This is a genomic window from Arthrobacter sp. Rue61a (assembly GCF_000294695.2).
In the GTDB taxonomy this organism is placed as follows: Bacteria; Actinomycetota; Actinomycetes; order Actinomycetales; family Micrococcaceae; genus Arthrobacter; species Arthrobacter aurescens_A.
Window position 1 is genome coordinate 1,022,193 of sequence record NC_018531.1, and the last position, 57,671, is coordinate 1,079,863.

Genomic DNA, 57,671 nt, shown 5'->3' on the forward strand with positions numbered 1-57,671 from the left:
TGCCACCACAATGTCCGTGTCAGCACGGGGCGAAGCGGGGTGGTGCACGACGAACGTGCCGTAGAGGCCCTTGCGAACCCCCTCGGCCGAATCTTGATGGGTGTGATACCAGTAGGTGCCCGTTTGGGCGGCCGCGAAACGATACGTCATGGACTCCCCGGGCATCACGGCGTCCTGAGTAGCGCCGGCGACTCCATCCATGGCGTTGGGGACGTCGTAACCGTGCCAGTGGAGCGTCACGCCGGCAGTTACGTCCCGGTTGTTCAGCACCACCTCCATGACTTCGCCCAGCTGAGCCTCCAATGGCGGGCCCGGCAGGCTGCCGTACGTCCAGGCTTCCGTGGTCTGCCCGGAGGGCAGCGTCACCTGTTCCACCCTGGCCGTCAGCTCGTAGTGCCGGACCACGGCGGCGCGGGGGGCGTCGCCCACCAGACTGGTCACCGGCGTCGGATCCGTCACCGGTGCGCCCGTGCCGCCATGATGCCCGACGGCGGCAGCGATGGTCGCGCCGTCGGCGGACCGGCTCCCAAGCCAGGCGAAGACACCCGAGCCCAAAGCGGTACAGATCATGAGCCCGGCAACTGCAGCAGCCGCCGTCGGCCGCCTGCCGAGGGGAGAGGCGCCGCCGCGGCGGCCTGCCCGGACTGGCGCGCCCGCCCGAACTGACACGCCTGCCCGAGCGACCGCACCTTCCCTGGCGACGCGTTGCGGCGTAAACAGGGCGAGCTTGGCGATCAGCACACTGGCGGCCACCATGAACAGCAGCACCACGAGGCTCCAGAGGGCCGGGAACGGCCCAAGGATGAACGTTAGTGCCAGTGATGCCACAGCTGACGAGGCAGCTGCCACCATGGCCAGAACGGCCCACTCGCGGGATCGTCCCGGACGCCCGGGGTCTCCTGTGACGGGTTTGGAGCCGGTGTTCCGCCTCCTCAGCAAGAACGGAACACCGGCCGTCGCGGCCCAAGCCGCGGGGATGGCGGTCAGAGGCACGTTGATGGTTATGCGTTCGCTGGCAAACCACCAACTGCCCGCCACCAAAGCAGGAAGCAATGCGTACCGGCCCACTGTCAGTGCGACGGCTGCACCCACCAACAGCAATGCCAGGTCAATCCCGCGGGATTTGTCCGGTTTACTGTCGGTGTTCGGAGAAGCGGTGCTTGAAGCGTCCGTCCTCACGGACGCTGTCAACCAGGCGGCGGCAATCCATGCGCCGGCCGCCAAGGCGGACAGCACCAGGTCTACCGCCAGCAGCTGCGAGGTGTTCACAGCTGCCGTTGGTCAGGCTGTTCTTGGCGAGGTGGAAGCATCCGAGGATGCCGCCTTGGGAGGCAGCGGTTGGGGATTAAGGGCCGCCGCCCGGGCGCGTTTGAACAGCCAGTAGGACATGAAGATCATCAGCACACCAACGATGGGGTGGATGGAGACCACCCACGAGCCTGCCGGGGTGATGAATTCCGGCGAGGACCCGGTCAGCATGCCGCCGATGATGAAGATGAACAGCTGGAGCCACGTCAGCAGGAAAATGCCTGCCGCCAGCCAGATCGTCCGGGATCCCATCCGGGCAATGGCCGCGACGATTGCAGCCAGCAATGCCGCATAGCGCAACACATATTGGCCATTAACTGCGTGGTAGACGCCCGCTTCACGTTGGGCTTCGATGGTGTTTTGGAAGTGGAAGTATCCGGCGAAGAACAGCTGTGCGAGTGCGGACAGCAGGACGATCGCGGAGAGGACCAGGAGGGCTTTGCGCATTGGGGAATCCTCTGGTGGAAATTCTCAGATTCTTCTAGGCCTTCAAACCGTCGGCTCCCTGGCTGCGGGATTCCCCCACCGCCGACGGCTGGCCGCCGGGCTGCCTGGACCAGGGGCAACCTTTAAGGGCGGAGAGCTTCACTAGGAATCGTAAAGTCGCTGGAGATGATTAGCAAGGGCCCTGAGGTTCTTTGTCCCAAGACCAGCCAGGCTACTGTGCCTGACCAGCGTCCTTGCCCACGTCTTTGGCATCCATGATCCGGTAGGCGTAGCCCTGCTCAGCCAGGAACCGTTGGCGTTTCGCAGCGAAATCCTGGTCCAGGGTGTCCCTCGCCACCAGCGAGTAGAAACGGGCTGCGCGGCCGTCCTGCTTGGGACGCAGGAGGCGTCCCAAACGCTGGGCCTCCTCCTGCCGCGAGCCAAAGGAACCTGAAACCTGGATGGCGACCGATGCTTCAGGCAGGTCGATGGAGAAGTTGGCCACCTTGGATACCACCAAGGTGTGGATCTCACCCTTGCGGAACGCGTCGAAGAGCTTCTGCCGTGCCTTGACGCTGGTTTCGCCCTTGATCAGGGGAGCGTCCAACCTTTCGGCAATCTCGTCCAACTGGTCGATGTACTGGCCGATCACCAGCAACTGCTCGCCCTTGTGGACGGCTACGAGCTCTTCCACCAGTTTGGTTTTGGTTTCCGAGGTGGCGCACAGCCGGTACTTGTCAGCATCCTCAGCCATGGCGTAAGCCACCCGCTCGTCGCGGGGGAGGTCCACGCGCACTTCAACACAGTCGGCGGGGGCGATGTAGCCCTGTGCCTCAATGTCCTTCCACGGTGCGTCGTATCGTTTGGGTCCGATCAGGCTGAACACCTCGCCTTCACGCCCGTCCTCGCGCACCAACGTTGCCGTGAGGCCGAGCCGCCGCCGGGCTTGGAGATCCGCGGTCATCCGGAAGATCGGGGCGGGCAGCAGGTGGACCTCGTCATAGATGATGAGGCCCCAGTCATGCCCGTCCACGAGTTCCAGGTGCGGGTAGAGCCCGCCGCGCTTTGTGGTCAGGACCTGATAGGTGGCGATGGTGACGGGCCGGACTTCCTTGACCGCGCCCGAGTACTCGCCGATTTCGTCCTCCGTCAACGATGTCCGCTTGAGCAATTCGTCCTTCCACTGCCGCGCAGAGACGGTGTTGGTGACCAGGATCAGTGTGGTGGTGGAGGACGTGGCCATGGCTGCCGCGCCTACCAGCGTCTTTCCCGCACCGCAGGGAAGCACGACGACGCCGCTGCCGCCGGCCCAGAAGTTCTCCGTGGCCAGCTTTTGGTAAGGGCGCAACTGCCAGCCGCTTTCGTCCAGCATGATCAGGTGTGGTTGCCCGTCCACATAGCCGGCAAGGTCCTCAGCGGGCCACCCAAGTTTGAGGAGCAACTGCTTCAACTGTCCACGCTGGGAGGAATGCACCACCACCGTTTCGCCGTCGATCCGCGGCCCCAGCAGGGGAGCGATCTTCTTGGCACGGATGACTTCTTCCAGCACCGGATAGTCATCGGTCCGCATCACCAGCCCGTGCTGCGGATCCTTCTCAAGCCGCAGCCGGCCATAGCGGGACATGGTCTCTTCCACATCGATCAGCAAGGCGTGCGGCACGGGAAAGCGCGAGTACTTCAGCAGCGTATCCAGCACCTGTTCCGCATCCAGCCCTGCCGCCCGGGCGTTCCAGAGACCCAACGGCGTCAGCCGGTAGCTGTGCATATGTTCCGGGGCGCGCTCCAACTCGGCGAACGCGGCGATGGCATGGCGTGCCTCGGTAGCGAGCTCGTGGTCGACCTCCAGCAGGATGGTCTTGTCACTTTGTACGATCAGCGGACCGTCGGTCACTGTTGAATCCTCACTTGCGCAGTTCTCAGGGACGGCGCTGTTTTCATGTACGCAGTTCTCCTGCGGGTTCCACATCGATGATCCGGTGGATGGACAACACTCGTTCGGTGTCCTTGGCGGGATCGAACACCCTGACACGCCCACCGGAGACGGATACAGGAACAACGGTTTCGGTGTTGGCATTCCCCAAGCTGTCCACCACGTTCATGGTGACCGCCTGTTTGAGCCGGATGGCCGTCTGCAGTGTCTCCAGGCCCAGCTGGGTGGACGCCTCGCCCGCCGCTTCAGCCGGGACGGCGCGGTGCTGCCGCAGGACCGAAAGCTGCGCTTCGACGTCGTCGTCCGGCGGAGCCATTCGGGGCGCCGAGTAGACAGGCCGTGCGCTGCCCGGCACCGCCGTGGTCCGTTTGAAACGCACGACGGCGGGCTCGGCCTCCTGCACGGCAGGCGAGAGTCCCAGCTCGCGAAGGACACGCGCAGTCTCGCGCGGACTGGCGGAGGACGTCAGAACGGTGGGGGCGATGCGCACCAGGCTCAAGACGGACGTCCGGGCCTCGCGCAGGAGATCGGTGATGGCAGTTTCGTCGTCGCTCTGGATGAAGCTGGCACTCGTGCCGATACGGAGCCGGCCATGCCGGGACGCGGTGTCCTGGACAAGGTACTCCAAAGGTTGGGGCACGTCCGTGGCGGAATGCTCACGAAGGAACGCCAACAGCGATTCCGCATCCTGTCCGGCGTCGAGCGCCCTCCGGATGGTGGCGGCTGAGAAACGGTAGATCGACGCCGGGCCCTGCCCCTCGGCGTCGGCCATCAACAGCAAGGTCTCGCTGAGTTCCGGCGCAAGGTAACCGGGCGCCACGGCCGTGAGATCTGCTTGGAGGAGGATGTGGTTCACCGCAGCGGGCAAATGTTCGCCGAGGATGGTCATGGCTTGTTCCGGCTGGCCGTCAGCGATGGCCGAACCCAACTGCGTCAACGCACCGGATCCCATCAGGCCAAGGAGCGTGGCTTCCTCAAGGATGCCGCGCACCAGGGAACTGAACCGGCGGGACATCCGCGGCTGCGCCCACTCGGCCCGCTGCAGCACGGCCCTGGCATCCAGGACGGGCGCCTTCCCGTCCGGCGCTGCGGCCTCCACAGTGAGCTCATTCAGGATCTCCAGGACCCGCCGGCGCACCACCGGGGCGTCGGGCCGTTGTGCCTCCGCGGATAAGGCGTTGATGGTGGTGCCTGCCGCGCCTTGATGGACGGCCGACGACGACGGGCCAGCGAGAGGCTGCCCCACCAATGAAGGTGCCCGCTCGCTTGCCAGCCAGGCGTTGACCAGCCACAGCCACTGTTCCTGCCGGGGCAGGTTGAGCCATTCGAGCGACGGTGGCTGTACCCACGTGGAGCTGTCCACGTCCAAGCGGAGCAGCCCTGCCATGGCGCACAACTCCAGGAGGATGGCCGTCTCATGGACACCTAAACGGATGGACTCTGCCAAACGCCGCAGTTCGCGCACGCCCACGCCGCCGCTCCGAAGGGTAGCCAGAGGCTGCTCCCGGACTGCGAACAAAAGTTCAGCCGCCAGTCGCAAAATCTCGGCGATGGCCCCCATGGCGGCATTGCGTCGCAGGGCAGCACTCGTATGGCCGAGTTCCGGAACCGGTGGGGCGAGCGTGAAATCATCCACGATTGCACCACCACGCAAGGCAAGGCCCACGCTGTGGGGCAGCTCCACGTGGCCGGCGTCCAAAGGGACCAGCAAACCGCGCGCCAACAGCCAGTCGATGGGCCCCACATCATGGCTTTCGTGGGTGACCGAAGCCCGGCGCTGCGCCTGGGGTACTGCGCCCATGGCCCAGCTGCCGAACTTGTCCAACAAGGCCACCGTCCGGTCCGGTGCCGTGGCCAGGATGGCGCGCAGGTTCTCCGGAGTGGAGGTCCAGCGCTGCAAGGCCAGGGCCGCGTCCATTGGAGTGCTGGCGGGGTGGATACCGGCACCGCTTTGATGAAGCTCGGCCACCAACTGCACTACCCGCTGGGCAAAGGCCGGTTGTAGCCGTACCAGTTCTGTATAGCTCCGCCCAAGACCCGCAGGGTAGATTCCGATGACGTCTTTGAGGCTGCCCACCGGAAGGTAGAAGCGCTGACGGGACGAGGTTGCCGGCGAGCCGGTGGGCGGATCTGCCCGATGTACCAGGGCCAGATCCTGCAATTTGGCGAGGATGGGGTCCAGCGCCGAAAGGGTGGAACCCGCAATGACCTTCTTCAGCCCGGCCGAGGAAATACTGTGGCCGGTATCGGCATTGGTGCACAGGTGCAGTGTTTCCAGGACCTGCATCTCGGGCTTGTTCAACCGTTCCAAGGCACGTTGGACACTGACCCGTGCGCTCGCCCTCGCAGCCAAAGCCGGGAAGTCAGGCGCCATGGGGGAGATGAGGTCCGGTCGCGCGGCAAACAAGGCCCGCAGCGAATCGTCGCTGCGCGCTTCGAGTTCCTTGCTGAGCGCGCGTATCAGGGACATCAATCCAACGTTACCGCCCCCGGGCCCCTCGTGCCTGTCAGTGGGGCCGTGGGTTACTGCCGGCGGCGTTGGCGAACAGAGTCAAGCACCAGAACTACGGCGAGCATGAAGGCTACGGGAAGTCCGTAAAGGGCCGCCCACGTTACCCACACCGGTGGCACGCCCCCGTTGAATGCGACAGCCATGACCGTGCCCACGGCAGCCAGGGAGATGACGGCAATGACGGCGGCGATGATCATGATGGGGCGGCGGTAACCCGGGGAAGTCATGCCAATAACGCTAGCAGCAGCACGCGAAGCCGATTCATGGAAGCAACTGTTGTCATCTTCGCGTACCGCGTGGTCGCGGCAAAGCGGGAATAGGGGGTCCGGCAGGATAACCTTGAAGGAACAGACCAACACGGACCGGGCTGTCGCCCTCGATCCCGCAGATAACTGTGGATGCGGTGAATGGCCCGACGTGTCTCCCAAAGCAAGAACGAAGAAGGTTGATTACGTGCCTACCGGCAAGGTCAAGTGGTATGACAAGGAAAAAGGCTTCGGATTCCTCGCGGCTGAAGACGGCCAGGAAGTATTCCTGCCCAAGACGTCCCTGCCGCGGGCGTAACGGAGCTCAAAGCCGGGACCCGCGTGGAATTCGGTGTGGCCGACGGCCGCCGTGGAGCACAAGCACTTGGACTGCGTGTCTTGGAGAAGACGCCGTCCATTGCCAAGGCCAAGCGCATGAACGCCAGGGACCTCGCGCCGATGGTCCAGGACCTGGTCACCGTGCTGGACAATCTCTCCGGCTCCCTGTCTTCAGGCAAATACCCCGACGGCAACAAGGCCAAGGCCATCAGCATGGCACTGCGCAAGGTTGCCGACGAGCTGGAAGCCTAGGACCGGCCATGACATCGGAATCCGCACAGGACACCAAGGCCGTCCCTGACGCTGCCCAGGCTCCTGCAAACGGGGACGCCCCCGCGCGGAAGCCCGTCGCGGCCAAGCCCCGCGCCGGTTTGCCCGTGTGGCGCACGGGCAAGCCGGACGCGTTCCTGGCTGCCGCCGTCGATACTGCACGTGAGGCTGTTGAAGGCATCGCCAACCCGGGCGAAGTCGGCTCGCACCTGGGCGCCAAGTCGGAGGGGGACCGTGTGGTCACCCATCTGTTCGAGTCCAGGCTCGCCGGCTACGGCGGCTGGCAGTGGTACGCCGTGGTGACCCGTAACTCGCGCTCCAAGATCGTGACTGTCAGCGAGCTTGGTTTGTTGCCCTCCGAGGATTCCATCCTGGCTCCTGAATGGGTGCCGTGGGCCAAACGCGTCCGTCCCGAGGATGAGACGCCGCTGGTCGAAGAGACCGTTGAGGATGTCACGGAAGCGTCCGTGCAGGCGGCCGAAGACGAGGCCACTGAACCGGCTGATGAGGCTGCTGAATCCGACGAACCCGAAATCGCCGACGAAAGCGCCGACGACGACGAAGCCGGGGCTGAATAAGCGTTGCGGAAACCCGGAGTGACCACATCGAAGGCGGACGCTGATGTCCACCTTTAGGTCACTCGGAATCCTCAACTACCGCATCTGGTTCTTCGGTGCGCTGATCTCCAACATCGGCACGTGGATGCAGCGCACGGCGCAGGACTGGTTGGTCTTTGACCACCTGACCGCGCACGACGCCGGTGCCATGGGCATTACTCTGGCGCTCCAACTCGGTCCCCAGCTTTTCCTTGCTCCGTGGGCGGGGCTTCTGGCTGACCGTTATAGCCGGCGGAAACTTCTCCTCATCACTTTGGTGGCCATGGCCCTGCTCAGCACGGGGCTGGGTGTGCTGGTGCTGCTGGGGGTCGCCGAACTCTGGCACGTCTACCTCTTTGCTTTGATGTTGGGAATCGTGACCGCCTTGGACGCTCCCGTCCGTCAGACGTTCGTCTCCGAGCTGGTTACCGACGATTACCTGCCCAACGCGGTGGCCCTCAACAGTGCCTCCTTCAACGTGGCCCGGATGATCGGACCCGCTGTCTCGGGCGTGCTGACGGTGGTGGTGGGTCCCGGCTGGGTGTTCCTCATCAACACCGTGTCCTTCGTGGCCATGTTGTGGGCGCTCAAACTCATTCCTGCGTCATCGCTCCGCGTCCAGCCCCGTGCGGCGGCGGGGAAGGGGCGCATCCGGGAGGGGTTGCGCTACGTCCGGAACAGGCCGGATATCCAGGTGGTCCTGGTGGCCATCTTCATTGTGGGCACTTTCGGGCTCAACTTCCCCCTGTTCATCGCCGCGATGGTGGGAACCCAATTCGGCATGGACGCGGGTGCGTTCGGAGCGTTGAACTCCGTCATGGCCATCGGATCCGTGACCGGTGCACTGCTGGCTGCCCGACGCGGACGGCCGCGCCTCAGGCTGATCTTCGGCGCCGCTGGCGGCTTCGGCATATCAAGCGCGCTTGCCGCCCTGGCCCCCAATGCTGTGCTCTTCGGGCTCGCCCTGGTTCCCTGCGGCTTGTTCGCCCTGACTTTGATCACCAGCGCCAACGGTTACGTGCAATCCACCACGGAGGCTGTGATGCGCGGGCGGGTCATGTCCCTCTATATGGCCATCTTCATGGGCGGCACCCCTATCGGGGCGCCGTTGGTGGGTTTGGTGGCCAACGTCGGCGGCCCCCGATGGGCAGTTGGCGTCGCCGCGGTTGCCGGCGTCAGCACCGCCGTCGTGGGTTTGCTGTGGATCATCCGCGCCAAGCAGCTGCGGCTCCGCTTTGACCGCCGGGCCCGCGGACTGAAGCACTTCCGGGTGGAGTCGCTGCTTGCCCGTCCGGACACGGACGACGACGGCGCGAGCCGGCAGGGCGGATAGCCCACCTTAAAAAGCGGCGGCGCCGTCCGGGAGCTACCCGCACGACGCCGACCAAAGCCCGTGGTGCTACTTCTTCAACTCGCCCACAACGTAATCGATGCTCGCGAGCAGTGCCGAAACGTCGTCCGGCTCGATGGCGACGAAGGTGGCGATGCGCAGCTGGTTGCGGCCGAGCTTACGGTACGGCTCGGTGTCCATCACGCCGTTGGCGCGCAGGACCTTGGCGATGGCTGCGGCGTCAATGGAGTCGTCAAAGTCGATCGTAGCGATGACGTTGGAGCGGTCCTCGGCGTTGGCAACGAACGGCGTTGCGTACTCGGATGCCTCGGCCCAGGAGTAGATACGGTTGGCGGAGTCTGCCGTGCGCTTGCTGGCGAAGTCCAGGCCGCCGTTGCTGTTGAGCCACTGCACCTGGGCGTCCAAGGTCACCAGGGTGGACAGCGACGGGGTGTTGTACGTCTGGTTCAGCTTGGAGTTGTCAATGGCGGTCTGCAGGTCCAGGAAGTCCGGGATCCAGCGGCCGCTTGCCTTGACCCGTGCCGCGCGCTCCAGGGCGGCGGGGGAGAAGAGGCCCAGCCAGAGGCCACCGTCGGAAGCGAAGTTCTTTTGGGGCGCGAAGTAGTAGACGTCCGACTCGGCGACGTCCACGTCCAGCCCGCCGGCTGCCGAGGTGGCGTCCACCAGGACGAGGGCGCCTTCGTCAGCCCCCTCGACGCGCTTGACGGGGGCGGCCACGCCGGTTGACGTTTCATTCTGGGGCCAGGCGTAGACGTCAACGCCGGCTTCGGCCTGTGCCACCGGGCGGGTGCCGGGTTCGGACTTGATGATGGAGGAAGCATCAAGGAACGGTGCCTTGTTGGTGGCGGCGGCGAACTTTGAGCCGAACTCGCCGAAGGAGAGGTGCTGTGCCTTCTGCTCTACCAGGCCAAACGCGGCCACGTCCCAGAACGCTGTGGAGCCGCCCACGCCGAGGACCACTTCATAGCCTTCCGGAGCGCGGAAGAACTGGCTGAGTCCTTCACGGACCGAACCAACCAGGTTCTTGACCGGAGCCTGGCGGTGGGAAGTGCCCAGGATGGTGGTCGATGCGGCAGACAACGCTTCGATCTGTTCCGGGCGAACCTTGGACGGTCCAGCGCCGAAGCGTCCGTCCTTGGGCAGCAGGTCGGCGGGAATGGTGATGCTGTTGTCGCTCACGTGGCGCTCCAATGGGTGTCGGCTAGAGATGGGAGGTGGCATGGGGCATCAACTGCCCCTTCGACACCCCAATTCTGCCTGACACGGCCCGCGCGCAGGAACCTGCGGCCGTCATAGTCCGCTACGTGGAATGCGGGCTCACCGAATGCGACCGGAATTATCCAGAGTAATTCCAAATAAGCTAGGCTGGTGGTTGGCGTTCAGGGGGCGGCGGTGCACACCGTCCGCCCTTGCTAGGGACGCGGTACGGTGGAGATTACGCAAGGAACTGCGTTCGAGGAGAGCTGAGCTGGATGACGGATCTGATCGATACCACTGAGATGTATCTTCGGACCATTTTGGAGCTTGAAGAAGAAAACATTGTGGCTCTCCGGGCGCGCATTGCCGAACGACTGCGCCACTCCGGACCCACTGTTTCCCAGACCATTGGACGCATGGAGCGCGATGGCCTGGTGATTGTGTCCAACGACCGCCACCTGGAACTGACTGAAGTGGGACGGAAGCGCGCCACCGAGGTCATGCGCAAGCACCGCCTCGCGGAGCGCCTCCTGGCCGATGTGATCGGTCTGGACTGGGCCTACGTGCATGATGAGGCCTGTCGCTGGGAGCACGTCATGAGCGAGCGGGTGGAGCGTCGGCTCTACGAGCTCCTGGAGCATCCCACGGAGTCCCCCTATGGCAACCCCATCCCCGGACTCGAAGCGCTTGGTGGCCTTGCCAGCCAGCCGTTCCCACGGCTCGATGTCAACCTTCTGCAGGCCATGGACGGCTATGCCGCGGATTCCCGTGTGGTGGTCAGCCGCCTCGCGGAGCCCATCCAGGTGGAGCCCGAGCTCCTGACCCAGTTGGACGAAGGCGGAATCCGTCCGGGCGCAAGTGTCTCGCTGGAGCGCGTCGGCGAGTACATCTCAGTACGGGTCCCCGGTATTGAGGGCGCGTTGGAGCTGCCTCCGGAAGTTGCCGCGCACGTCTTCGTCTCACTCAGCTGAGCGAAGCCCCAAAGCACCGTGTCAAACCTCACTTTGCCCGCTTCGGCGCGCGTGTGACCTGCGGTTTTCCGAAAAAGATGATAAAGGCCTCCTTCTCTCAGCGGCCTCCTGTTGATAACGAATTTATTACCGCAGGCCTTCATCCCCTATAGTTATCTACTAGCGCTGATACCAAAGCGTTACCTGATCCGGAGCCGAGCTCTGCCAGCGGATCAGGTGTGTCACCACCACTGGCAGAGGCGGGGGAACCACAAGCGGCTGTCTAAAGAAGCAGCCTTGGGGTGAAGTCCGCAGCAGAAGTGCCCACGTATGCAAGTCCCTCTTGGGATACCTGTGTGCCGTGAGCGCCTCGTGCGGACCGGGTCTTTGTACTCTCTGACCCGAATCCGACAGCTAACTTCGCAGGCTTTTGAGAGAGGAACAGAGTTTGACATCGCAGAACGTCAGGGGTCGCCGCCGCGCGTCCGGCCCCGCTGCTGAGCTGCGGCCAGCCACCGTCGTAACGGAGATCCGGCCCCGCGACACCGAGCGTCAGGTGCGCCGCCGTAAGAGCCCGCTGCGCCAGGTTGCCGACTTCGCCGCTGCCAGCGGCGTCGGGCAGAAGGCCGGAGTTGCGCTTGCCGCCACCGGGCTTGCCCTGACTGTCGGCCTGCCGGCTACAAGCCCCGTCATGGCCACGTCGGAATCAGGACAGACCGAATCGGCCCTCGCCGTCGCCGCCCCCGCCGGCAGCCAGCCCGAGGTTTCCGCTGCCGCGTCGGCCAAGATCGACTTCAGCCGCGCCGCAGTCGCTACTGCCGCGGACCCCGATGGAAAGCTGAAGCAGCTGCTCAGCGCCCAGTCTGCTGGAAGCATCCAGCGCGCCTCATCCGTTGGCACCATGGCCAGCCCCCTGGACACGCTCACCACGGCATCCCCCTTCGGTTACCGCATCAGCCCGCTCACGGGTGGTGCCGGTGACTTCCACCGCGGTCAGGACTTCGTAGCCCAGTGCGGCACGGCTGTGCACGCCGCAGCTACCGGCAAGGTCACTTTCGCCGGATGGCACGAGTACGGCGGAGGCAACCGCGTGGTGGTCGACCACGGCAATGGCCTCGAAACCACGTACAACCACCTGTCGTCCTTCACCGTCCAGGTAGGACAGACCGTGAACCGCGGCGACACCGTGGCCCTGAGTGGCACCACGGGCGCTTCCACCGGTTGCCACCTCCACTTCGAGGTCCAGGTCAACGGTGAAGTCGTAGACCCCATGGGCTGGCTCTAATCCCAGTCGATGGTCGCCTCTCGCATGAGCGAGACGCGCCGTGACCTGAATGTGACATTCAGGTCCAACTGTTGTAGCGTACAGAGCGCATCGGCTTTTTAGGGGGCCGATGCACTTGAGTGGATTGCCTAGCTCTGCCACCGCTCAAGGTCCGTTCGCAAAATCGTCTGGCAGGGGCGGGGGAACCACTTCCGGTCTTCGAAAGAAGGCCTAGGGGTAAAGTCGCAAAGCTTCCGTGGAAGCAGCGTGGCCGGATGACTCCCATCCGAATCCGACAGCTCACCTCGCAGGCACTGGGAGAGGCTACCTACGTGTCATCATGCACTACCCCTGCGCGGCTTAGCGCCCCAACGGTTCGCGCGAACCCGTCGAACACCCTTTGCAAGGCTGCATCATTCACGGCAGGTACCTTGCGCCATCTGGCGCCCGTACCGGCAGCAGCCTCGGCCTCCGCTCTCAGCAGGCCCGAATCAGCATCCCCTACGTCAACGCTGCTGCACTCCGTAGCGTCCACCGGGACTTCATCCTCACGTTTCACCCTCCGCTAGAAATAATCCGGTTCGGGGTCGTCCAGCATGCCCCCATGTTGGCCAACCCACTACCCGTGTGCACCCCAACTGCACTCGGATACGAAAAGAGAAAATCATGACCAGTGCAAACAAGGTTGCGCGGCACCGTGCTGAGGCCCCCAAGACCAGCTCGCTTTCCGTCATCGCCAAGGCCGTCACCACCAACGCCGGTGGCGTTGGCCGCCAGGCAGCAGTTATCGCTGCAGCTTCAGGCCTGGTCCTGACCAGTGGGATCGCCGCCAACGCTGCCGAGACCAACGTGGATCGTGAATCGACGTCAACGTCCACTCTGGACGTGCAGTCCGTAGTCCAGGCCACCATCGCCGCGGACTCCACGGTGGCCATCTCCTACGAGCGCCCCGTTGTCACCACGGAGGAAGCCCCGGCCCCCGTTGTGATCGAAGAAGCTCAGGCCAAGGTTGAAGCCAAGGTTGAGCCCAAACAAGCAACCCCGGCGGCCGCTCCGGCAGCCACCGCGACCGTTGCCGTCAGCAGCCCGACCCCCGCTCCGGCGGCTTCCAGCGGTCTCGGGGCAGCCATCGCTGCGGCTGCTTACGCCCAGATCGGCGTGACCCAGGACTGCACCATGCTGGTGACCAACTCCCTGGCGGCCGTGGGCATCAACTTCCACGACTGGCCCGCCGGCTATCTTTCCCTGGGCCGCACTGTCAGTGCAGCAGAAGCCCAGCCCGGTGACCTCGCCTACTACGCCAACGGTGGTTTGGCTGGACAGGCCCACATCGCTGTCTACGTCGGCAACGGCCAGGCAGTCCACGGTGGATGGAACGGATCCACCACGGCACTGTTCAGCGCCAACGTGGGCTCGGGCCCGGTTTTCATCCGCGTCAACGGCTAATTCTCAGAGCTTAGGAACACCCCGCAGGCTTCGGCCGGCGGGGTGTTCTGCTTTAACCGCGCATGAACTCTTGCCGACACCGCACACGACATCACAAAAAAATTCGTTGATACGGCATATAAGTGCTTACCCTTATGGTGTCGATCCACAGCCCGTACAAGCAGAGGGCAGCCGGCCCTCGTGCCCCTGACGGGTGCGGCCGTGAAGAGGTACGTGCATGCGCACACTCGTTCTGAATGCTGGATATGAACCGCTGGCGGTAATAACATTCCGCCGGGCGCTGGTCCTTGTGCTGACTGGGAAAGCTAGCGTAGTGGCCGAAGGCGACGAGCCTGTCGTCGGGCCACAGGAGATTCTCGGAAGACCTTCCGTGATCCTTCTCAACCGCTACATCCGTCCCCGGTACAACAGGATCACCGCCGTGAGTCGCCGCGGGGTACTTCGCCGCGACGGCCATCGCTGCGCCTACTGCGGGAAAACAGCCCACACCATAGACCACGTCCACCCCAAATCCAGGGGCGGCGCGGATTCCTGGGAAAACCTGGTTGCGGCGTGCTTGAAATGCAACAACGCCAAGAGCGACCACACGCTGGCTGAGATGGGCTGGAAGCTCCGTTTCAAACCCGGTGTGCCCCAGGGAACCATGTGGCAGATCAAAGAACTCGAGAAACCTGCGCCGGACTGGGACCCGTTCCTGTTGCCGGAATCCGCTGCCTGATCGATTTCTGCTGAGCCCCGGATGCCCGGGTAATCTGGGCGGATGGAGTTCAATGCCGTGATTTTGGCGGGTGGCCGCGCCACCCGCCTCGGTGGGGTGCCCAAGCCATCGTTGAAGTACGACGGCGACACCCTCCTTTCGCATGCCCTGCAGGCCGCCCGGGGTGCTTCGGCGGTGGTTGTGGTGGGGCCGGATGCTCCCGGCGACGAGTCAAGGGACGGCCGACGCTTGCCGGATGATGTCCTGCGGGCGCGGGAGGAGCCGGCGTTCGCCGGGCCTGCCGCGGCCATTGCGGCCGGCATGGCTGCGCTGAGGAAGAGTGGATCGGACACGCCGTGGACGCTGGTGCTGGCCTGCGATATGCCGCATGCTTCCCGCGGTGTTGACCTTCTGTGGGCCGCCCTAGCGTCCGTTCCCGGCGTGGAAGGAGCCATGGCTGTTTCTCCTGACGGGCGCAAGCAACCACTCCTGGGGGCTTACAGTACAGCCGCCTTGGAACGGGAAGTGGCCGTAGCGTCCGAAGGTTCCGGGTTAACGAACTCTTCAGTGTTCCGGCTGCTTGCTAGGCTGAACGTGCTGGACGTTGACGTTCCCGCGGGGTCCACGGATGACGTGGATACTTGGGAGGACGCCGCGGCCTTGGGCATTGACTACGAGTTGGAGGCGGACGTGAAGAGCCAGGAAGAGACGCTCGAGGAGTGGTGCCGCACACTGCTGCAGGCTTTCGAGCTTGAGGGCGTGGAAGTGGACGTCAACGAGGTCCTCGCTGTCGCCGGAGTAGCAGCGCATTCGGTGGTACGCCCCGCCGCACCCCTGACCACGTTCATTGCCGGATATGCGGCAGGCATGGCCCGCGGCATCGGCCAGGCCAGCGATGATGCGTCCATGAATGCCGCCCTGGAGCTGGCCCGCAAAGTGGCCAAGGAGTACTCGGAGTCCGGGACCGGCCCGGAATGACAGGGGCCCCCAACGAGGGCCATCACGCGGCACACACATGGCATGAGGCCCGGCAGCGCGCGTTCGATGTTGCTGCCCCGATCCCGCCGGGGCCGGTGCCGCTCGGCTCTGCCCTCGGCCGCACCTTGGCCTCGGACGCCCTGGCCGTGCAGGATATGCCGCACTATGCTTCATCAGCCATGGATGGATGGGCTGTCAACGGCAGCGGTCCGTGGATCCTCAGTGAGCCCGGGCAGAGGCTGGCGCCGCACCAGGCCAGTCCCATTGTTACGGGCGGGCTGATACCGCCCGGCGCCAAGGCAGTCCTGCGGAGCGAGAGCGGTGTGCTCACAACTGACGACGACGGCCTGCCGGTTCTCGCCCTGGGCGGCACCGCCAAACCTGGGGAGCCTCGCAACGGCCAACACATCCGCAAGGCTGCGGAAGAGGCCGCTGAGGGTGACGTCCTGCTCAAAGCCGGCACTGTTCTAAATCCGGCACACATTGCCCTCGCAGCGCTTGCGGGCCTGGACCAGCTGGACGTTCTGGGCAAGCCGCTGGTCCGGTTCCTTCTGACGGGTTCGGAAGTCGTGGCCCAGGGGGTTCCCTTGCCCGGTCAGGTCCGGGACACCTTCGGCCCGCAACTGGGTGCGGTGGTGGAACTCTTGGGCGGCATCGCAGGGGAACAGCTCAGGGTGGGCGACAGCTACCAGGAGTGGATCGACGCGCTCCAGGACACCGAGCCACCTCTTGATGAGCTGACACCGGAGCAACCCTATGGTGAAGCGGAGCCGCCAGCCGACGTCGTCATTACTACGGGCGGGACGGGACGCTCGGGAACGGACCACCTCCGCAAGGCTGTTGCCGAGCTAGGTGGCAGCTTGCTGATCGACGGCATCGCCATGCGCCCGGGACATCCCGCAGTGTTGGCGGAACTGCCCGACGGCCGGTTTGTGTTGGGACTGCCTGGAAATCCGTTGGCCGCGATGATGGCCTTGTTTACTGTTGGCGCACCCCTGTTGGCTGCCTTGGGACACGGTCGATTGGAAGACGTAGGCGAGGTTCCCTGCGGAACCACCATTGACGCAAACCCCGGGCAGACGCGCCTGATGCCGTTCAAACTGGTGTACGGGTTGGCGTCGCCTGCGCAGCACACGGGTCCTGGAATGATGCGTGGCCTTGCAGGTGCGGACGGGGTGATGGTGGTGCCGCCCCATGGCGTCCAGCTGGGCGAGATGGTGCCCGCTTTCGCGTTGCCTTGGGGTAAAGCGCTGCCGGTGCCGAAGGCGCCGGAGGACAAGACCCGAAAAGCCGCGCCCCGGCAACAGCGGAAGGCACCTTCCGGCCCTGTGGACTGGAGCGCACTGGACGCCTGAGGCGTGCCTCGGGAGGCCTTGCGCCTGATGACAAAGTGCAATGATGGACTCATGAACAGGCATGCTCCCGAACAGGACATCAACGAAGATGACCTGCAAATCCACCCGCCCAAACAAGCCGCGGCAGGCCTCAAAGCCGTCACTGTTGCCCTTGAACGCGGATACGCCCAGGCCGGTGTATCCCGTACGGTCCGCTCCATGCTCAGGGTCAACCAGCATGATGGCTTTGACTGCCCCGGGTGCGCTTGGCCGGAATCGATCACCGGCAGGCGCAGTCCCGCGGAGTTTTGCGAGAACGGTGCCAAGGCGATCGCAGAGGAAAGCACCACCCGGACCGTCGGTGCCGAATTCTGGGCGAAGCACTCCCTGTCGGACCTCGAGGACAAGACGGAGTACTGGCTGGGAAGCCAGGGAAGACTGTCCGAACCCGTGGTCATCAGGCCGGGCGACACCCACTACTCGCCGATCAGTTGGACTGAAGCTTTTGCCTTGATTGGCGAACACATCAACGCTACAACGCCTGACAAGTGCGTGTTCTACACCTCCGGCCGTACGGCCAACGAGACCGCCTTCATGTACCAGTTGTTTGCGCGAAGCCTCGGGACCAACAACCTTCCCGATTGCTCCAACATGTGCCATGAGTCCTCCGGAAGCGCCCTCAACCCGACCATCGGAATCGGCAAAGGCACGGTCAGCTTGGAGGACATCCACCACGCCGAACTGGTCCTGGTAGTGGGTCAGAACCCCGGAACAAACCACCCCCGGATGCTGTCCGCCCTGCGCGACTGCAAGAACAACGGTGGAAAGATCATCGCCGTCAATCCGCTTCCCGAAGCCGGCCTCTTGAACTTCAAGGACCCGCAATCCCTCAACGGCGTCATTGGTGGCGGCACTACCATCGCTGACGAATTCCTGCAGATCAAAGTGGGCGGCGACCTCGCGCTGTTCCAAGCACTGGGCCACCTGCTCCTGGAAGAAGAGGAAACCAACCCCGGGACCGTCGTCGACCATTCCTTCATAGAGCAGCAGACCGAAGGGTTCGCAGCCTACAAGGAGGCGCGTTCCGTACTGGACTGGGACGAAACCGAACGGGCCACGGGGCTGAGCCGGGAAGAAATCACCAAGGCAGCCGGGATGATGGCTGCGTCCAAGGCAACAATCATCTGCTGGGCGCTTGGGCTGACCCAACAACCGCATTCGGTGGATACCCTGCGCGAAATCATCAACCTGCTGCTGCTCCAAGGCAACTTCGGCAAGCGCGGGGCAGGTGCCTGTCCGGTGCGCGGCCACTCAAACGTGCAGGGCGACCGCACCATGGGCATCTGGGAGAAACCCAAGGAATCCTTCCTGGCCGCACTGGATAAAGAGTTTGGCTTCCACATGCCGCGGGATCACGGCTATGACTCCGTGGAAACCCAGCATGCCCTGGAAAAGGGAGACGTGGATGTTTTCGTGTCCATGGGTGGAAACTTCGCAGCGGCGGGATCGGACACTGCTGCCCTGGAACAAGGCTTGAAGAGGGCAGGGCTGACTGTCCACATCTCCACCAAACCCAACCGGGCACACATCGTGCACGGCAAGACGTCCCTGATCCTGCCCACGCTGGGAAGGACGGACGCTGACCACAAACACCCCAAGGGCAAGCAGTTCCTCTCAGTGGAGGACTCCATGTCCGTCATCCACAAAACGCAAGGACGGTTGGAGCCGGTTTCGGAGCACCTCCTGAGCGAACCGGTGATTGTGGCACGGATGGCCCAAGCGACGTTGGGAGAGAACCACAGCGTGGACTGGCGGGCCATGGCTGAGGACTACGATGTCATCCGCAACCACATCTCCCGAGTCATTCCCGGCTTTGAGGACTTCAACGCAAGGGTTCGCACCAAGAACGGCTTCGTCCTGCCCAACCCACCCCGGGATACCCGTACCTTCGCCACGGACATCGGCAAGGGACGCTTCTCCGTGCGGCCCCTGGAGTATCTCGAAGCGCCGACGGGCCACCTGATTCTCCAGACGGTGCGCAGCCACGACCAATACAACACCACGTTCTACGGCTTGGATGACCGGTATCGTGGCGTCTCGGATGGTCGTCGAGTGATCCTGGTCCACCCGGGTGACCTGGAGGAACTGGGCTTCGAGGACCGGGACCTGGTGGATGTCATCTCCACCTTTTCGGGAACGGAACGGCGTGCCAACAAGTTCCGGCTCATCGGGTACCCCACGGCCAAGGGATGCGCCGCAGCGTACTTCCCGGAGGCCAACGCGCTGGTGCACCGCGAACTGGTGGCACGGGAATCCAACACCCCTGGCTACAAGGCAATGACAGTGCGGTTCGTCAAACATGAGGAGAACGGATCCTGATATGGGACGTGTAACCCAGCGCCGCAAGGTGCACAAGTTTGTCCTGGACGGCTCACCCCAGGCATTGGAGCATCCTGTCCGGTTCAAGGAAGACGTCCTGGCCGTGGAGGAGCCCCTGGAGATCCGCTTGGGTGAGATGTCCTTCTCCGTGACCATGCGGACCCCTGGAGACGACTTCGACCTTGTGGCGGGATTCCTGGTTTCGGAAGGCATCATCTGGGAGCCGGGACAGCTGATCTCGGAGCGCTTCTGCTCCGGGGAGGACGAGAACGGGGTGCAGACCTTCAACGTGGTGGATGCCCAGCTCAGGCCGGACGTGGAACGGCCCGACACCGGCCGTAACGTGTACACCTCCAGCTCGTGCGGAATCTGCGGCACGGATTCCATCGATGCCGTGCGCAAGTCCTCGCACCACAGCCCCAAGGAAGACGACGTCGCCGTCCCGGTGCGGGCGCTCGCCGCTCTGCCGGACCGCCTCCGCGAGGCGCAGGCGGTCTTTGACAAGACCGGCGGCGTCCACGCTGCCGGACTCTTCAGGATCCACGACGACGGCACTACAGAGCTGCTGTGCCTCCGGGAGGACGTGGGCAGGCACAACGCCGTGGACAAAGTGGTGGGCTGGGCCTTGCGCTCCGGCATGCTGCCGTTGAAGGGCACAGTCCTCCAAGTATCCGGAAGGGCTTCGTTCGAGCTCGTCCAGAAAGCCGCCATGGCCGGAATTCCCGTGCTTGCAGCCGTGAGCGCGCCGTCCAGCCTCGCGGCGGAACTGGCCGAGGAAACGGGAATCACGCTGGCCGGTTTCAGCCGCGGTCTCAGCCTCAATGTGTATGCAGGGCGGGACAGAATCGTTGCCGAAACAACTGAAGCGACGCCGATCATCCGTGGGGGATAGCCGACAATCACTTGGCTATTGAGCTGGAACAACGTAGATTTTATCCATCGATTGGAAGCAAGGTGAACCCGGATTCGCCGTTCGCGCCCAGCGCTTCCGGGTCGATAACAAACCATGTCACCCAGCGAACGCCCAAAGGGGAATTAATTGCACGACGACCGCCGGATCACCGAACAGCGTCTCGATCGATTTGTTCGGGAACGCATTCTTCCGGCCATTTACGGCAGGGCGATTCCGCTTCAACTCAGTAGCTGGGAGGCGCCCGGCGAACCCGTGCCCGCCACGGAAGCGCTACGCCAGGTCTTCACCCCGCAGGAGCCCGGCGCGGCGTGGGGCAAGGCCTGGAGTACCAAGTGGCTGCGCCTGCAGGGTGAGGTGCCGCAGGACTGGGGCATGACTGACTCCACCACAGTGGAGATCATTGTTGATCTTGGCTTCAACAGCGACGTCCCGGGCTTCCAGTGCGAAGGCACCGCGTGGCACTCGGACGGAAGCATCATCAAGGCGATTTCGCCCAGGAACTACCACGTCCCGCTCAAACTTCTTGGCGGCGGCCACTCCGTGGACTTCTATGTGGAGGCCGCAGCCAACCCGGACGTTGCCCAGGGTTGGTCCTTCGCGCCCACACCGCTGGGGGACAAAGCAACCTCCGGCGATGAGCCCCGGTATCGCCTGGGACGCATCGCCATTGCCGAGCTGAACGAAACGGTGTGGGAACTCAATCAAGACATTTGGACCCTCAGCGGTTTGATGCACGAGCTTCCCATGGAAATGCCCCGGCGCCACGAGATCCTGCGCGCGCTGGAACGCATGCTGGACGTCATGGACCCGGACGACGTTGCCGGAACCGCTGCTGCGGGTCGTGCAGAGCTGGCGCAAGTTCTCAGCCGTCCCGCCTACGCGTCCGCCCATGAACTCCTGGCTACCGGGCACGCACACATTGACTCCGCCTGGCTGTGGCCTGTTCGTGAGACCATCCGCAAATGTGCCCGCACTTTCTCCAACGTGGTGGCCTTGATGGATGAAGACCCGGACTTCGTCTTCTCCTGTTCTTCGGCCCAGCAGATGGCGTGGATGAAGGAGTTCTTCCCTGAGCTCTTTGTGCGCATCAGGGAAAAAGTGAAGGCCGGCCAGTTCGTTCCTGTGGGCGGCATGTGGGTGGAATCGGACACCAATATGCCAGGCGGCGAGGCCATGGCCCGCCAGTTCGTGGAGGGTAAGAGTTTCTTCCTGAACGAGTTCGATATCGAGTGCCAGGAAGCCTGGCTGCCCGATTCGTTCGGCTATTCCGGTGCCGTCCCGCAGATTGTCAAGGAAGCCGGTTCGCGCTGGTTCCTCACACAGAAGATCTCTTGGAACAAGGTCAACCGGATGCCTCACCACACCTTCGCCTGGGAGGGCATCGACGGCACCCGGCTGTTTACGCACTTCCCGCCGGTGGACACGTACAACGCTGAGCTGCACGGACGCGAACTGGCGCACGCAGAGCGCAATTACCGCGACCACGGCCGCGGGACCATGTCATTGGTGCCCTTCGGCTATGGCGACGGCGGCGGCGGACCTACGCGCGAAATGGTTGCCGCTGCGCATCGAACGGCGGACCTGGAAGGCTCTCCGAAGGTGCACATGGGCACAGCCAGGGAGTTCTTCACCAAGGCCGAGGCCGAGTACACCAACCTGCCCGTCTGGGTTGGCGAGATGTACCTGGAAATGCACCGCGGAACGTACACCAGCCAAGCAAAGACCAAGCGAGGCAACCGTCGGAGCGAACACCTCCTGCGCGAGGCCGAGTTGTGGTGCGCCACCGCTGCCGTCCGGCTCGGTGCGGCCTACGCCTATCCCGCGGACGAGCTCAAGCGGCTCTGGCGGCTGGTCCTGCTCCAGCAGTTTCACGACATCCTGCCGGGCAGCTCCATTGCCTGGGTCCACCAGGATGCTGAACGGAACTACGAAGCCATAGCCCGGGACCTCGAGGGCATCATCAGCCACGCCGCCCAGGCCTTGGTGGGCGCGGGCGATCAGCAGTTCCTGCTGAATGCCGCCCCGCATCAGCGCAACGGTGTGCCCGCGCTGGGCGCAGCCGAGGCCATCAAGCCCGAGTCCAGCGTCCAGGTGGACGAGCTCGAGGACGGCTACGTTTTGGACAATGGCATCATCCGCGCGGTCCTGGACCGGGAGGGCCTCCTCACCTCATTGGTGGATCACGCCAGTGGCCGCAACGCCATCGCCCCGGGGCACACGGGAAACCTGTTGGAGTTGTTCCGCGACACCCCCAACGAGTGGGACGCATGGGACATCGAAGAGTTCTATCGCCGAAATGTCACACCCTTGACCCAAGCGGATGGCGTCGATGTTGAGCGTTCGCCGGCCGGCGTCGTCGTGGTGGTCAAACGCAAGGTGGGTGCCTCCACCATCACGCAACGCCTGACTCTCGACGCCGGTTCGGCGTCGCTTGGGATCGCCACCACGGTGGACTGGCAGGAACGCGAAAAGATGCTCAAGATCGCCTTCCCGCTGGACGTCAGGGCGGATCGTTCAGCGTCCGAGACCCAGTTCGGCCACGTCTTCCGGCCGACGCACACCAACACCTCCTGGGAAGCGGCCAAGTTCGAGATCTGCGCCCACCGCTGGATCCACGTAGCCGAGCCTGGCTATGGCGTTGCAGTGAGCAATTCCTCCAGTTACGGGCACGACGTCACGCGGGCTGTCCGTGCCGATGGCGGAACCACGACGACGGTCCGCACTTCGCTGCTGCGCTCTGCCCGGTTCCCGGACCCGGAAGCCGACCGGGGTGAGCACACACTTGAGGTATCCATCAGGCCTGGCGCCGCGATCGCTGACGCTGTGGAGGAGGGATACCGCACCAACCTGAAGCCAAGGTTCATCTCCGGCGGCCGGCCGGTGGAACCGCTGCTTTCCGTGTCCAATCCCGCAATCGTGGTGGAGGCCGTCAAGCTGGCCGAAGACGGCTCGGGCGATGTCGTTGTTCGGCTCTACGAATCGTTGGGGGAGCGCTCAACAGGCCTCCTAACGCCCAACTTTGAGTGCTCTGATGCATTAGCCACCGATCTGCTGGAGCGCCCTACGGAAGCCCCCGGTGTGGCTGTGGAGGAGGGGCCCGCGGTCAAGCTGGTGCTTCGGCCTTTCCAGCTGGTAACCCTGCGGTTTGTTCGCTGAGGTTTGCCCCCGGCGTTTCTTTGCCCGCCTGGTTACTCCGCCAGTTCCGCGTCGATAGCATCCTTCAACACTTGAACCCGAAGGGGAATCACAGTGTCATGGTGTTTGATTTGGGCTGAGACGTTCTTCGTGAAGACATCTTCAACCAGAGTCGGCATGTCCTTCACGCCGTTAAGGTAGCGCTTGGCGGCAAAGTCGAACTCTGACCTGTTGTTCTTTATCCGGGTGTTGAGAGCCTTGAGTTCGTCGGCAATGGTGAGATATTCCGCTTCCGGGGCATTCCGGGCGGTGGCGTCATCAATCTTTTTGACGTACTCGTCCTTGAGCCGAACAAACTCGTTGTAGTTCTCCTCGGACTTTGCGGTTGTTTCTGCGTGCGATTCGAGCTGTGCAATCTCATTGTCCAAGGTGCGGGCAAACTCAACGTAGGAGATGTTCTTGGACTGCTTGAGTTGGTTGACGGCTTCCCGGCAAGGAACTGCTGCTTGCGTCAACAGCGTTTGGCGTTCCCGGAGGTTGGCTGCTTTGGAGCCGACAAAGAGTCCGCTGCACCCGGCATCTTCCCTGAATAGGCCTTCGAACCGGGGGTAGGACTCCACGAGGCCCTCCATTGAGTCGAGGTAGGCCTGGTAGGAATCGACCAGCTGCGCTACAGCCACACCGATCCCATCCGCTTCTTTACCGTCGCCGTAGCCCTCCTGCACATCGCTCAAGGCAGTCCGTGCGGAATTGACGGCCTGTTGGAACTCGTCCCGCTCTTTGACGGAGTTCTTCTCAGCATCCTCTCGTGTTGCGGGGACGTTGCGGGCCTTCTTATACGCGGCCAGGTAGGTGTTGACGGCGGGCTGGATCTTGTCCCTTGCCTCAATGAGTGCCGTCAGGCGCTCATCTTTCAGGAGGGCCAGGCTATCCCTGCGCTGCTGACCGGCGAAGTTGGTTAGGGCTATTACCACTACCGAGGCAACCACCGCCACCACAACGGCAATGGCAAGAGCGATAAGGACCGGACGGCGCTTACTGCGAACGGGCTCAATGGTCATCGCTATTTCCCCTCACCGGATGCTGCATCAAACTGTTCCAGGCTCTTCTTGAGTACGCCTTCGAATTCGGAATTTGAGCTGTTGGCACTCTCGATGATCTTTGTGTATTTGTCCTTGGTGGCGGTTTCATATGTTGTTTGCGCCTTGGCGAAAGCATCATTGATATCCAACAGTGCAAGGCCGGCGATGGTGCTCTTGCTGAGGCGCTCAAAGGTGTCCTTGCTATCCAGGACTTCCTGTTGCTTGTCCCGCTGCCCGCGGATAACCGCCTCTACGTCCGAGAGCAGGGTGGTGGTCTCGGCGTCGGCACCGTCCTTGGCGGTGCCCAGCGCGGCCAGGCACTCATCGGCGCTCTTGACGTACTCCTGGGCGTAGGTCTCACTGGCAACGTTCAGCGATGAATGCAAGGCCGCACACGGCCCGCCCACGGAGCGGTAGATGTTGGTGGTGTTGACCACCAGCTGATCGTTGTAGGCGATCACCGCACCGTACTGATCCTTGAAGCGCTTGAAGGATTCGGCAACTTCCTGGTCCTGCAGTGCCGGCGATTCCGCCATCTGCTGCAGGCGGTCACGATTCACCTGTGACTCACGCACGATGCGCTCACGGTCCTGGTTGAGGACTTTCTCCTCCTCCGGCTGTCCCGCTTTTTCGGAAATGGCGTTCGAGTACCGTCCGGAGAACTGTTGGACCAAGGGATCGTAGAGATTCATCGAGTTGTCCACGATAACGCGGTGCTTGTCCAAGCGGACAACGTCGGCACGGCCAGGTTCCGCCGGCCGGGAGAGGGCAAACCACGTCCCAAGCCCGGCGGCCACCATGGCCACCACCACGGCGGCAACGAGGATTACCGTACGTCTGGAGCGTCCCTTGCCGGGTGCGCTGAGTGTTTCTTCCAAGCTTTCATCCCCCAAATTTGTGAATCACGTAGTGTTTGCGAACCACTTAGACGTCGTGCTTTAGCCGCTTCACGAAGAGTTTGGTCCGTTCCTGGCGCGGTGCCCGCAAAACCTCGGCCGCCGGCCCGCGTTCCACTACCACCCCGCCGTCCATGAAAATTACCTCGTCCGCCACATGCTGGGCAAAGGCGAGCTCATGGGTCACGATCACCATGGTCCAGCCCTCTTCGGCGAGTTCCTTGATGACGCCCAGCACGTCCCCCACAAGTTCGGGATCCAGTGCGGACGTGGGCTCGTCAAACAGGAGCAGTTGAGGCTTGAGTGCCAACGCCCGGACGATACCCACGCGCTGCTGCTGTCCGCCTGAGAGCTCAAAAGGGTAGGCGTCGCGCTTGTCGGCAAGACCAACACGTTCCAGCAGGCGCTCAGCTTCCGCAATTGCCTCGGCACGAGGCCGCTTCTGGACCTGGACCGGGCCTTCAATGACGTTCTTCAGCACAGTCATGTGAGGGAACAGGTTGTAGTGCTGGAAGACCATGGCGCTGCGGTCGCGGAGCGCAGCCACTTCCTTCTTGCCCACCTTGGCACCGAAATCGATGGCGAGCTCATCCGAGGCATCCCCGCTCCCAAAGGTGACGGTGCCGGCGTCGGGAATTTCCAGGCCGTTAAGGGAACGCAGGACCGTGGTCTTGCCGGAGCCCGAAGGTCCGATCAGGGCCACCACCTGGCCGCGCCGGATATCGATGTCGATGTCCCGCAGCACCACATTGCTTCCAAAGGCCTTGGCCAGGTTCCGTGCCTTCAGGACAGAGGTGGCATGCGGCTGCTGTGCGGGTTCGTTAGTGGGCGACATAGCGGTCCAATCTCTTCTCCACGGCGGATTGCGCTGTGGAAAGGACCAGGCAAATGACCCAGTAAACCAGGGCTGCCTGCAGGTAAAGGGCCATGAACTCCTGGCTGAACGCGGCGATCTGCTGTGCGTTGCGGAACAGTTCGGTGACCAGGATGAGCGAGGCCAAGGAGGTGTCTTTCACCAGCGAAATGAAGGTGTTGGAAAGCGGCGGAACGGACACCCGTGCTGCCTGCGGAAGGATGATGCGGACCAAGGCCTGGGGACGGGACATGCCGATGGTGTGGCCGGCTTCCCATTGGCCCTTCGGCACGGACAGGATGGCCGCACGGATGATCTCGGCAGCATACCCGCCCACGTTCAGTGAGAACGCGATGATGGCGCTGGGCCAAGGATCAAGACGGATGCCGATGCTGGGCAGGCCGAAGAAGATCACAAAGAGCTGCACCAACAAGGGAGTGCCGCGGATCACCGAGACGTAGAAACGGCCGATGCCCGAGAGCAACCAGTTGGGGCTCAGGCGCATCAGGGCAACCACCAGCGCGAGCACCAGGCCGAAGGCAAAGGACGCGAGCGTCAGCGGAATGGTCCCGGTCACGGCACCGGTGATCAGCGGACCGAAGGAACTCCAGATGAGGTCCCAGTTCATCTATTTGGTGACGTCCGCGCCGAAGTACTTCTCCGAGATCTTCGCCAGGCTGCCATCGGCTTGGAGATCGGCCAATGCCTTGTCCACGGCTGCTGTGAGTTCAGTGGAGCCCTTGCGGAACACCATGGCGCTCTCAGTCTTCTCCGGTGCCTCGGCGGCTACCTTCAGGCCCGAGTCGGGAGTGTTCTTGGCGTAGTCCAAGTACGTGAGCTTGTCGTTTACGGTGGCGTCCACTCGTCCCTGCTGCACCAGCGTGGCGGACTGGGCCCAGCCTTCAACTGCCTGGACATTGGCGCCCGCTTCAACGGCCATTTTGTAGAAGTTGCTGGTCAGTGACTGGGCGGTGGTCTTGCCCTTGAGGTCCGCGAAGCTGTTGATGCTGCTGTTGTCCGACTTGGTGACGACCACTCCCGTGGAGATGGTGTACGGCGTGGAGAAGTCGTACTTGGCCTTGCGCTCGTCATTGATGGAGATCTGGTTGGCGATAGTGTCAAAGCGCTTGGATTCCAGACCGGCAAAGATACCGTCGAATTGGGTCTCCTGGAAGGTAGCCTTCACACCAAGTTTCCCGGCCACGGCCTGGGCGACCTCGACGTCAAACCCCGTGAGCTCCCCGGCGCCGTCAGCGTGGAAGCTGAAGGGACGGTAGGTGCCCTCGGTGGCGATGACCAATTCGCCCTTGGATTTCACATCCGAAAGGGACGTGTCCCCGCCGGACTGGGCAGGTGCTGATCCTCCACCGCACGCAGAAAGTGCAAGGGCGGCCGAGGCCAGAGTGGCTGCGAGGACAGAGCGGCGGGTGCGGAGGCTGTTCATGGAGCCATCTTAGTCACCGCCACGGCCAGGCTTGGCGGGCGGCTTGAAAAAGGGCCATTAAAAAGGCTGAGTGGGGGCGGTCCCCAACAGCCCGCCACCACTCATCCCCCCAATTGTGATCACGTGGGCGCCACATCCACCGGAAACCCGTTCTCTGATTCCGGTGTCAGGCTGCAAACCGCGTTCACACATTCATGATTGTGCCACGATCTAATGGTTTTGTGAAAGTCTTACGCCGAGAGACGTTGCTTTCGCCGCGCAAATGACTTGGAGAACCAGATCCCAGCAAGTCCAAGGCACGTGAACAAGGCGGCCGAGTAGTTGATGAGGACCCGCAACCAGGCCTCCGAAAATGGAATAAGGGGGAAAAGTTGGGACGACAAAAGCAGCGAAAGCCCTAGGAGCAGGAACCCCGAGGCCACCCGAAGCAGGACGGGTGCCGTGCTCACAACCGTGCGCCAGATGGCGGGTATCAGGCAGGCGGCCACAAACCCCGGATACAAGCGCCCCATCGCCGCGTAGCCGTCAAGGGACGGCCCCCATTTAAGCCCGCTCATGCCGGCCGAGGATCCCTGGGTGTCCGTGATGACGAAGAAGTAGATTGTCAGGGCACCAATAATCGCCGCAGCAGTGATCCCCAAGGGGCCTCGGATGGCACGCACGGCAGAGGCTGAGCCGAACGCAGTGGCGATCTTGATGCCCATGAAGTAGAACGTGCCGTACAGCAGGAAACGCAGAATCAGATTGCCGATGTTCATCCCGCCGAGCCACCCATCGATGACCAGATAGGGGGCCTCGATACTGATGAAGATGCTCAACGAGATCAGCGAAAATATGTAGAAGACCTCCCGGTTTTCGCCGCGCAATGCGCTGGGGACCCGGGCCAGGGTAATGGCAAGGCAAACCGCCAGCGTGACCCAGGGCAGGACAGCCGTCATCCGAGGTTCTCCCAAATTCGTTCAGTTCGTTCGTGGTCTTGTTCCTGCCGGCGCAGTGTCTTGCCGAGCGCCAGGAGCCGTTCGCCAGCCAGCGTCACCAGTCTGCCCTGCGACAACTTGTCCAGGGCTTCCTGGCGGGCCTCAGGCGGCCATCCGGCTTCGGCCTCCGTAATCAACCCTGCTGCCACCAGTCCTCCCGCTGGCCCCACCCCCGCAGCACGCGAGGTAGCGATGGCCAGTTCGGGCGGAAGCCTGTTGGCGGTCAGGTGGGCGGAGAAGTTCTGTGGGGCAATCCCGGTGGCGTCGCTGACCCGGTGCCGCAACTCGCCGTCGTCGATCGCGTCCACCCAGTTACGCACGGAGGTGGGGTGCGGTGGTTCGGAAAGGCGCGGAGCGGGGGTAGTGCCGGGCTCGCTGCGGTCCACCACTGCGCGCAGCAGGTCTATGGTAGCCACTTGGCTGACCAGTTCGCAGGACGTGGGCGGGACGGGGTCGCCCCGAAGCTCCGCGTAAAGATCGAAAGTGGACAAGGCCTGCACAGGATTGATGTGGAAGCCACGGCTGATACTCACCAAAGTGGACTCGGCCACCTTGCCGCGGACCAACTGCTGCGCCAACGTTGTTCTCTTGATGCCGGCGATCCTGCAGACGTCAGCGGTGCTGGCATCGGGCGCAACGCCATGAAGCCAGCGCTGAAACGCCTTGGACTGTAAGGGCATGTGGAACTTTCCTGGAGGGGCCGCGAGGGCAAAGACGAACGTAAGCCGTTAAGTGGTAGTACGAAACGATTTTACGCCGACGCCACATTGAATTATGCTTGATGATTGAACCCGCTGGTCCGTACACCCCCCAAGTCCGGACCAGCGGGTTTTTCCATGCCCGCGGGAATCGCGGCCTGAATTTCTGCGTTCCCTTGCTGGAGGATAGACGATGACTGCAACTTTGGTGGCCAAGGATCTTGCCGGTGGTCATGGCCACCGCACACTTTTCTCGGACCTTTCCCTGACCGTTGCGCCGGGCGATGTGGTGGGCGTGGTGGGAGCGAACGGTGCCGGTAAATCCACGTTGCTGCGCATTCTCGCCGGCGTGGACCAGCCCCAGGACGGGAATGTCAGCTTGGCGCCCTCGGATGCTTTTGTGGGCTGGTTGCCGCAGGAACACGAGCGCACCGCCGGCGAAACAATTGCGTCATACATTGCCCGACGCACCGGCTGTGCCCAGGCAACAACCGAGATGGAATCCACCGCCGAAGCTCTCGGCTCGGGAGCTCCCGGAGCCGACGACGCTTACTCCCTGGCCTTCGACCGCTGGATGGCCTCCGGCGCAGCAGACCTCGAGGAGCGCATCCCGGCTGTCCTCGCCGACCTCGGCTTGGAGCTTGGCGCCGACGCGCTCATGACCGGGCTCTCCGGCGGGCAGGCTGCGCGTGTTGCTCTCGCTGCACTGCTGCTCAGCCGCTTCGACGTAGTCCTTTTGGACGAACCCACCAACGACCTCGACCTTGACGGGCTCGCCCGGCTTGAGGCTTTCGTCCAGGGCCTTCGGGGCGGCGTCATCCTGGTGTCGCACGACCGCGAATTCTTGGCCCGCTGCGTCACTACCGTGGTGGAGCTGGACCTCGCCCAGAACTCCGTGGCCGTCTACGACGGCGGTTATGAAGCCTTCCTCGAAGAGCGCGCCGTGGCCAAGCGCCACGCCAGGGAGCGGTACGAAGAGTTCGCCAACACCAAAGCCGACCTCGTTTCCCGCGCACGCACCCAGCGCGAATGGAGCTCTCAAGGCGTCCGGAACGCGATGAAGAAGAACCCGGACAACGACAAGATCCGTCGCGCAGCAAGCAGCGAATCGTCCGAGAAGCAGGCGCAGAAGGTCCGCCAGATGGAGTCCCGCATCGCCCGGCTCACCGAGGTGGAGGAGCCCCGCAAAGAGTGGCAGCTGCAGTTCAGCATCGGCCAGGCACCCCGCTCAAGTGCCGTCGTCGCCACCTTGCGTGACGTCGTCGCACGCCAAGGCGACTTCACACTGGGTCCGGTGAACCTCCAACTCAACGGGGGCGAGCGGATCGGCATCACCGGACCGAACGGTGCCGGGAAGTCGACGCTGTTGCGCCTGCTGTTGGGGACCCAGGAACCGGACGACGGCGAGGCCTCCATGGGTGCGTCTGTGGCCATCGGCGAAATTGACCAGGCGCGCGGACTGCTCGACGGCGGGCGGCACCTTGGCGACGCTGTTGAAGCTGTGCTGGTGGACTGGAACAGTGCGGATGTCCGTACCCTCCTGGCCAAGTTCGGCCTCAAAGCGGATCACACCTCCCGCACGGTGGATTCGTTGTCCCCGGGGGAGCGGACCCGGGCGGCGCTTGCGTTGCTGCAGGCACGCGGCGTGAACCTGCTGGTGCTGGACGAGCCCACCAACCATTTGGATCTTCCGGCCATCGAACAGTTGGAGGAGGCGCTGGAAAGCTACGAAGGGGCGCTCCTGCTGGTCACCCATGACCGCAGATTGCTCGAAAACGTTCGGCTCGATTCGCGCTGGCATCTGGAAAACGGACAAGTGCAAGAACTCCATCACAGCCCTAGCCAGGAGAAGTAACCATGAGCATGGACCGCGTGGCCTGGAGCTCGCTGTATAACATCACTACCGCCAAGAGCGGTTCGAAGCCTTTTTCCAAGGAGACCCTGAAGCGGGTCATGGCTTTCGCCGCACCGCATAAGGGCAAGCTCATCGCCTTCGTGGTCGCCTCCATCGCCGGTGCCTTCCTGGCTGTGGCTACTCCGGTCCTGGCCGGCCAGGTGGTGGATGCCATCATCGCCAACGCAGGCGTCGGCACGGTGATCTGGCTGGCCGTCCTCATCGCCATCGTCGCTGTGGGCGAGGCCGGTGTGGGCTTGGTGACGCGCTGGTTGTCTTCCATCATCGGCGAGGGCGTCATCGTGGATCTCCGCACGCGCGTGTTCGATCACGTGCAGCGCATGCCCATCGCGTTCTTCACCCGAACACGGACCGGTGCCTTGGTCAGCCGCCTGAACAACGACGTCATCGGAGCGCAGTCGGCCTTCGCCGGAACGCTGTCCGGTGTGGTCAGTAACGTTGTGGCGTTGGCCCTGACACTTGTGGTCATGCTGAATACGTCATGGCTTGTGACTGTGCTGGCTATGGTGTTGCTGCCGATCTTCCTGATTCCGGCCCGGAGGATGGGTTCCAAACTGGCTGACCTTCGCCGTGAAGCTGCCGCGCACAACGCTGCCATGGGCACGCAGATGACGGAGAGGTTCTCCGCTCCGGGTGCCACTCTGGTGAAGTTGTTCGGCCGCCCGGACGAGGAATCCCGTGAGTTCGCTGCCCGCGCCGGCCGGGTCAGGGATATCGGAATCCGGACTGCCATGCTGCAGTTCACCTTTGTCACCGCCCTGACCCTGGTGTCGGCGCTGGCTCTGGCCTTGGTCTATGGCCTGGGTGGTTGGTTGGCAATCGGCGGGCAGCTTGCACCCGGTGACGTGGTGGTTCTCGCCCTCCTCCTGACCCGTCTCTACGCTCCACTGACGGCGCTGTCCAACGCTCGTGTGGAAATCATGAGTGCTTTGGTCTCCTTCGAGCGGGTGTTTGAGATCCTTGACCTGAAGCCACTCATCACCGAGAAGGCAGACGCCGTGACAGTTCCGGTGGGTCCGGTTGCCGTGGAATTCGACGACGTCCGATTCTCCTACCCCTCCGCCGAAAAAGTCTCACTGGCTTCCCTTGAGGACGTTGCCACGTTGGATACCCGGGGCGGCGAGGAAGTCCTGCACGGTGTGAGCTTCCGGGTGGAGCCCGGCCAGACTGTTGCCCTGGTGGGCTCCTCCGGAGCCGGCAAGTCCACGGTGGCCCAGCTGCTCTCACGCTTGTACGACGTCGACTCCGGCGCAGTCCGCCTTGGCGGGCAAAAGCCCGGAACCGGCGTGGACGTCCGGGACCTCAGTTTCGACTCCCTGCGCGACACCATGGGTATGGTGACCCAGGACGGCCACCTCTTCCACGAAACCATCGCCTCCAACCTGCGCCTCGCCCGGCCGGACGCCACCGAAGACGACATGTGGGATGTGCTCCGTCGGGCACGCCTGGAGCCGATGATCCGGTCCCTGCCCGATGGCTTGGAGACCGTGGTGGGGGAGCGCGGCTACCGGCTCTCCGGTGGTGAACGCCAACGGCTCACCATCGCCCGCCTGCTCATCAAGCAGCCTCGCGTTGTGATCCTCGACGAAGCCACTGCAGCGTTGGACTCCACCAACGAAGCCGCCGTCCAAGCGGCGTTGGGCGAGGCACTCGAGGGGCGTACCGCCGTCGTTATTGCACACCGGCTGTCCACCATCCGTGCGGCCGACGCCATACTGGTGGTGGAGGACGGCAGGATCGTTGAGCGCGGCACGCACACCGAGCTGCTGGCCGCGGACGGCCGCTACGCAGAGCTGTATCAAACCCAGTTCGCGGAAGCCACGGCGGTGGCCGAGGAAGCGGTCCCGGAGCTGTAACCCAGGGCTACTTGGGCGGGGTGAGCGCTGGAAGTACGTGGTCCGTCAACAGCGGTGCCAGGTCCGGGGGAAGCGGCGCGTCGAGGTCCAGCCAGCGGATCTCGGCGATCTCCGCCGAAGGGTGCGCCTCCCATGTTCCGGGTGCAGTGAACACGGTGGCTTCGATATTGGTCGCTGCCTCATTGGCTGCCACAGCCAACCACACGCCGAGCGGCTCCAGGAGGTTCGGTGCTACCGCTATGCCCACTTCCTCCAAAAGCTCCCGCGAAGCGGCTTCAGCAGCGGTTTCGCCTGGCTCGGGCTTGCCGCCCGGGTGCATGAACTTGTCCGTGCCGCTCTTGCGGACAGTCAGCAGTTGGCCGGCGTTGTTGTAGACGCAGACGGCGCTGACAATAATCAGGTCCGTGCCGGTTCCACTCATGGTTGCCTCCCGGCTTCGATTCGGACCAAGTGCGATTCCAGCAGCAGATTCTTGGCCGGCCCACGAACATCCCAGGTGAAACTGAACGAGTCAGGTCCCTCCACAAAGTACTTGACGCGGTATTCGTCGGGGTCGCACCAGTGCTTATCCTGGTTGACCTGTTCGGAGAAGCTCATCACGTGGAAAGGCCTGCCGTCGGGGAAGAACACCTCCATCGAATCCGGGCCGGCTCCGGGTTTCAGGACATACTCACGGAATGCCGGACCCGAATGGGTTGGCCAGTGCATGGTTCCGTCTTCGCGGTAGTCCAGCCCCGCGTCGGGGTTCAGGGTATAGCGCACGACGCCGGTAAAGGTTCCGTTGGTGCCGGAGGTCCGGTCCAGGAGTGTCCGCTCCACGCGCCAGCTGCCGGCCAAGTAGGCCTGCAAGTCCTGGGTGGGCTGCTGGTGGTTCAAGTGCCCTCGATTGGAATCGAACCAACGACACCGGCTTTAGGAGAGCCGTGCTCTATCCACTGAGCTACGAGGGCCTGTGTGTCCATGACTCTAAATCCCACTGCTGGAGCTCGAGGGCCCGGACACGACTACAAGCATACAAGCTGCGGGGGTGCTGCCCGAACACCGCTAGGCTGGCGTTCATGAAAGGGCACACGACTGCACCGGCGCCAGCTGGATCGTTCCTTCCGGATACCCGTGGCATCAGGGCGAACATCGGAGGGTGGGCGCAGCTGAGCGTGGTCCAATACTTCGTGGCTGAGGCCGCCGTGATCGAGGCCTGGGCAGGGCCCGAGCCCTACAGCAGGGCCACCGGATTCATCAGTGACCTCGGAGCAATCTCCTGCGGTATTTACGAGGACCGGGCCGTGTGCTCGCCGTTGCATCTGCTGATGAACGCCTCGTTTGTGGTGCAGGGCCTGGCCCTCATCCTGGGTGCTGTATTCCTGACGGCCGGGCTGTTGAGCGTGGCCGCGCGGGCCGGAGTAACGGCACGACGATTTCGAGCTGTTGCGGACGACTCTCCTCAGACGCGGGTCCTGACCGTGCCCTGGATCCTGGCTGTCGCCATCCGGATCCTCACCGGCGTCGCCGGAGTGGGAACGGTCCTGGTGGGACTGGTGCCCGAAGACCTCGGCTCACCTTGGCACTTTGCGGGCGCACTGATGTTCTTCATCGGGGGAGGGTTTGCACTGCTCCTGTTGGGCATCCTGTGGTTCCGGCAAACCCCGATCAGTTGGTTCCTCGCTGCCTGCGGGCTGGTTTGTATTGGCGCGCTCGTCATTGGAGGGTTCACCGGGATGGAGGTGCCTCAGCCGGGGTTGCTTGAGCGGTTCATGGGCTATCCGGTGACCATTGGCCTCGCTGCGGCCGGCCTGGTGATTGCCCAGCGCACCCACACGGAACGCAAGTTGGCGCGGGCAGGGACGGGCTCCCGCTGAGGTTTGTTGGCGGGGTTCCTGAGGTTTCCGCACCCGTTGCCGCCGATTGCGCCCGTAAGCACTGGTGCGCCGGGCGCGTAGGGGTGCGGTGCTGGGGAACGTGTGGTGCGGTGGGCGTGTAGTGGTGCGGTGGGCGCGCGGGCAGGGGCGGAACGTTGGTCAGGCGGGCTTCGCGCTCTGTCGTCCGAGGAACACGGCCACCACGCCGCACAGGAGACTGATCAGGAACAGCACCCACGACGCGACGGTGACAGCTGAGGCCAACGCGACCGAACCGGCGTCGGGCGTTTCGGCAGCCAGCACGGAATCGATGGCGATGTTGGACCACAGGTGCGCCACAGCGAACAGCAGGGGAGCAGCCCACAGGGTCCACCGCCATGACTTTCGCGCCACATTGGTGCCAATCAGCAGGAGCCAGCTGAAGCCGAAGATCAGCGGAAACAGGGTGCCGGCGGTCTTGTGGATGTAGTTCAATTGGCCACGCGCGGACTCGTCCATGGCCTCTCGAAGCTGGACGATGTAGTCCTGCGAGAAGCCGCCGATCAGCGAATCAGGCATCGCCAGGCCACCGGAGAGCTGCGTCATCTGGTTCAAGGTGAGCAGGTGCAGGTACCAGAACAGGAACAGGCTGGCCACGACGCCCGCGATCACAATGAGCTTTGAATTGCTCTGTGCCTTTTGCGGCGTGCGCTGGGTGGTGGTGTTGATCACGGGAGGCAGCGTGTGATCCGGGACCACTGCCTTTGCTCCGTGCTTCTTGATGCGCTGGGCGGGTGTCTTGGCCATGCCATTCATTATCCCGCCACATAAGCTGGATCCATGACCACCGGCAGGCACACAGCAACTGAACTCGATCCATCACTGGATGACTACCAACTGGCCAGCGCCCTGGTCCGCGAGGCAGGCCAGCTGGCGCTGCTCATGCGGATGGGCGGACTGCAGGGCGAACGCAAGACGTCAGTGTCCGACGTCGTCACTGCAGCTGATCACGCAGCCGAGGCTTACGTCCTGGACCAGTTGCGGCGCTGCCGTCCCGACGACGGCATCCTGGGCGAGGAAGGCACCTCCGTTGCCGGGACAAGCGGCCGGACCTGGGTGATCGACCCCGTAGACGGCACGTACAACTTCCTCCACGGCTCCACATACTGGTGTTCCGCCATTGCCCTCAAACGGGACGACTCGATCCACGGCGGCACCTCGGTTGCCGATCCGGACGTGCTGCTGGGCGCCATCTATCAGCCCGAACTGGACAAGCTCTGGCTGGGAGGGGAGGGACGCCCGGCAACCCTGAACGGCGAATCGATCACCGGCTTCGGCGACCTTCCCGTGAGCCAAATCTCCGCCGCAACCTACATCCACCCCACCTGGTTGGCGGACCCCCGCGCGGCCATGCCCTGGCACGCGGCTGCAGTTTCCGCGGCATCACTGCGCATGTTCGGTTCGGGCTCCTGCGACCTTGGCCGGGTGGCCGATGGCGAACTCGGGTGCTGGTTCCAGCACAGCTGCCCCGAATGGGACTGGCTTCCCGGAAAGGCGATCGTCCGCGCTGCCGGCGGGGACACCGCCGTCGTGCAGGTCAACGGACTGAACTGGTTCGTGGCAGGAGGCCCGACGGCGGTACTCGAGCTAAGCGCGGCCCTCGCCTCCGTTCCCCAGTTCGCTTAGGGCCTGACGCGGGGCACAGGCAACATCGCGGCTGCAGCGCCTTATAGTGTCATGGGCACCGCCTAGACTGGTAGGCACCATGGATATGTTGTTTGACCCCTACGCAGACGGACCCTTCAAAGCAGGCACCAAAGCCGCAGTCAAGGCTGCCCCGGAGCTCTCCCTTTCCGGGGGAGGCGCGTCCGGGCCCCGCCTCCAGGAGGGAACTGCCGCATCCGGGCACGCCCCGCAGGGGCCCGCCTCCGGAGGATGGGGCAACCAGGGCGCCCACGGACTGCCAAATGCTGAGGCCCTCCTCCAGGGACTGAATCCGCAGCAGGAAGAGGCCGTGAAGCACGCCGGAAGCCCCCTGCTGATCGTTGCAGGTGCAGGGTCCGGCAAGACCCGTGTGCTGAGTAACCGGATCGCTTACCTGATCGCAACCAAGCGTGCACACCACGGCGAAATCCTTGCGATCACCTTCACCAACAAGGCAGCAGCGGAAATGCGGGAACGCATCGAAGCCTTGGTGGGCGCCCGTGCCAAGGGCATGTGGATTTCTACGTTCCACTCTTCCTGTGTGCGCATTCTGCGCCGGGAAGCTGCCAACGTTGGCCTGAATTCCAACTTCTCCATCTATGACTCCGCTGATTCGCTGCGCCTCATTACACTCGTGGCCAAGAATCTGGACCTTGATCCCAAGAAGTTCGCCCCCAAGGCCATCCAGCACAAGATTTCGGCGCTCAAGAACGAGCTCATTGACGCCGACTCCTACGTTTCCTCGGCAAACCACAACGACCCCTTCGAGCAAGCCGTGGCCGAGGTGTTCAAGGGCTACACGCAGCGTCTCCGGCAAGCCAACGCAATGGACTTCGATGACCTCATCGCGGAAACCGTGTACATGTTCCGGGCCTTCCCGGCGCTCGCGGAGTCCTACCGGCGCCGCTTCCGGCACGTTCTGGTGGACGAGTACCAGGACACCAACCACGCCCAGTACGCCTTGGTCAGGGAAATCGTCGGCTTGGGAACGGACACGGGCGTCGAACCGAGCGAACTCACAGTGGTGGGCGATTCCGATCAGTCCATTTATGCCTTCCGCGGAGCGGACATCCGCAACATTGTGGAGTTCGAAGCCGACTATCCGAACGCCCGCACCATCAAACTTGAGCAGAACTACCGCTCCACGCAGAACATCCTCAGCGCAGCCAACTCGGTGATTTCCCGCAACCCCAACCGGCAGGAAAAGCGTCTGTGGACCGCGGAGGGCGACGGCGAGAAAATTGTTGGCTACGTGGGGGAGAACGAGCACGACGAAGCCCAGTTCATCGCCAAGGAAATTGACCGGCTGCAGGACGAGGAAGGCTTGCGTCCCGGTGACGTCGCCATCTTCTACCGCACCAACGCCCAGTCGCGTTCCATCGAGGACGTTCTGGTTCGCGTCGGCCTTCCCTACAAAGTGGTGGGCGGCACGCGCTTCTATGAGCGCAAGGAAATCAAGGACGCCCTGGCGTACCTGCGCGTCCTGGTGAACCCGGACGACGACGTCAACCTCCGCCGGGTGCTGAACGAACCCAAGCGCGGGATCGGCGATCGCGCCGAGGGCGCAGTTGCCGCGTTGGCCGAGCGGGAACGTACCTCGTTCGTGACCGCAGCGCGCCGCGCAGACCAGGCGCCCGGCATGGCAACGCGCTCCGTCAACGCCGTACTCGGATTCGTGAAGCTGCTGGACGACCTCGCGGAGGTGGCCTCCGGCTCCGGTGCTGCCGCTGCTTTGGAGGCAGTCCTCGAACAGACCGGTTACCTGGCGGGGCTGCGCGCCAGCAACGATCCCCAGGACGAATCCCGCGTAGAGAACCTCGCGGAACTGGTGGCCGTGGTCCGGGAGTACGAACGCGACAACCCGGATGGGTCCCTCGGCGAGTTCCTGGAGCAGGTTTCCTTGGTGGCCGATGCCGACCAGATCCCCGATGCTCCGGGTGCGGACATTGACGCCGCCGTCGCGGAGGCCAAGCGGATGGGCGTTGTCACCCTCATGACGCTGCACACGGCCAAGGGCTTGGAGTTCCCCGTGGTCTTCCTCACCGGTATGGAGCACGGTATTTTCCCGCACCAGCGCTCGGCGACGGATCCCAAGGAGCTAGCGGAGGAACGCCGCCTGGCCTACGTGGGCCTGACCCGTGCCCGCAAGCGCCTTTATGTCACGCGCTCTGAGGTTCGCAGCATGTGGGGCCAGAGCCAGTACAACCCCGCCAGCCAGTTCCTGGAAGAGATTCCCTCCGAACTTGTGGAGTGGAAGCGCGAAGGAATGAGTCGCCAGGCCGCAGGTGGCTGGGGGAGCGCCCCCATCGGGTCCAACCGCTACGGTGGTTCGTTCTGGGGTGCGGGCACATCCCGCGGTGCTGCCGCCAGCCCAACCGCAGGGTTCGACGCCGACGTCCCCGCCGCCGTCGTACGCAACAGGGTCCAGCCGCAGAAGGAAGTCATTTCCGTGGTGGTGGGGGATAAGGTCAACCACACAAGTTTCGGCAACGGAGTGGTGCTCGGCATCGAAGGCGCGGGCGACAAGACGGTGGCGAAGGTGAAGTTCGACGTCGGCGAGAAGCGGCTGCTGCTGCGGTATGCGCCCCTGACCAAGTTGGATGCGTGAAGCCGCACGGCATAATGAGGGACATGCAACGGACTGTTTGGGCGATCCTGGCTGCCTTGGTCATGGTGCTGGCGGCGGGATGCTCCTTCGCCACTGAAGATCCTGACTATGTACCTCCTGCCCCGCTGCCGCCGCTGGAACAGCTCCAACAGGTGCCTGTCACCGAGCAGACCACACTGTCCGCGGGCGAGGATGTCACCGCGTTCGTTACGGCTGACAAGAACATCGTGTGCGCCATGACCTCCGCACGGGGCGGGCACCTCAACCTGCCCTACGAGGCCAACTCCTACTCCGACGCCGCCAACAACAAGTTCGCCGTAGTCCCTGTAGTTCATTGTGAGCTGGCGAAGTATGCCAAGCCGGATACCGGCGACATCGCTGGCGACTGCGCGGGAATAGGTCTCGGCTATCTTGGCGGGACGGTGCTCCTCACTCCGGAGAAGGCTGTCTATGGCTCATGTCGTTCCGGCGTAACACAAATGGAGTCGGAGTTCGGGCCTAAGGGCAGCCGTGACGGTCCCATCTCCAAGCTCCGGGAGTTGGCGGACGGGCAGAACATTGAACGCAACGGTCTGCGGTGTTCGGCCTATAACGGGGGCGTTGCCTGCGGAAACGTCTCAGGTGGCGTGGCGTTCTTCGTAAGCCGCGAGGGATACCAGTTGATTTCCGACGGCGGCAAAACGGTCCGCGGGAACCTGAAACAGGGGTCCTGATCGCGGCCGGAAGACGGCCGAACAGTCCAAAATCCGCGTCATTATGCGGTTTTTCTACATCCGATAGAAGTGTAAGGTTACTCACTTAACCGGTAGTGTGTAGCTGGCGGGACTCCTCAAAGGGCTAAAGTTCCGAGAGGACCTTACGCAATGTGACCGGCTTCAATCCCGGTTGTTACCGCGTACTTTCCGCAGCTGGCTATCGCGGTCATCGCGGTTCCCGGCTGAACAGAAAACTACTTCGACGTAGAAGGACACTAAACCGTGGACCTGTTTGAATATCAGGCGCGCGATATGTTCGAGGCGCACGGTGTACCCGTGCTCGCCGGCATCGTGGCGCACACTCCTGAAGAAGCGAAGGCAGCTGCCGAGAAGATCGGCGGCGTAACTGTCGTAAAGGCACAGGTTAAGGTCGGTGGCCGCGGCAAGGCTGGCGGCGTCAAGGTTGCCAAGACTGCCGAAGAGGCGCTTGAGCACTCCACCAACATCCTGGGCATGGACATCAAGGGCCACACCGTCAACAAGGTGATGATCGCCCAGGGTGCTGACATCGCCGAGGAATTCTACTTCTCGGTCCTCCTGGACCGCGCCAACCGCAACTACCTGGCCATGTGCTCGGTAGAAGGCGGCATGGAAATCGAGCAGCTTGCAGTTGAGCGTCCCGAGGCCCTGGCCAAGATCGCCATCGACCCCGCTGTGGGCATCGACCAGGCCAAGGCTGACGAGATCGTCGCAGCTGCAGGTTTCGCTGAAGAACTGCGCGGCAAGGTAGCCGACGTCATTCTGAAGCTCTGGGACGTCTTCAAGAAGGAAGACGCAACCCTGGTTGAGGTCAACCCTCTGGTCCGTACCGGCGCTGGCGAGATCGTCGCCCTCGACGGCAAGGTCTCCCTGGATGAGAACGCTGACTTCCGCCACGTGCACCACGCACACCTGGAAGACAAGGACGCAGCTGACCCGCTGGAGGCCAAGGCCAAGGCGCAGGACCTGAACTACGTCAAGCTGGACGGCGAAGTAGGCATCATCGGCAACGGCGCCGGTCTTGTGATGTCCACCCTCGACGTCGTTGCTTACGCCGGCGAGAACCACGGCAACGTGAAGCCCGCCAACTTCCTGGACATCGGTGGTGGAGCATCCGCCGAGGTCATGGCCAACGGTTTGGACGTCATCCTTGGCGATTCCCAGGTCAAGAGCGTGTTCGTGAACGTCTTCGGTGGCATCACTGCTTGTGACGCCGTTGCCAAGGGCATCGTCGGTGCACTGGCTGAGCTCGGTTCCTCCGCGAACAAGCCGCTGGTAGTTCGCCTCGACGGCAACAACGTTGAGGAAGGCCGCCGCATCCTGACCGAGGCCAACCACCCGCTGGTTACCCTGGCCGCCACCATGGACGAGGGCGCCGACAAGGCCGCCGAGCTCGCCAACGCAGCTAAGTAAAGGGACGCGACAATGTCTATCTACCTCAACAAAGACTCCAAGGTCATCGTTCAGGGCATCACCGGCGGCGAGGGCACCAAGCACACCGCCCTGATGCTCAAGGCCGGCACCAACATTGTTGGTGGCGTCAACGCCCGCAAGGCCGGTACCACGGTCCTGCACGGCGACAAGGAAATCAACGTCTTCGGCACCGTCAAGGAAGCCATCGCTGAAACCGGCGCAGACGTCTCCATCGTCTTCGTTCCCCCGGCATTCACCAAGGACGCCGTGGTTGAAGCCATCGAAGCCGGCATCGGCCTGGTAGTTGTCATCACCGAAGGTGTGCCGGTTCAGGACTCCGCCGAATTCTGGGCACTCGCCCAGTCCAAGGTCGACGCAGACGGCAAGCAGATCACCCGCATCATCGGACCGAACTGCCCCGGAATCATTACCCCCGGCGAAGCCTTGGTTGGCATCACCCCGGCGAACATCACGGGCAAGGGCCCCATCGGCCTCGTGTCCAAGTCCGGTACCTTGACCTACCAGATGATGTACGAACTCCGCGACCTCGGCTTCTCCACCGCGATCGGTATCGGTGGCGACCCCATCATCGGCACCACGCACATCGACGCCCTCGCTGCGTTCGAAGCTGACCCGGAGACCAAGGCAATCGTCATGATCGGTGAGATCGGTGGCGACGCTGAAGAGCGCGCAGCCGACTTCATCAAGGCCAACGTCACCAAGCCGGTTGTTGGCTACGTTGCCGGCTTCACGGCTCCCGAGGGCAAGACCATGGGCCACGCAGGCGCCATCGTTTCCGGTTCTGCCGGTACGGCCCAGGCCAAGAAGGAAGCTCTCGAAGCCGCTGGCGTGAAGGTCGGCAAGACGCCGTCCGAGACCGCCAAGCTGCTGCGCGAAGTTTACGCAACGCTCTAGCCTTTACAGCTAGCTCACGACGACGGCCCGGCGCCTTCCCCACGGAAGGCGGCGGGCCGTCGTCGTTCTTTAAGTAGCTGACGCGGGCCGAAGAGTCTGGGGGAAAACTCCGACCCGCGCCAGGTCTATGGGGCTGGCTAGGCGATGATCTTCAATGCCTGCCAACCGGTGCCGAGGCTGATGGGAGGTACGGTGCTGAACGCTCCGCTGCCTGTGCCCGGGTACAGCCACAGGGTGTCTCCGATGCGGCCTACGACGTCGTTGCTGCCATCGCCGTTGAGGTCGCGGGGCCCGGCTATCGATGTTCGGTTGTCCCAACCCGTGGAGATTTGCTTCCACTGGAGCCATCCGCGGGTTCCGTTTCCGGGGTAGAGCCAGAGGGCGCCCGTGTCCGAGCGTCGCGCCAGCACGTCTCCCTTTCCATCTCCATTAAAGTCCCCCGTGCTCAGAATTGCATTCATCACGTTCCAGCCGGTTCCAATGGTTGTGGGTGTCCTCTGACCGCCGGTTCCGTTGCCTTCGTAGAGCCGCAACTCACCGGAGCTCAGCCGGCCAATGAAGTCCGGAATACCGTCGCCGCTGAAGTCGCCGGGGGAGAACAACTGGCTCATGGTGCTCCACCCGGTGCTGACCTGAACCCGCGCTCCGAAACTGCCTACGCCATCGCCCGGGTAGAACCACAGGACGTCGCCTGCGCGGGCCAGCAGGTCCGGTTTGCCATCCCTGTTGAAGTCACCGGGAGTGATGGCCTCATTCACCGTTGACCACGCCGGTGCCGCCAGGGCTACCTGCCGTGTCAGAACGCCGCCTGCGCCGTCGCCTGGATACAGGTACAGGTTGCCGGCGGTATCGGAGGCAAGGACATCGGCTTTGCCGTCGCCGTTGAAATCATGGGCCGACGGCGGTCCGGCTGCGGGCACGGTGTACGTCTGGCTGCCCACGGTCGAGGTGTTGCCGGACGTGTCCACCCCGATGTACTTAAGGACGAGGTTGGAACTTCCCATGACAATCGGAGCCGCGTACTTGATGTTTGTGGCTGATTCCGTTGCCGTGGGCGTGCTGCCGTCGGTGGTGTAGTAGATGGCAGCTCCGGGTTCATTCGCCGAGAGGGTGATGGTGGCCCCGCTGGCCAATGCGCGGCCGGTGGGGTTGGCTGTCACCGTGGGAGCCGTGGTGTCCGGCGGAACCGTGTACGTCTGGGTGACGACGTCGGAGACGTTTCCGGCAGGGTCCGTGGCGAAGTATTTCAACGTCATGGGAGCCGTGCCGGGGAACGCTATCGGTGTTGAGTACACCTGCCCGGCCGTCAACGGGTCGGTACCATCGGTGGTGTATTTGATCACCGAGTTCGCTTCATTGACCGTGAGGGTGATGGTGGTGCCGGGAGCGTAGGCGCCGCCCGCCGGGTTCGCCGTTACCACCGGTTTAGTCACATCCGGGCCGGTGGAGTATGTCTGGGTAACCACGGCGGAGGGATTGTTCGCAGAGTCCACCGCGAAGTACTTCAGGGTCAACGGGCCATTCACAGTGATGGGGGTGGCGTATGTGCTGCTGGCCACTGTGGGAGTAGACCCGTCCACTGTGTAGTAGATGGAAGCTGGCTCATTCACGGTCAGTGTGACCTTTTGCCCGATGTCGTAGGTGCCACCCGCGGGTGTGGCTGTCACCACGGGGGCAACGACGTCCGCGGTGATGTGTGCCTCGAACTCAGACAGGCCCACATTGGTGGTGGTGCCGCTGACGGAGCTGATGTTGAAGCGCACGGAGCTGACCGTCCTGGCAGGAAAGTTCACTGTCAGCCCTGAGCCGTTGTTAGGCAGTGCGGTAACCGGAACAGTGCTGCCATCAGAGAAGACAAGGTTGCCGCCGGTTACGTGGTCACTGGGCAGAGGCCGGTCAAAAAGCGTCACGGCGTTGATGGTCCGTGCGGGGGAGAAGTTGTACTGGATCCAGCTGCCGGCCTTGCCCCCGTTGGTGACCCACTCCCGGTTGGCGTCCATGGGAGTGCCCCAGGCATATCCGTCCCGCGCTTTCTCTGGACTTTGTCCCGAGGCTCTCTGAGAGGACGCTGAGACGGTTGTTCCCGCCGATTTCGCCGCGTTGCCGGTCCACTCGATGGCTGTAATGTACTGCCGTTTGAGCCAGTCGCTGTACGGCACGTCCGGGCAGATGTTCCCGCACAGGAACTCATCGAATTCGGCAAAGTGCCTGAAGGTGTTGACCTTACTGGTGAGTTCGGCGCCAGTGACGTTTTGCGCGTACTCGTCGATGACATAGGCATCGTAGGCGGACGAGGTATGCGGTCCGGTGTAGGCGCGAGTGGCTAACTGACCGAATTTTGCCGCAGCCCAGTGGTCGCTGTGGTCATAGGGGGTGGTGAAATTGCCTGTCCAGTCCTGGGTGCGGAACGTGGTGGGTTTGTAGTTGGCCACCAGCCGGTTCAACACAGTCTGCAGCAGCGATTTTGAATACGTGGCCGATCCGTCCACAGGCCGAATTGAAGAAATGCGTCCGTCCCACAACTTCAGGATGCTCTGGCCATTGAAACGGCTGCTGCCATTGCCGTTGGGGAAGCCGTCCGGAAGCCTCAGGAAAACCACCGAGATATTCGGCGCCGCGTTGAGCGTGTGGACAGTCACCGGTCGCTCGGGTACACCGGCGTCCGAAGCCGTCCATGCATTGGCGACCCCCGCCATCAAGGCGTAGCTTGACCGGATCCCGTCCTCAAGACCGGCCCAATATGATTGGCCTTCTCCGGCGTCGCCCGCTGTGAGGTAAATCGTCTGGACGCAACGCTTTGCTTGGACATCCCGCATGAAATCGGGGCTGATGAAGATCAGGTCGTCGTCCGTATGGGCGACGATCTGCTGGGCACCGCCGGTCCCGGGACAAGGGGGTACGGCTGCCGAGGCGGGCGTGGCAAATCCGAAGACAAACGAGGAAAGGGCAACAGAAAGGCCCAGCAGGAATCCCAGGATCCGCCGGGCCAATGAACGAGTGCTGATGAGTGATGGGCGAGTATGACGACGAGCGTATTTCGGACGGTCCACAACCATGCTCCTTGAGCAGATGTTGGGCCCCCCAGCCGGCAAACTTACGACGCCCCCAGGACGTCATTTCGAATGGAGTTATTGCTGCCGCGATGATCAGAGGTGGTGAAAATCGATGCAGTGAGCGTTACTGTACTCCCGTGGATGGGCCATGGGTAGGGTTCCGGCAAACATCCACAAAGTTCTGGAACGGCAGCAACCGCTCGGCGTCGGGCAACTGGGAAGCCTCCGGATGCCATTGAACCGAAACCACCCACCGCGAAGGGTCTTCCAAGGCTTCCACGGTTCCATCGTCTGCCACGGCAGTGACCAGGAGGCCTTCACCCACCCGGGACACGGCCTGATGATGTCCGGAGGCGATCTTGATGGTGCTCCCCTCAGGGGATCCATACAGCCCCGCAGTCTTGGAACCGGCCGTCAGGAGCACGTTATGCCAGGCCCATTCGCTGGCCTCGGGATCGTGGGGATCCAGGCCGTTGTGGTTCACTGCCGACGGTGCCATGTCCTGGATCAGCGTTCCGCCGTAGAGGACGTTCAGCAGTTGGTGGCCGCGGCAGACGCCCAACAGCGGCAGACCGGCGTCGATGGTTGCCCGGGCAACATCCATGTCCAGATGGTCCTGCTCGGGGTTGACATCGTAAAGGGACGCGTCAGGGTCCTGCCCATAGAGGCGCGGGTTGATGTCGCCGCCGCCCGGCAGCAGGACGCCGTCGAGCGTTTGCATCTCGGTGGCCAAGCGCCCGGCGCTGTCAGCCAACACCGGGGTCAACAGCACCGGTTGTGCGCCGGCCTCACGCAACAGGTCCACGATGAACGTAAAGAGCTCGTTGGCTTCACCCACCCGGGCGTCTGGGGCGTCCGAACTGCTGAGACGGACCGGGACGCCGATACGCGGCCGAACAACTTCTGAACTCTTCATGCTTCATGATGCACCGGATCAAGGCCCGGCACACAAACGGCTGCACCACTACGCTGAAACCATGAACCGCTCCGGAGCTTTGAACCCGAGTCCGCGAACTCTCGACGTCGAAAGCGTGGTCCACTTCCACCAGCTGGTGAGTGCAGGGGCCGGCTCCATGAACGGCTGGCACGCGCAATCGCTGGACCTTCGGGGCCACTCGCGGGACCTCAAAGCCTTGAACCCCCAAGGTGCGATTTTCCTGGGGTGCACTTTCGACGACGGGGTGGAGGAGAGCCTCCGCCGGCGGGGAGCGCTCATCTTCCCCAAGCTTCACAATGTGCCGTTCAATCCCTACCGCGGCGGCGTTTACACGGCCAGCGAACTGTATGAGGGCATCGCCGTCACAGAGTACGAATCCACCCTGGATGCCCGCGTCTACCAGTGGAGCATCCTCCCCGGGCAACGGGGCAGCCTGGACGCCACCCTCGCAGCGGCCCTGCACGACCACGCAATCGGCGACGCCCTGGACGAACTGCTGGACCACGGGGCACTCGCCGGGACCAAGCTGGTGGGTGTCATGGGAGGACATGCCGCGCAGCGCGGCACCAAAGAATTCGCCGACGCCGCAAAGCTGGGACGGTTGCTGGCACAGGCGGGCTTTACGGTGGCCACGGGCGGGGGTCCCGGCGCCATGGAAGCCGCCAATCTCGGCGCCTACTTGAGCGGACTGCCCGACGCCGACTCCATCGTCGCGCTTGAGGATCTCGCCGCTGTGCCCGGGTTCAGGCCCTCCGTGACGGCTTGGGCGCGGCAAGCAGCCGCCGTCGTCGAACGTTATCCGGACGGCACCCCGACGCTCGGCATTCCAACATGGTTCTATGGTCATGAGCCGCCCAATCTCTTTGCCACGCACATCGCCAAGTACTTCGCCAACGCTGTCCGCGAGGCCATCCTGCTGGAGCTCTGCGACGGCGGCATTGTGTTCCTTCCAGGCGCGGCCGGAACGGTGCAGGAAATTTTCCAGGACGCGTGCGAGAACTACTACGGAGCCCCGGAGACCATCACACCTATGGTGTTGGTAGGGCGCGAACACTGGGAACGGACTTTCCCTGCCTGGCCCATGTTGCAGAGCCTCGCCGCGGGGAAGCCCATGGCGGACAAGATCTTCCTGGTGGACACCGTGGAGGATGCGCTCGCGGTGGTAGCCGGGTAAGTGGTGGCCGGCTAGCCCCTTAGAAATCCTTGCTGCAAGGACCCGTGCCCAGCTGGGCGAGCCCTGTCCGGTCGCCTGCGGCGAATCCGCGGACCCAGGACGCTTGGTCGAACATGAGTTGCCGGGGATCGTCCACGTGGTCCAGGCCCAGGAGATGTCCCAGCTCATGCATGATCACAGCCACGCCGATCTCCTCTCCGCTGGGGGCGTCCACGATCTCCGCGAATTGTGGCGCATCCAAGGACACGGTGCCTGTCACATAGGCCTTGTAACCGTTGCTGAGGCCAATGGAGGAGCTGCCACCAAGGCCCACGGTCTGCCCGGTCAGACGCGGAACCTGCTCCGGTGTGCTCCAGGCAATAAGCACGGGCGCCCAGCGGTCCCCGTACCTTTCGGGCTGGTATCCGGGCCTGGTGGGGGAGGGAACTTCGGAACTGGGTCCGTCATAGATGAACTTCAATCCCGTGGCTTCGCTGGCCTGTCTCACGGCTTCCTCCACCAATGGCTGCCAGGACGGCGGGGCCAGGTCCGAGTTGACCACGTAGTGGATGGGCCTGCAGGGAGAGTAGGCCAGCGGGGTTCCGTCTTCCTTGACGGCCAGGAACTTGTACGAGGAACTGGTGCGGCCCAGTGGTCCCGGCGTGCCGAGCGGCGCGTCGGCTTCCTCGAGTCCCGGGATCGGGTCCTGGCGTTGGCCGAACGGTACGAGCCCGGGCCGGGGTGCCTGGCTCTGTGTGGCGGACGATCCGTAGAGGAGGTGCTGGAGTTCGCCGCTGAAATAGGCTCCTGCGCACACCAGACCGAGCACGCCGAAAAGGAACAGGATGGCCGCGATGCTGCTGTGCTTGATCGGTGGCCTGACCGGGGGAGGCTCCGGTGGGCGCGGGGTATGCGGAAGGTAACTCGGACGAGGGGGATCGTGGTCCGGCCACTTGGGCGACCCATAAGGTTCCATGGAACCCCCTGACGTGGAGGCCGCGACGGAAGGTGGGGCGCCGCCGTCGGCCGTATTCGCCAGCATAAGTCCCACTCCGCCGGGAGTCCATGCCGCGAGTGCTTGGCGTGCGAAGGCGCTTAGATGTCCTTGCGGCAGGGCGCCGAGGCAAGAAGGTACAGGCCGTTCAGGTCGCCCGCCGCGAGTCCGTCGGGTGCGCCGATCTCCGGGTACATGAGTTGGATCGGATCATCCACGTGGTCCAAGCCCATCACATGGCCCAACTCGTGTTGCATGACTGCCAGGACGTAGTCGGCCCCGCCGGGACTGGCCAGCAGTTCCGTTACCTGCGGAGTGTCCAGCTCCAAGCTCCCGGTGATGTAGCTTTTGGGGCCCTTGTTGAGGGAGTACATGGTGCTGCCTCCGGTCCCGATGACGTTGTCGGCCAGGGCCGGTGCCTCCACGGGTGTGGTCCACGAAATCAGCAAGGGAGCCCACCGGTCACCGTATTTGGACGGCTGGTAGGGTTCGCGCCGGTCTACCGGCACCTCGTCCGTGGTGCCATCGTTGACGAACTGGATGCCGGACGCAGCGGATATATTCGCCAAAGCGGTGGCCAGCAGGTCATCGGAGCCGGCAGGTGCGGACGCGTTGTTCACGACGTAATGAAGCGGACGGCAGGGCGAATAGCCCACCGGAGTGCCGTCGTCGTTGGTGGCCAAAAACTTGTACGAATCGTTGGTGGTTCCCGGCGCCGAAGGGGAGGCCAGCGGGGCGTCCGCTTCCTCACGTCCGGGCGGCGGTGCGTCAGGGGCGCGTGCCGGTTCCGCTTCGCCCGGCCCGTCCTGCGGTGAACCCGGAACGCTGACGCCCGGGAACAGCGCGGTGATGCGAGGGTCGCCCTGAAGGAATCCACTCACCAGGACGGCGACGACGGCGGCAATGACGGCCATGAGGACGCCGCGGAGAATACGCACGGCTGTTCCAGTGCGTCGGTGCCTGGGCGCACGCGTTGCTTCCCGCTCCGGGTCCACGGTTCTCCATTCCTGATGCCCTGGTCACGCGGGGCAGCGCGGAGGACGAACCAACATTACGGTCTCCGGACCGAGCCGTCCAAACTTAGACGATAGCCGCGCCGAACGCCAGACCCAGCCCGTACGTGGCCGCCGCCGCTCCCAGGCCAATGGCAAGCTGCCGCAGCCCGCGGCTCAGCGGCGAGGTTCCGGACAACAACCCGACGACGGCGCCAGTCGCCAGGAGCGCGATGCCCACCAGAACGCCGGCCACCAGCAAGGCGGCGATGCCCGTCATGCCGAAAATGAACGGGAGGATGGGCACGATGGCGCCCGAGGCGAAGAAGCAGAAGCTGGACATCGCAGCGCCCCATGCTGAACCCACGGACTCGTGGTCGTCAATGGGTGGCTTCTCCGGCTGCAAGGAGAGGCTTGGGTCGCAGTCGCAGCTGAACAGTCCCATGCGCTCGGCAGCGCGGTGCTCCGCGGCTTCGCGCGTCATGCCCCGGGCCAAGTACACCAGGACCAGTTCGTTGTGCTCGATGTCCAACGACGGCGCCGCGGTCAGAGTGGCCTGCGTGGGCAAAGTGGCATTAAGGAGTTCCCGCTGTGAGCGGACTGAGACGTATTCGCCCGCACCCATGGACAGCGCACCGGCCAGGAGACCCGCCACGCCACTCATGAGCACCACGGGGCTGGGCACTCCGGTTGCGGCCATGCCCATGACCAGGGAAAGGTTGCTGACCAGGCCGTCGTTGGCGCCAAAAACGGCGGCGCGGAACGTTCCGGAGAGCCTGTTGCGACCACGCGTGGCAAGGCCCCGGACTACTTCTTCGTGGATTTGTTCATCTGCCACCATGGCAGGCGTCGCGGCAGGTTCGGTTCCGTACGGGGAGCGGCCTTCAGCGCGCTGCGCAAGGGCGAGCACAAACACGGAGCCGAAGTTACGGGCCAGGAAGCCCAGGAACCGGCTGCGGCTGGACGCTGCCTTGGGCATTCCGGCGTGCTCGCCAAGGAGCTTGAGCCAATGGGCCTCGTGCCTGCCTTCGGCCTCGGCCAAAGCGAGCAGGATTTGGCGTTCTTCGCCGTCGCGCCGCTGGCAAGCTCCCGGTAGACGGCGGCCTCGGCACGCTCATCGGCCAGGTACTGGCGCCACCGGCGGATGTCCGCGTGCGAGGGAGGCACGGCTGCTGATTCGGGGGCTGCTGAGCCGGGGGTGGGGTCCGGAGCTGGGCTCGACGAACTGTGGGATTCCTGGTGCATCTGCACTTTGTCTCCTGTGCTGGGTGGGGTAGTTGCGGCCCCATTGCACGCCCCACACTACCGCTTATCCGCGCCGATTTTTGGCTGGTATTCCTCACCTGGAATGTTCGGTGCACCGTAATTTCCTTGACCCTTGCCCGTGCCGGTGCTCAGATGGAAGGACAGGGACGGGGCCTTCCCGCCACTGGATTCTGCATTCGGGTCAACGGGCCGAACCGGCCCACGAGACGGAGGTTGCACCATGAACACCACCGAATCACACGCCAACTACCCGGAGCGGACAACCATTGAGTCCGACCCGGCCTACGACTACGCCGAAGACCAGGAAGTGGATGAGCCCTGGGTTGAGGAAGTGGACGCCCCCGAGGACGACGAACGTGTGGTCCCCCTCGACGAAACCGAAGAATTCCGCGACGAGGATGAGGAAATCTAGGATGGATAGTCGCGGCTCAGTGTGAAGTGACGTTGGAGGCCCGCCCGCTTCCCGACGGCCGCAACAGTCACCGTCAGCGTCCTTGACGCCTCACACCAGCGCGTCGGCAGTATGGCTTTGGCCAATGCTTGCGCGATCAGCTGCGGCTCGGGATATGCGAACTTCCCTGTCCGGGCCTTTGTCGTGATGGTCACCGTGCCAAGGAAGAGGTCGACGGCGGGAATCACCGGGACCGTGGGCGTTTTCGCCGGGGTTCCTGGTGCTTCCAGGATGCTGGGTGTTTTTGGGGTGCTTGCTGCCGGGGTGGTATCGCCTTGGTACGGCAAGGGACTGCTCCTTGGGAGAGTGCTCTTGCCCGCTCGGTTGTCTCTGGTCCGGGACGGGCCGCTTCCTCATCCGAACCACCCGTGAACATGGGGTTGGTGTGTGGCCAGTCGGAGCTTGGCACCACATCTCTTGAAGCTGGGACCACCCTATCCCATGGCTGCCCGGACGACCCGTTGCGAGGCCCGTTCTGCGCCCTGCTTTGCGCGCTTTGGGGTGGTCTTGCGTGTAGAGCGGGCCTTCCAAGGGGTGGGCGTGCGTTGTGGGGCCTGGTTTGTTGTGGGGCCTGCTTTGCGCGCTTTGGGGTGGTCTTTGCGTGTAGAGCGGGCCTTCCAAGGGGTGGGTGTGTGTTGTGGGGCCTACTCTGCGCACTTTGGGGTGGTCTTTGCGTGTAGAGCGGGCCTTCCAAGGGTGGGGGCATAACGCAACGGCGGCGCCGCCCCGAAAAGGGGAGGCGCCGCCGTCGAACTTTGTTTGTTTCTTTGTGCCTGCCTAGGAAGCCGGCGTGGTGAGCTCTTCCTCTGCCACGCGGGTGCCGGCCACACGGTCCGTCCACGCCTTCATGACGGCCGGATCGGTGGGCTTGCTCAGCAGCGAGACCACTACGTACACCGCAGCCGAGGCGATCAAACCGAAGTAGATGGGCTCGTTGGCGTAGATGCCGTCAAGAGGAACTTCGGCGTTGATCTCGAGGATGATCATGGTGCCCAGGGTTATCACTGAACCGGCCGCCATGGACCATGCTGCCGCGATGCCCGTTCCGCGCTTCCACACCAAGCCACCGATGATGGCTACCAGCAGGCCGCCCACCAGGATGTCGTAGGCGATGGTCAGAGCGGCCACAACGTCCTTGGTGGAGATGGCGATGATGATGGCCACGATTCCCAGTCCGAGGACCCAGTAGCGGTTGGCCTTGACGTCGTGCTCAGGGTTGTCGGAGTCGGACGTGTCCACCTTCTTGCCGAACCAGCTGGCAACGAAGGGCATGACGTCGGCGCGGGCAACGGTGGCGGCAGCGATCAGTGCGCCGGAAGCCGTGGACATCATGGCGGCGACAGCTGCAGCGAGTACCAGGCCGCCGATGCCGATGGGCAGGAGTCGGGTAGCCACTTCGGCATAGACGTCATCCTTGGCAGCGATCTCCACACCGGAGAGGGCCACGCTGGCAGCCATGCCGATCAGGGCACCGGCGAAGCCGTAAAGGATGCAGTAGACGCCAGCGGTAGCGCCGCCCCAACGGGCAACCGTGGGGGTCTTGGCGGTGAAGACGCGCTGCCAGATGTCCTGGCCGATCAGGAGGCCGAGTGTGTAAACGACGAAGTAGGTGATGATCGTCTGAAGGCCGATGCCACCGATGTCGAAGAAGCTCTCATCGACGCGGGCGCGGATGCCGTCGAGGCCACCAGCAGCGTTCAGTGCGAAGGGGAGCATGAGGAAGAAGATTCCCACCGTCTTGATGACGAACTGGACCTGGTCGGCCAAAGTGATGGACCACATGCCGCCGATGGTGGAGTAGACCAGGACGATTGCGCCGCCGATGGCGATGGCGAGCCAACGCTCCCAGCCGAAGAGGACCACGAAAATGGTGGCGTAGGCGCCGGTGGACGTGGCACACAGCATCAGTGTGTAGGCCAACATGACGATGCCCGAGGTCTGGGTTGCGGTGCTGCCGTAGCGGAGAGTCAGCATCTGGGAGACCGTGTAGATCTTGAGCTTCTGGATGGTTCCGGCGAACAGAAGGCTGAGCAACAGCACGCCTGAGCCGATGGCCACCACCAGCCACATGCCGGAAATGCCGAACTTGTAACCGAGGCCGACGCCGCCCACGGTGGATGCGCCACCGAGGACCACTGCGGCCATGGTGCCGGTGTAAAGGAAGGGTCCCAGGCGGCGGCCGGCCACCAGGAAGTCGCTGTTGTTCTTGGTGCGGGACTTGCCCCACCAGCCGAATGCCAGCATGGCGAGCAGGTACACCACCACGATTGCGATGTTTATAGCCGAAGATTCCATGAACGGTCCTTGGAGCTGATGCACGGAGGTTGGGGTTTTCGACGATACTCCTGCGAAGCGTCGAAGTCTCTGTGCTGACGATTGGAGATTGGGGATGTGTTGTATGCCTCACAGACAACACTTGTTGCCTATGAGGATATGTTGTGATGGGAGTAACAGTCAAGATCCTTTGGTCATGCTTCCGCGTATTCTGGCGTTCTTGGCCTGTCTCCCGGCTACTATTGCTCCAATGACAGGGCCACATGACAGGCCTGAAAGGTTCGTGAATGAAGGCTCTACCCGTTGAACCGAGCAATATCCCAGTTGCCATCGGTTCCAGAATCCGCGCAGCCCGGCAAGCGCAGCGCCTCACCATCGAGCAAGTGGCGGATGCTACCGGATTGACCAAGGGCTTCCTCAGCCGTGTGGAGCGGGACCTGACGTCGCCGTCGGTTGCCTCGCTGGTCACTCTGTGCCAAGTGCTTTCCGTCTCCGTGGGCGACTTGTTCGCAGCTCCGGAGACCCACCTGACCAAGCGCGACGACGGTCCCCGCATTTCCTTGGGCGGCCAGGGCATCGTGGAGCGTTTGTTGACCGCCCGCTCCGAGCGTCGCTTGCAGATCCTGCAGGCAACCATTGAGCCGCGTGGTCGCGGTGAAAACGAGCTCTACGCCGTGGACTGCGACGTAGACGTACTGCACGTGGTCAAGGGGCGGATCAAGCTCATCCTGACCAATGAAGAGTACGACCTCGAAGAAGGGGACACCCTCTCTTTCCCAGGCCGTGAACCCCACACCTGGGTCAACCCCACGGACGAGACCGTCGAGGTGCTGTGGGTCTTGGTGCCGGCGGCGAGCCGCTAGTTCCACCCTTCGCTGCGCTCCCTCCCGGTTAGCTCCGGTATTGGAGCCGGGGGAGTGGGCTGAACCCTGGAAACCCGGGGCTCACTGGTGCTAGGTTGCCCACCAACCGGGCAGGATCGTCACGACGCAGCTTGAGAACCGCCTGGATCTCCGCGATCACGCGCTCCGGTTCGAACCAGATGACTTCCGGTGGGTACCTCAGGACCAAATACCCGTTGATGGTGGAGGCGTTGTTTCGTGCCAAGTCGTTGCGGAGGGACTTTCTGTCGGAGTGAAACGCGAAGCCGTCCACTTCGACGATGAGGAATTCTTCGAGCAGGAGGTCGACGCGCCCGATGCCAGGTATTGCCACTTGGGCGTCGAAGGCAATTCCGTGTGTGCGGAGCAGGTGCTGTGCATCGACCTCCACAATGGACTCTGCACGCAGGTCGAGATCCTTGAGCGCGTTGAGGACGGGACGCGACCTGTCTCCACGCAGCTGTTCCTTCAGCAGGTCCAGCGGCACTCCGTGCAGTCGAATCGCCGAGACGGCCATTGCCGTTGAAGCGGGCGGCTCCAGGCAAGCCATGGCGTGAAGGACCACATCCTCCACCGCGGCGATTGGGAGGCTGGGATGGGGATCGAATCTGATGGTTCTGTGCCTGACGAAGCCGGTGCCGTGACCGTGATTGCATGCCAGATGGTGGAGATCAGGTGCTTTGCGTATCCACAATCCGTAGTGTTGGGCAGCGCTGGCGCAGGAGACATAGGAGTTGTAGCGGAGGGCAGTTGCCAACTCGGGTCTGTGCTCAGCAAGGATGAAGATTCCCCGCCGTGGTTGTTTCGCCCCCTGGCTTGGAAGGCGGGCGAGGTCCCTGCGGGAATAGCCTGCGGCCAGGAGTTGTCCGGTCCGAGCCACGCCGCCTACTTTTTTGAGGTACTGGAGGGCGTCCATCGGACCAGTCCACAGGCTTCCAAGGTCCCACGAAATGACGCACTTGCCGTATGTGGGCAACTCCTGCCGACGCTCCATCCCGGTTTGAGCCGCTGGTGGCAGCGCTCCTCCCCGGTTGCCGGAGCCCTTCGTTCCACAAGCCAAGCGGAACGCGCGAAATCCGGGGAGGGGCGCAGCCTGCGAGGGGACGAACCGGGAAGGGGCGCAGCCTGCGAGGGGACGAACCGGGAAGGAGCGCGCGGATCGGGCGGCTAGCCCACGTGCACCCACGGCCGTCGGGTGATGTCAGGCTCGGCCTCCCTGAGCACTTCACGGGTCACCGGTGCGATCTCTCCCTCGCCGAAGAAGAGGAACTTGCTCAGGTTGGAGATCGGGTTTCCCTCGGTCCAGCGGAAGTAGATGTGCGGCATGAATCCTGTGACGTCGCGGATGTGGAGGAGTACTGCGGCCACGGTGTTCGGCACGTTGTTGCTGTGCACTTCCAGGATTTTGAACCCGTGCCTCAGCTTTCCCACAACCTGGAGCTCCTGTTCGAAGTCCGAGCTGTCGTCCACAATGACCTCGATGAAAACGGCGTCGCAGTCAACGGGCAGGTGGCTGGCCTGCTGGGCGTGCTGAAGCTTCTCCCTGTATCGGCTGGCGCTGAGGTGCTTGGGCTCGTGGGCGATGATGCGCACGGGGCCGTCGCCGGCGTTCGCCGTGAATTCAAGGGCTTTCTCGTCCATCTTGATATGGGTAGCCCTGAGTTCGAAGGCGCGGCGCATCCGGGACGTGAAACTGACAACCAAGATGCCCAGGATGAAGAGGGCCGCAATCTTCAGGCCGTCGGGGCGCTCGATCGAGTTGACCACGGTGGTGTAGATGAACACGAGGGAGATCAGTCCGAAGCCTATGACTTGAGCCCGCTGCTTCTTTCGCCGGGCGGACAGGGTTACTGCTATGGAAGCTGAAGTAATCAGGACCAGCACGCCGGTGGCATAGGCGCCACCCTGAGCGTTGACATCCGCCTGGAAAATGATGGTGACGATGAAAGCTATGGCTGTGAACACCAGGACAAGCGGGCGGAGAGCCCGGGCCCATGCCGGCGCCATGCCGTAGCGGGGCAGGTAGCGGGGGACGAGGTTCAAGAGTCCGGCCATGGCTGACGCTCCGGCGAACCAGAGGATGGCGATGGTGCTGATGTCGTAGACAGTTCCGAAGCCGTCGCCGAGGAACTTGTGCGCAAGGTAGGCGAGCGCGCGGCCTTCGGCCTTGCCGCCGTCCTGGAATTCGGCGGCGGGGATCAGCATGACGGTGGTGAAGCTGGAGGTGATGAGGAAGGAGCTCATGATGATGGCTGCGGTGGTCAGGAGCTTATGGGCACCTTTGATGCGGCCGGCAGGGTTGGCTTCGGTATCTGAGGCGTGGCCCTTGATCTGGGGCATGACGGCGACGCCGGTTTCGAATCCGGAGAGTCCCAGTGCCAGGCGTGGGAAGACCAGGAGTGCCAAAGCGATCATCATGATCGGATCTCCGTGGGAGGTGGTGAGCGCGCTCCACCAGTCGGTAATGACGCGGGATTCGGTGAAGAGGTGGGTCATGGACACGGCGATCACCACGAGGTTCAGGGCAAGGAATGCGCCCACCAGCACCACAGCCACGTTGATGGCTTCCTTGAACCCGCGCAGGAAGACGATGCCGAGGCCTGCGATCAGCGCGATCGTGATGACCACCTGCTGGCCTTCCAGGAAGTGCGGGGCGAAGGGGTTCTCGATGAGGTGGGCCGTAGCGTCGGCGGCGGAGAGCGTAATGGTGATCATGAAGTCCGTGGCGGCGAAACCAAGAAGAGCGAGGACGAAGAGCTTGCCTCCCCAGCGGGGAAGCAGGCGTTCAAGCATGGCGATGGAGCCTTCGCCGCGGGGGCTTTCCTTGGCTACGCGACGGTACACGGGGAGGGCGCCGGCCAGGGTTGCGAACACCAGGAGCAGGGTGGCCAGCGGGGACAGCAGTCCAGCGGCGAGGGCGGCGATGGCCGGCTGGTAGCCGAGGGTGGAGAAGTAGTCCAGGCCGGTGAGGCACATGACCTTCCACCAGGATTGGGGTTTATGTGAGTCCGATGGGCGGCCGTGGGGTCCCTGCCGCTTCCCTGATGTGTCCGGCATTCCTTCCAGCAGCCATGGTTTGAGCTTGAAGGAATGTTTGGGCTTATCGGCTGGGTCGGCCGGAGGCCTCGTCAGGGTGGTCACGGTGTCCTTTCGTGCAGCAGGATGCTGCTTCCGCTAGGAGCGTATGGCCGCGTTCGACGTCGGGACCCCGGTTTTTATGGAATCTTTACGCCCGCTGTGACCGGCATCTCATGACGCACGCACTCAAATCTGACTTGTAAACAAGTGATGCTTATTAGGCAACTTTGAGTGTATGATGGGAGTCACAACCAGTGATCCATCTACTCAAGGAGTGGCATATTTTGGAAGAGCTCCGTATTGAGGCCAACGGGAACCTCGGCCCCATCGATTCATCCCGCATCCCGCGCTACGCCGGTGCCGCCACCTATGCCCGCCTGCCCCGCCTGGAC

General features: G+C 63.4%; 47 protein-coding genes, 1 tRNA gene, 2 pseudogenes and 3 riboswitches (2 of these 53 cut by a window edge). Of the genes and pseudogenes, 24 read left to right on the forward strand and 26 right to left on the reverse strand.

The genetic code is table 11. The features are described 5' to 3' along the window. From ARUE_RS04845 to ARUE_RS04865, 5 genes are all read right to left on the reverse strand, one after another. A protein-coding gene (locus ARUE_RS04845) for a multicopper oxidase family protein (RefSeq protein ID WP_014920914.1) crosses the window boundary here: on the reverse strand, window positions 1–1,269 show its 5' portion. 924 nt of this gene lie to the left of the window's left edge; the window shows 1,269 of its 2,193 coding nt (coding positions 1–1,269); it begins with the start codon at window positions 1,267–1,269; its stop codon lies beyond the left edge, outside the window. A gap of 12 nt (window positions 1,270–1,281) precedes the next feature. Next, window positions 1,282–1,755 (reverse strand): hypothetical protein, encoded by a 474-nt coding sequence (locus ARUE_RS04850; RefSeq protein WP_011773746.1) that lies wholly within the window; start codon window positions 1,753–1,755, stop codon window positions 1,282–1,284. 211 nt (window positions 1,756–1,966) lie between these two features. After that, the gene (locus ARUE_RS04855) at window positions 1,967–3,625 is read right to left on the reverse strand and encodes a DNA repair helicase XPB (protein WP_011773747.1); all 1,659 of its coding nucleotides are present in this window, start codon (window positions 3,623–3,625) and stop codon (window positions 1,967–1,969) included. Window positions 3,626–3,668: 43 nt separating this feature from the next. Then, window positions 3,669–6,134 (reverse strand): helicase-associated domain-containing protein, encoded by a 2,466-nt coding sequence (locus tag ARUE_RS04860; protein WP_014920915.1) that lies wholly within the window; start codon window positions 6,132–6,134, stop codon window positions 3,669–3,671. A gap of 53 nt (window positions 6,135–6,187) precedes the next feature. Next, window positions 6,188–6,403, reverse strand: a complete 216-nt coding sequence (locus ARUE_RS04865) for a hypothetical protein (RefSeq protein ID WP_014920916.1) — start codon at window positions 6,401–6,403, stop codon at window positions 6,188–6,190. 226 nt (window positions 6,404–6,629) lie between these two features. Between ARUE_RS04865 and ARUE_RS04870 the strand changes: the two are divergent. The 3 genes and pseudogenes from ARUE_RS04870 to ARUE_RS04880 all read left to right on the forward strand — a co-directional run bounded on the left by ARUE_RS04870 (window position 6,630) and on the right by ARUE_RS04880 (window position 8,959). Further along, a pseudogene (locus ARUE_RS04870) lies at window positions 6,630–7,012 on the forward strand (cold-shock protein). Between the two features lie 8 nt (window positions 7,013–7,020). Next, window positions 7,021–7,608, forward strand: coding sequence for a DUF3027 domain-containing protein (locus ARUE_RS04875; RefSeq protein WP_011773750.1), 588 nt, complete (start codon window positions 7,021–7,023; stop codon window positions 7,606–7,608). Between the two features lie 43 nt (window positions 7,609–7,651). Then, the gene (locus ARUE_RS04880; RefSeq protein ID WP_011773751.1) at window positions 7,652–8,959 is read left to right on the forward strand and encodes an MFS transporter; all 1,308 of its coding nucleotides are present in this window, start codon (window positions 7,652–7,654) and stop codon (window positions 8,957–8,959) included. Window positions 8,960–9,025: 66 nt separating this feature from the next. Here ARUE_RS04880 and serC read toward each other — a convergent pair whose 3' ends face one another. Beyond that, window positions 9,026–10,156 (reverse strand): phosphoserine transaminase, encoded by a 1,131-nt coding sequence (gene serC / locus ARUE_RS04885; protein ID WP_014920917.1) that lies wholly within the window; start codon window positions 10,154–10,156, stop codon window positions 9,026–9,028. A gap of 293 nt (window positions 10,157–10,449) precedes the next feature. Between serC and ARUE_RS04890 the strand changes: the two genes are divergently transcribed. The 9 genes from ARUE_RS04890 (at window position 10,450) to ARUE_RS04935 (ending at window position 23,291) form a co-directional block, all read left to right on the forward strand. Beyond that, window positions 10,450–11,145 (forward strand): iron-dependent transcriptional repressor DtxR, encoded by a 696-nt coding sequence (locus ARUE_RS04890; RefSeq protein WP_011773753.1) that lies wholly within the window; start codon window positions 10,450–10,452, stop codon window positions 11,143–11,145. A gap of 182 nt (window positions 11,146–11,327) precedes the next feature. After that, a riboswitch (cyclic di-AMP (ydaO/yuaA leader) is annotated at window positions 11,328–11,568 on the forward strand. Window positions 11,569–11,572: 4 nt separating this feature from the next. After that, window positions 11,573–12,409: a M23 family metallopeptidase gene (locus tag ARUE_RS04895; RefSeq protein ID WP_011773754.1), complete on the forward strand. Its 837-nt coding sequence runs from the start codon at window positions 11,573–11,575 to the stop codon at window positions 12,407–12,409. 146 nt (window positions 12,410–12,555) lie between these two features. Then, window positions 12,556–12,716: riboswitch (cyclic di-AMP (ydaO/yuaA leader) on the forward strand. Window positions 12,717–13,054: 338 nt separating this feature from the next. Continuing rightward, complete coding sequence (locus ARUE_RS04905; protein WP_014920920.1) at window positions 13,055–13,834, forward strand: NlpC/P60 family protein; 780 nt, start codon at window positions 13,055–13,057, stop codon at window positions 13,832–13,834. 217 nt (window positions 13,835–14,051) lie between these two features. Further along, entirely contained in the window at window positions 14,052–14,552 is a 501-nt protein-coding gene (locus tag ARUE_RS04910) for an HNH endonuclease (protein ID WP_014920921.1), read from the forward strand. Window positions 14,553–14,594: 42 nt separating this feature from the next. Continuing rightward, the gene (locus ARUE_RS04915; protein ID WP_014920922.1) at window positions 14,595–15,509 is read left to right on the forward strand and encodes an NTP transferase domain-containing protein; all 915 of its coding nucleotides are present in this window, start codon (window positions 14,595–14,597) and stop codon (window positions 15,507–15,509) included. Then, window positions 15,506–16,864: a molybdopterin molybdotransferase MoeA gene (locus ARUE_RS04920; protein ID WP_014920923.1), complete on the forward strand. Its 1,359-nt coding sequence runs from the start codon at window positions 15,506–15,508 to the stop codon at window positions 16,862–16,864. The genes ARUE_RS04915 and ARUE_RS04920 overlap by 4 nt, the downstream gene beginning before the upstream one ends. A 51-nt stretch (window positions 16,865–16,915) precedes the next feature. Next, the gene (locus tag ARUE_RS04925) at window positions 16,916–19,222 is read left to right on the forward strand and encodes an FdhF/YdeP family oxidoreductase (protein WP_286140260.1); all 2,307 of its coding nucleotides are present in this window, start codon (window positions 16,916–16,918) and stop codon (window positions 19,220–19,222) included. Between the two features lies 1 nt (window position 19,223). Next, window positions 19,224–20,114: a formate dehydrogenase accessory sulfurtransferase FdhD gene (fdhD, locus tag ARUE_RS04930; protein WP_011773760.1), complete on the forward strand. Its 891-nt coding sequence runs from the start codon at window positions 19,224–19,226 to the stop codon at window positions 20,112–20,114. Window positions 20,115–20,261: 147 nt separating this feature from the next. Continuing rightward, a complete protein-coding gene (locus ARUE_RS04935) occupies window positions 20,262–23,291 on the forward strand; it encodes an alpha-mannosidase (protein ID WP_014920925.1) in 3,030 nt (1,009 codons plus the stop codon). Window positions 23,292–23,323: 32 nt separating this feature from the next. On the opposite strand, the gene ARUE_RS04940 is transcribed toward ARUE_RS04935, so the two are convergent. From ARUE_RS04940 to ARUE_RS04970, 7 genes are all read right to left on the reverse strand, one after another. Continuing rightward, window positions 23,324–24,331 (reverse strand): hypothetical protein, encoded by a 1,008-nt coding sequence (locus ARUE_RS04940; protein ID WP_014920926.1) that lies wholly within the window; start codon window positions 24,329–24,331, stop codon window positions 23,324–23,326. A gap of 2 nt (window positions 24,332–24,333) precedes the next feature. Continuing rightward, complete coding sequence (locus ARUE_RS04945) at window positions 24,334–25,230, reverse strand: hypothetical protein (RefSeq protein WP_286140261.1); 897 nt, start codon at window positions 25,228–25,230, stop codon at window positions 24,334–24,336. A gap of 46 nt (window positions 25,231–25,276) precedes the next feature. Then, entirely contained in the window at window positions 25,277–26,083 is an 807-nt protein-coding gene (locus tag ARUE_RS04950) for an amino acid ABC transporter ATP-binding protein (RefSeq protein WP_011773764.1), read from the reverse strand. Continuing rightward, window positions 26,070–26,729, reverse strand: a complete 660-nt coding sequence (locus ARUE_RS04955) for an amino acid ABC transporter permease (protein WP_011773765.1) — start codon at window positions 26,727–26,729, stop codon at window positions 26,070–26,072. Before ARUE_RS04955 ends, ARUE_RS04950 begins: the two co-directional genes overlap by 14 nt. Then, window positions 26,730–27,545: an amino acid ABC transporter substrate-binding protein gene (locus ARUE_RS04960; RefSeq protein WP_011773766.1), complete on the reverse strand. Its 816-nt coding sequence runs from the start codon at window positions 27,543–27,545 to the stop codon at window positions 26,730–26,732. Window positions 27,546–27,775: 230 nt separating this feature from the next. Next, the gene (locus tag ARUE_RS04965; RefSeq protein ID WP_014920928.1) at window positions 27,776–28,483 is read right to left on the reverse strand and encodes a hypothetical protein; all 708 of its coding nucleotides are present in this window, start codon (window positions 28,481–28,483) and stop codon (window positions 27,776–27,778) included. Then, complete coding sequence (locus tag ARUE_RS04970) at window positions 28,480–29,202, reverse strand: hypothetical protein (protein ID WP_011773768.1); 723 nt, start codon at window positions 29,200–29,202, stop codon at window positions 28,480–28,482. Before ARUE_RS04970 ends, ARUE_RS04965 begins: the two co-directional genes overlap by 4 nt. Before the next feature lie 211 nt (window positions 29,203–29,413). Between ARUE_RS04970 and ARUE_RS04975 the strand changes: the two genes are divergently transcribed. Together ARUE_RS04975 and ARUE_RS04980 are read left to right on the forward strand one after the other, a co-directional pair. Further along, on the forward strand, window positions 29,414–31,075 hold the full coding sequence (locus ARUE_RS04975; RefSeq protein ID WP_011773769.1) for an ABC-F family ATP-binding cassette domain-containing protein: 1,662 nt from the start codon (window positions 29,414–29,416) through the stop codon (window positions 31,073–31,075). 2 nt (window positions 31,076–31,077) lie between these two features. Beyond that, entirely contained in the window at window positions 31,078–32,991 is a 1,914-nt protein-coding gene (locus tag ARUE_RS04980) for an ABC transporter ATP-binding protein (protein WP_014920929.1), read from the forward strand. A 7-nt stretch (window positions 32,992–32,998) separates the two neighbouring features. Here ARUE_RS04980 and ARUE_RS04985 read toward each other — a convergent pair whose 3' ends face one another. The 3 genes from ARUE_RS04985 to ARUE_RS04995 all read right to left on the reverse strand — a co-directional run bounded on the left by ARUE_RS04985 (window position 32,999) and on the right by ARUE_RS04995 (window position 33,941). Further along, window positions 32,999–33,412, reverse strand: a complete 414-nt coding sequence (locus ARUE_RS04985) for an NUDIX hydrolase (protein ID WP_011773771.1) — start codon at window positions 33,410–33,412, stop codon at window positions 32,999–33,001. Further along, window positions 33,409–33,867 carry a DUF6314 family protein gene (locus ARUE_RS04990; protein WP_014920930.1) on the reverse strand — a complete coding sequence of 153 codons (459 nt, stop codon included), beginning with the start codon at window positions 33,865–33,867 and terminating at the stop codon, window positions 33,409–33,411. Before ARUE_RS04990 ends, ARUE_RS04985 begins: the two co-directional genes overlap by 4 nt. Before the next feature lies 1 nt (window position 33,868). Further along, window positions 33,869–33,941, reverse strand: a tRNA-Arg gene (locus ARUE_RS04995). A gap of 108 nt (window positions 33,942–34,049) precedes the next feature. On the opposite strand from ARUE_RS04995, the gene ARUE_RS05000 reads away from it, so the two are divergent. Next, window positions 34,050–34,847, forward strand: coding sequence for a DUF998 domain-containing protein (locus tag ARUE_RS05000; protein WP_011773773.1), 798 nt, complete (start codon window positions 34,050–34,052; stop codon window positions 34,845–34,847). 159 nt (window positions 34,848–35,006) lie between these two features. Here the strand turns inward: ARUE_RS05000 and ARUE_RS05005 are convergent, their stop codons facing one another. After that, complete coding sequence (locus ARUE_RS05005) at window positions 35,007–35,633, reverse strand: hypothetical protein (protein ID WP_043471044.1); 627 nt, start codon at window positions 35,631–35,633, stop codon at window positions 35,007–35,009. 33 nt (window positions 35,634–35,666) lie between these two features. Between ARUE_RS05005 and ARUE_RS05010 the strand changes: the two genes are divergently transcribed. From ARUE_RS05010 to sucD, 5 genes are all read left to right on the forward strand, one after another. Next, window positions 35,667–36,512 carry an inositol monophosphatase family protein gene (locus tag ARUE_RS05010; protein ID WP_014920932.1) on the forward strand — a complete coding sequence of 282 codons (846 nt, stop codon included), beginning with the start codon at window positions 35,667–35,669 and terminating at the stop codon, window positions 36,510–36,512. A 79-nt stretch (window positions 36,513–36,591) separates the two neighbouring features. Next, the gene (gene pcrA, locus ARUE_RS05015) at window positions 36,592–39,138 is read left to right on the forward strand and encodes a DNA helicase PcrA (RefSeq protein WP_014920933.1); all 2,547 of its coding nucleotides are present in this window, start codon (window positions 36,592–36,594) and stop codon (window positions 39,136–39,138) included. 14 nt (window positions 39,139–39,152) lie between these two features. Beyond that, complete coding sequence (locus tag ARUE_RS05020; protein ID WP_014920934.1) at window positions 39,153–39,851, forward strand: hypothetical protein; 699 nt, start codon at window positions 39,153–39,155, stop codon at window positions 39,849–39,851. Window positions 39,852–40,115: 264 nt separating this feature from the next. Further along, the gene (sucC, locus tag ARUE_RS05025; protein ID WP_011773779.1) at window positions 40,116–41,285 is read left to right on the forward strand and encodes an ADP-forming succinate--CoA ligase subunit beta; all 1,170 of its coding nucleotides are present in this window, start codon (window positions 40,116–40,118) and stop codon (window positions 41,283–41,285) included. 12 nt (window positions 41,286–41,297) lie between these two features. Further along, on the forward strand, window positions 41,298–42,200 hold the full coding sequence (gene sucD, locus ARUE_RS05030) for a succinate--CoA ligase subunit alpha (RefSeq protein WP_011773780.1): 903 nt from the start codon (window positions 41,298–41,300) through the stop codon (window positions 42,198–42,200). Window positions 42,201–42,337: 137 nt separating this feature from the next. On the opposite strand, the gene ARUE_RS05035 is transcribed toward sucD, so the two are convergent. Then, window positions 42,338–45,256, reverse strand: coding sequence for a chitobiase/beta-hexosaminidase C-terminal domain-containing protein (locus ARUE_RS05035; protein ID WP_014920937.1), 2,919 nt, complete (start codon window positions 45,254–45,256; stop codon window positions 42,338–42,340). A gap of 121 nt (window positions 45,257–45,377) precedes the next feature. Further along, complete coding sequence (locus ARUE_RS05040) at window positions 45,378–46,169, reverse strand: gamma-glutamyl-gamma-aminobutyrate hydrolase family protein (RefSeq protein ID WP_011773782.1); 792 nt, start codon at window positions 46,167–46,169, stop codon at window positions 45,378–45,380. A 61-nt stretch (window positions 46,170–46,230) separates the two neighbouring features. Between ARUE_RS05040 and ARUE_RS05045 the strand changes: the two genes are divergently transcribed. Further along, window positions 46,231–47,364 (forward strand): LOG family protein, encoded by a 1,134-nt coding sequence (locus ARUE_RS05045; protein ID WP_043471046.1) that lies wholly within the window; start codon window positions 46,231–46,233, stop codon window positions 47,362–47,364. 19 nt (window positions 47,365–47,383) lie between these two features. Here the strand turns inward: ARUE_RS05045 and ARUE_RS05050 are convergent, their stop codons facing one another. The 3 genes and pseudogenes from ARUE_RS05050 to ARUE_RS05060 all read right to left on the reverse strand — a co-directional run bounded on the left by ARUE_RS05050 (window position 47,384) and on the right by ARUE_RS05060 (window position 50,574). Further along, entirely contained in the window at window positions 47,384–48,385 is a 1,002-nt protein-coding gene (locus ARUE_RS05050; RefSeq protein ID WP_014920939.1) for a matrixin family metalloprotease, read from the reverse strand. Between the two features lie 53 nt (window positions 48,386–48,438). Next, on the reverse strand, window positions 48,439–49,275 hold the full coding sequence (locus ARUE_RS05055; RefSeq protein ID WP_014920940.1) for a matrixin family metalloprotease: 837 nt from the start codon (window positions 49,273–49,275) through the stop codon (window positions 48,439–48,441). Between the two features lie 142 nt (window positions 49,276–49,417). Further along, window positions 49,418–50,574: pseudogene (locus ARUE_RS05060) on the reverse strand (VIT1/CCC1 transporter family protein). 241 nt (window positions 50,575–50,815) lie between these two features. Between ARUE_RS05060 and ARUE_RS05065 the strand changes: the two are divergent. Beyond that, complete coding sequence (locus tag ARUE_RS05065) at window positions 50,816–51,007, forward strand: hypothetical protein (RefSeq protein WP_014920943.1); 192 nt, start codon at window positions 50,816–50,818, stop codon at window positions 51,005–51,007. Here ARUE_RS05065 and ARUE_RS05070 read toward each other — a convergent pair. Next, a complete protein-coding gene (locus ARUE_RS05070; RefSeq protein WP_014920944.1) occupies window positions 51,004–51,333 on the reverse strand; it encodes a hypothetical protein in 330 nt (109 codons plus the stop codon). The two genes, ARUE_RS05065 and ARUE_RS05070, sit on opposite strands and share 4 nt — an antisense overlap. Window positions 51,334–51,349: 16 nt before the next feature. Then, window positions 51,350–51,469, reverse strand: a riboswitch (SAM riboswitch). A gap of 354 nt (window positions 51,470–51,823) precedes the next feature. Further along, a complete protein-coding gene (locus ARUE_RS05075; RefSeq protein ID WP_187329925.1) occupies window positions 51,824–53,341 on the reverse strand; it encodes a sodium:solute symporter family protein in 1,518 nt (505 codons plus the stop codon). Between the two features lie 266 nt (window positions 53,342–53,607). On the opposite strand from ARUE_RS05075, the gene ARUE_RS05080 reads away from it, so the two are divergent. Continuing rightward, window positions 53,608–54,183, forward strand: coding sequence for a helix-turn-helix domain-containing protein (locus ARUE_RS05080; RefSeq protein ID WP_014920946.1), 576 nt, complete (start codon window positions 53,608–53,610; stop codon window positions 54,181–54,183). Between the two features lie 28 nt (window positions 54,184–54,211). Here ARUE_RS05080 and ARUE_RS05085 read toward each other — a convergent pair whose 3' ends face one another. Together ARUE_RS05085 and ARUE_RS05090 are read right to left on the reverse strand one after the other, a co-directional pair. Beyond that, entirely contained in the window at window positions 54,212–55,117 is a 906-nt protein-coding gene (locus ARUE_RS05085; protein WP_014920947.1) for a type IV toxin-antitoxin system AbiEi family antitoxin domain-containing protein, read from the reverse strand. Window positions 55,118–55,368: 251 nt separating this feature from the next. Beyond that, window positions 55,369–57,342, reverse strand: a complete 1,974-nt coding sequence (locus tag ARUE_RS05090) for an APC family permease (RefSeq protein WP_011773792.1) — start codon at window positions 57,340–57,342, stop codon at window positions 55,369–55,371. Between the two features lie 221 nt (window positions 57,343–57,563). On the opposite strand from ARUE_RS05090, the gene speB reads away from it, so the two are divergent. After that, window positions 57,564–57,671, forward strand: the beginning of a protein-coding gene (speB, locus tag ARUE_RS05095; protein ID WP_011773793.1) for an agmatinase. Its footprint extends 963 nt past the window's final position; the window shows 108 of its 1,071 coding nt (coding positions 1–108); its start codon is at window positions 57,564–57,566; its stop codon lies off the right edge, out of view.

What these genes read in the sequence shown, in the direction of transcription:
- ARUE_RS04850 (WP_011773746.1), bottom strand. Translation starts at nt 1,755, where the DNA reads ATGCGCAAAGCCCTCCTGGTCCTCTCCGCGATCGTCCTGCTGTCCGCA.
- ARUE_RS04860 (WP_014920915.1), bottom strand. Translation starts at nt 6,134, where the DNA reads ATGTCCCTGATACGCGCGCTCAGCAAGGAACTCGAAGCGCGCAGCGAC.
- ARUE_RS04865 (WP_014920916.1), bottom strand. Translation starts at nt 6,403, where the DNA reads ATGACTTCCCCGGGTTACCGCCGCCCCATCATGATCATCGCCGCCGTC.
- ARUE_RS04875 (WP_011773750.1), top strand. Translation starts at nt 7,021, where the DNA reads ATGACATCGGAATCCGCACAGGACACCAAGGCCGTCCCTGACGCTGCC.
- ARUE_RS04880 (WP_011773751.1), top strand. Translation starts at nt 7,652, where the DNA reads ATGTCCACCTTTAGGTCACTCGGAATCCTCAACTACCGCATCTGGTTC.
- ARUE_RS04890 (WP_011773753.1), top strand. Translation starts at nt 10,450, where the DNA reads ATGACGGATCTGATCGATACCACTGAGATGTATCTTCGGACCATTTTG.
- ARUE_RS04905 (WP_014920920.1), top strand. Translation starts at nt 13,055, where the DNA reads ATGACCAGTGCAAACAAGGTTGCGCGGCACCGTGCTGAGGCCCCCAAG.
- ARUE_RS04910 (WP_014920921.1), top strand. Translation starts at nt 14,052, where the DNA reads ATGCGCACACTCGTTCTGAATGCTGGATATGAACCGCTGGCGGTAATA.
- ARUE_RS04915 (WP_014920922.1), top strand. Translation starts at nt 14,595, where the DNA reads ATGGAGTTCAATGCCGTGATTTTGGCGGGTGGCCGCGCCACCCGCCTC.
- ARUE_RS04920 (WP_014920923.1), top strand. Translation starts at nt 15,506, where the DNA reads ATGACAGGGGCCCCCAACGAGGGCCATCACGCGGCACACACATGGCAT.
- ARUE_RS04925 (WP_286140260.1), top strand. Translation starts at nt 16,916, where the DNA reads ATGAACAGGCATGCTCCCGAACAGGACATCAACGAAGATGACCTGCAA.
- fdhD (WP_011773760.1), top strand. Translation starts at nt 19,224, where the DNA reads ATGGGACGTGTAACCCAGCGCCGCAAGGTGCACAAGTTTGTCCTGGAC.
- ARUE_RS04940 (WP_014920926.1), bottom strand. Translation starts at nt 24,331, where the DNA reads ATGACCATTGAGCCCGTTCGCAGTAAGCGCCGTCCGGTCCTTATCGCT.
- ARUE_RS04950 (WP_011773764.1), bottom strand. Translation starts at nt 26,083, where the DNA reads ATGTCGCCCACTAACGAACCCGCACAGCAGCCGCATGCCACCTCTGTC.
- ARUE_RS04955 (WP_011773765.1), bottom strand. Translation starts at nt 26,729, where the DNA reads ATGAACTGGGACCTCATCTGGAGTTCCTTCGGTCCGCTGATCACCGGT.
- ARUE_RS04960 (WP_011773766.1), bottom strand. Translation starts at nt 27,545, where the DNA reads ATGAACAGCCTCCGCACCCGCCGCTCTGTCCTCGCAGCCACTCTGGCC.
- ARUE_RS04965 (WP_014920928.1), bottom strand. Translation starts at nt 28,483, where the DNA reads ATGACGGCTGTCCTGCCCTGGGTCACGCTGGCGGTTTGCCTTGCCATT.
- ARUE_RS04970 (WP_011773768.1), bottom strand. Translation starts at nt 29,202, where the DNA reads ATGCCCTTACAGTCCAAGGCGTTTCAGCGCTGGCTTCATGGCGTTGCG.
- ARUE_RS04975 (WP_011773769.1), top strand. Translation starts at nt 29,414, where the DNA reads ATGACTGCAACTTTGGTGGCCAAGGATCTTGCCGGTGGTCATGGCCAC.
- ARUE_RS04980 (WP_014920929.1), top strand. Translation starts at nt 31,078, where the DNA reads ATGAGCATGGACCGCGTGGCCTGGAGCTCGCTGTATAACATCACTACC.
- ARUE_RS04985 (WP_011773771.1), bottom strand. Translation starts at nt 33,412, where the DNA reads ATGAGTGGAACCGGCACGGACCTGATTATTGTCAGCGCCGTCTGCGTC.
- ARUE_RS05000 (WP_011773773.1), top strand. Translation starts at nt 34,050, where the DNA reads ATGAAAGGGCACACGACTGCACCGGCGCCAGCTGGATCGTTCCTTCCG.
- ARUE_RS05005 (WP_043471044.1), bottom strand. Translation starts at nt 35,633, where the DNA reads ATGGCCAAGACACCCGCCCAGCGCATCAAGAAGCACGGAGCAAAGGCA.
- ARUE_RS05010 (WP_014920932.1), top strand. Translation starts at nt 35,667, where the DNA reads ATGACCACCGGCAGGCACACAGCAACTGAACTCGATCCATCACTGGAT.
- pcrA (WP_014920933.1), top strand. Translation starts at nt 36,592, where the DNA reads ATGGATATGTTGTTTGACCCCTACGCAGACGGACCCTTCAAAGCAGGC.
- ARUE_RS05020 (WP_014920934.1), top strand. Translation starts at nt 39,153, where the DNA reads ATGAGGGACATGCAACGGACTGTTTGGGCGATCCTGGCTGCCTTGGTC.
- sucD (WP_011773780.1), top strand. Translation starts at nt 41,298, where the DNA reads ATGTCTATCTACCTCAACAAAGACTCCAAGGTCATCGTTCAGGGCATC.
- ARUE_RS05035 (WP_014920937.1), bottom strand. Translation starts at nt 45,256, where the DNA reads ATGGTTGTGGACCGTCCGAAATACGCTCGTCGTCATACTCGCCCATCA.
- ARUE_RS05040 (WP_011773782.1), bottom strand. Translation starts at nt 46,169, where the DNA reads ATGAAGAGTTCAGAAGTTGTTCGGCCGCGTATCGGCGTCCCGGTCCGT.
- ARUE_RS05045 (WP_043471046.1), top strand. Translation starts at nt 46,231, where the DNA reads ATGAACCGCTCCGGAGCTTTGAACCCGAGTCCGCGAACTCTCGACGTC.
- ARUE_RS05050 (WP_014920939.1), bottom strand. Translation starts at nt 48,385, where the DNA reads ATGCTGGCGAATACGGCCGACGGCGGCGCCCCACCTTCCGTCGCGGCC.
- ARUE_RS05065 (WP_014920943.1), top strand. Translation starts at nt 50,816, where the DNA reads ATGAACACCACCGAATCACACGCCAACTACCCGGAGCGGACAACCATT.
- ARUE_RS05075 (WP_187329925.1), bottom strand. Translation starts at nt 53,341, where the DNA reads ATGGAATCTTCGGCTATAAACATCGCAATCGTGGTGGTGTACCTGCTC.
- ARUE_RS05080 (WP_014920946.1), top strand. Translation starts at nt 53,608, where the DNA reads ATGAAGGCTCTACCCGTTGAACCGAGCAATATCCCAGTTGCCATCGGT.
- ARUE_RS05085 (WP_014920947.1), bottom strand. Translation starts at nt 55,117, where the DNA reads ATGGACGCCCTCCAGTACCTCAAAAAAGTAGGCGGCGTGGCTCGGACC.